Source organism: Algoriphagus sp. Y33, from assembly GCF_014838715.1.
GTDB lineage: Bacteria > Bacteroidota > Bacteroidia > Cytophagales > Cyclobacteriaceae > Algoriphagus.
This window is the reverse complement of the sequence record NZ_CP061947.1, coordinates 2,882,355-2,940,025: the sequence shown is the minus strand read 5'-3', so window position 1 is coordinate 2,940,025 and position 57,671 is coordinate 2,882,355. Positions and strand designations below refer to the sequence as shown.

Here is a 57,671-nt window from a genome sequence, read left to right as displayed (position 1 = left end):
CGGATTTCCCGGAAATGAAAATCCCCGGAAACTGGGCCTATGGCCCGAACGGCGGAACGTCGGTCAGCAACCAGCAGACCGCTTACAACTGGCAGGTGAGGACGGATTTCATAGAGGGGGGAAGGTATAAGAAAACCATAAACTACCTGGACGGAAGCTTACGGTCCAGGCAGCAGATCAGCACCCTAAGTGGTGGAGAGCACACGCTGGTATCGGAGACCTGGTATGATTTTGAGGGCCGTGAGGCAGTACAGTTTCTTCCGTCTCCCGATCCAAGTACAAGCCTGAAGTTTAGGTCAAAGTACAACAGGTTCAACAACAGCATCGCCCAAATAACCCCTGAGGTCGATTATGCCAACAAGACGAAAAACAAATACCATTACGATAACGGGGTTGTTGCCAACAATCCAATCCAAAGCAGTTATGGAGCGGGGAAATATTACTCTGCGTCCAATACGATGGACATGGCCAACAAAGCTTATCTTCCCAATGCCCAGGGCTACGGTGCCGTATTCACCGAATATACCTCCGATCCAACAGGCCGGGTGAAGAAACAGAGCCAACCGGGAAGCAGGTTCAGGATTGACGGGGCGAATACTACCCGCAAATTTTACGCACAAGCCTTTCCCGAGGAACTGATCCGCCTGTTTGGGGCCAACGTGGGGGATGCAGTGCATTACCGCAAGGAAGTCATCGTGGATCCCAACGACCAGGCGTCTATCCAGTACATCAACCAAGAGGGACAGGTGGTAGCCACGGCACTTGCGGGAAACAGCCCTTCAAACGTCACCCCTTTGGCGGAGTATGCTGCCAGGGAAACTGCGGGCTGGGGTTCGGTGGTGTATGACCTGATCTCCCACAATAAATCCAAAGGCGGCAGCAAGCTGGTCGATGCTTCCTTTGTCAACACCACTGCCAATACCCCCTATGCCTTTGCCTATTCACTTGCAGGAATAGGGAGTGATCTGGACCGGGTAGGATGCCAAGACTGTGAGTTCACGCTGAGCATGAGTCTGGTGGATCCTGACGGCTTAATGGTAAGTCTACCTGCGATATCGGGAGATGAGGAACCGCTGGCAGAAATATTCAAAAAGACATTTACGGCGTCGGATTGTCAGGTAGAGACGGAGTTGGGCACAGTCAATATTTCGCTGAATCTGTCCAAGCTCGGGGAATACAGGGTTATAAAAGAGCTGAAGGTAAAAGAGAAGAGCTACAGCGAGATCATCTCGGAGATCCGCTCAAGCAGCATCTTCCAGCAGGAGAAACTGGCGGTGGAGAATGCGGCGGGTCAGGATCTGGGTGACTGTGAGATCTGTGATGAAACTTCTCCGGAAGCCGTAGATGCAATCATTGAAGCAATAGACGGGGTGGTGGAAGCAGAGATAGCAGGGGCATATGCCCAAATAAGAAGCGAAGTACTGTTGCAGCTGGGATCGGAAGCCGCGGCGGACACGGCGGCGGTATCATCTATGATCAGGAACCATCAGGACTACTGCGGTTATGAACTGATGGTCCGGAACAGCGGAGCCAGAAAGGTGGAGCTTGAGCTGGTGCAGATTGCGACCATGTCCCAGGCGGTAGCCAATGGATATTATCCGATCCAGAATGTAGACCCTTTTTACAAGACCGGAGGTATAGGTGCCTCCTATACAGGTGCCCTGAATGCCAAACTGTCCAACATTACGCTTGGGAACGGCCTTGGAGGCTCGCTGCCGGCAGTGGTTGATCCCGGGAATGTATCCATGCGTGTGAATGCCTCCGGGACCAAAGATCCCAACGGCAAGCATGTACTTTACTATGACATATTGAGCCGGGGATTGACCGGTCAGCAATTACAGGGTGCTTTGGACAGTGCACGGTGGCAGATGTACTCCTCCTTTTACACACAGGCCAGCAATGAAGTAAAACTGACTATTCCTGAGATAGTTTCCTGTCCGTCATTTAAAGCCCGGTTTGCGACAGGCAATGAGCTTCCGAAAAGCATCAATGAACTGGAGCAATGGGCTGCCCAAAACGGTCTGGAAGATCCCGTTTCCGAAGAGGAGCTTGACCAGTCAGTGGCGATGGTGCAGAGCAAATGTTCGGGTGACTTTACCGCTGCCCAGCAGGCTACAATCAGGAATTCACTTAAGAATTATTTCAATCAGGACAGGGCGGGTAATTTTTTCAACCTGATATTGACCGAGGATTTAAATGATCCTTTATTGGCTCCGTTGGCAAATCTGCTGCAATCCAAAGGCTGTTCACTCGCCGCAGTCGCTACGGAAAATCCGTTTATTTGTACTGCTCAAACCCTAGTTACGGGTCCGGTAATCCCCGGGGAAAATGAATGTCAAATACTTGGCAGAGCCGCAAATCCGCCTGTTCAGAAGTCACTGATGTGGGAGGGATCTGACGGGGAGTTGGCTGAAATTGAGCAATTGGCGAGCCGCTTGGCTCTTGAATTGGAGGAGAGGCTGGGCATGGATGTTAAGATACGTCCTTCTTCAAAGCAGAGTGAAACTAAGAGCTCCGCATCTAAGGGCACTACCAACGTGTCTGCCTTTTCCGGTTCTCTGCCAAGTCAGGAAGAGTACAGTGCCTTAATGGATTTTTATCAGGCCACGGGAGGGGCAAACTGGACTAATAAGGCAGGGTGGAGTTCGGCAAATCCGAACGTGGTACAGTCAGTCCAGGGATGGAGTGGAGTGACGGTTGATATAAACGGGCATGTGACCGATATACATCTAAACGGCAATAACCTGAATGGGACTCTTCCTGAGAGTATCAGGGATCTTGATTACCTGAGGACACTACGGCTACCCCTAAACGGTCTTACCGGCCAGCTGCCGAATATATTCCACGAAATGGACAGCTTGAGGGAAATCCATATTGACCAAAACCAACTTACCGGTACCATCCCCCAGTCAATAGGATATTCATCAACACTGAAGACAATCCAGCTGTCCTTTAATTCTCTGACGGGAACTATTCCTGCCTATCTGAACAATCTTGGCTCTTTGGAATTTCTGATCCTTAACGACAACCAGCTTACGGGCACCATACCCTATTCAATTGGGACTCTTTCGAGCCTTAGAAATTTATACCTGTACAACAATGATCTGTCAGGTTCTATTCCGCTTTCCATAGGAAACCTGACAAGCCTTGAGTTGCTTCACTTGCAGCAAAACCGTATTTCGGGTGTGATTCCATCCTCTATCGGGAATTTACTCGAACTTAAATCCTTGTATCTGCATGACAATGAGATAGAAGGGCTTATTTCTCCGCAGATTGGCAATCTTGATAAATTGGAATTGCTTTTTTTGTATGATAATGAATTATCGGGCCCAATTCCTGCCTCTTTTGGAAATTTAAAGAAAGTAACCAACCTATTGTTGCTGTTAAATCAACTGGAAGGTCCCATTCCACAGGAAGTGGGGAGTATGACAAATCTTCAATATTTAAACCTGTCAGAAAATCAGCTAAGCGGCAACATACCTTCCCAGATTGGGAATCTTTCCAATCTGCATACCCTAAGGCTGGATTACAATGAATTGACAGGCCAGTTACCGGCAAGTCTCTGTTCACTTTCCAATTTGGTTTTGTTCTATGCCCAAATGAATCAATTGGAAGGTGATATCCCCTTATGTTTATTGACCAATGGTCCGGGACAGTTCAGATTATCGCATAACTACTATTATTTTACCGACCTGGGCAATAAGACCCAGTATTGGCCTCAGCCAAATTATTACTCTCCCCAACGTACAAATTCTGAACAGACTAAATATATTGTTTATAATAGTGGTGGTGTGAATTTATCAACCGATGTGGGCAAGGATCTCGGCAGTCCTTCAAATTATCAATGGTATAAGGAAGGAAATGCTGTAACAGGCGCCTCACCTGCCAACGATTCTATCTATGTAGATTGTCCTGCGCCGGATTTTGGCAATTGTTATGGCTGTGTGGGACAATATATAGCTGATGTCACCAATCCTGATTACCCAACAATTGTACTTTTAACTCCGGAAGCAAGAATTGAAGGCTATGTAACGCAAACCGAAACCGTCTGTACTTCCTACCAACTGGACCCTGCCTTCAATCCCTGGCTTGCTTCGGTGAGTTACGTGCCCGACTGGGAAGATGTGGTGGAACGCTGTCTTGCGGAGCGTGACACGCTGCGTGCGGCGATACGGGAATCCGCGGTGGAAAAACTGGAGGATAAATGGGTGGAGTCTTATCTCAGAACTGCCTCTACCACCTGTCTGGAAGATGCCACGGAAACATTGGACATGACGGTGACCAACAAGGAGTATCACTATACCCTGTACTATTATGACCAGGCCAATAACCTGGTGCAGACGGTTCCCCCGAAGGGGGTGAAGCCGCTGACCACGGCGCAGGTCAATCAGGTAAAATCCGGGGCTTCGGTAAATCCCGGCCATGAACTGCCTACCAAGTACCGTTACAACAGCAACAACCGGCTGGTCTGGCAATCCAGTCCTGATGGGGGGATTTCGCAGTTCTGGTACAACGCCATCGGTCAGCTGAGACTTTCCCAAAATGCCAAACAGGCAACAGAAGATTCCTACAGCTACAGCAAATACGACCGGTTGGGCAGGATCACCGAGACGGGTGAACTTGTCACCACGGAAAACCTGGATAGTCTAAAAAAGAAGCTTAAAGCCCTTGATTTTCCCCGACGCCCGGATTATACCTGCCGGGATATCACGGTCACGGGATATGATACGCCCAAGCCGGGGTTACACCTGAAATTCACACAGGAACACCTGCGCAACCGGGTGAGTTATACCGCCCATCTGGAGAAAGGCAAGACTGATACGTTGCTGACCGCCTACAGCTATGACCCGCACGGCAATGTAAAGAGCCTGCTCCAGCAGATTCCCGGACTTCCCCATAAGATCACGGCATACAAGTATGACCAGATCAGCGGCAATGTGAACTATGTGTTCTACCAGCCGGGAACGGCAGAGCAGCTGGTTCACCACTACACCTACGATGCGGATAACCGGATCGAAACGGTTCAGACCAGCACGGACGGGTACCTCTGGTCCACCGATGCCACCTACTATTACTATCCGCATGGGCCTTTGGCACGGGTGGAACTGGGAGAGCATAAGGTGCAGGGGCTGGATTACTACTATACGCTTCAGGGCTGGCTGAAAGGGGTGAACATGCCCGGGGGAGGAGATCCGGGAGGGGACGGTACGGGTTCGATGCGGACAGGCAAAGATGCCATGTCCTTTGCGCTGGGGTATTATAGCGGGGATTATGTGCCCATCACCACGGGAACAGTACTTACCGACAGCAGGGATGCGCTGTGGAGCAGAAACAATTCGGTGAGCGGAAACACGGGACTGTACAACGGCAATATCTCCTGGATGAACACCGAGCTGGCCGGCTCGCAGGACCAGTATGACATGCAGGCGATGTTGTACAAATATGACCAACTGCACAGGATCGTCCTGGCAAGAAGTTTACGGGAGTATACCACTAATTTTACAACCAGGACAGCAGCGACTGCGAAGGCTTATGATGCCAACTATACCTATGATGGGAACGGAAACCTGCTGACGCTGAAGCGCAACGATTCCGGGGCATCGCTGCTCCATGATTTTGACTACGAATACTATCCCGGGACCAACAAACTGCGCAAGGTGGTTGGCGAATACCAGCCTACCGTCCCGGAAAACAAGGTATATAACAGCAATCCCTTGGTGGCAGACGGACAGCAATACCGCTACATTACGGTAGGGGACGGGGCAGTGCTTCCGTCGGGTCAGAGTGCGGTACTCAAAGCAACCGACCGGATTGTGTTTCTGCCGGGCTCCCATATCCGGAGCGGTTCCGCTTTCAGTGCGTCCATAGAGGAAGTGGCGGGTGTTCCTATCCCTGCCGACGGGCAGTATAAGTACGATGCCATAGGTAACCTGATCAGTGATAACGGGGAAGGGATTACGGACATAGAATGGACCCCAAGCGGAAAAGTCAGGAAAGTGACCAAGTCTTCGGGCTCGCCTATAGAGTTCCGATACGATGCAAGCGGCAATAGGGTAGAGAAAAAGCAGGGAACCAACATAACGAGATACGTGAGGGACGCAAGCGGGAATGTGATGGCGGTTTACCAAAACAACCTGCTTTTGGAACGTCCCATCTACGGAAGCAGCCGCTTGGGGCAGTTGGATTCCGCATCAGCGGCAGGTTATCGTACGGTAGGATTAAAAAAGTACGAGCTTTCCAACCATCTTGGCAATGTTTTGGCAGTGGTCTCTGACCGCATCCATATAAAGACCGACAGTACCTGGACTGACGTGGTATCACGATCTGATTATTACCCATTTGGCTTGGCGATGGGCGGCAGAACAGAAAGCAGTGGCTACCGTTATGGCTTTAACGGCAAGGAAAAGGACAACCCGGGTATGGGCGGAGGTGGAAACACCTACGACTACGGGTTTAGGATCTATAACCCCGAGATAGCGAAGTTCTTGAGTGTGGATCCGCTGACTGGTTCTTATCCGATGCTCACACCGTATCAGTATGCCAGCAATACGCCGATACAGGCAATCGACTTAGATGGGCTTGAGGCATTTTATGTACATGGCACTTGGTCTAATCCGAATACTTTTCCTAAACTAACCAAAACTACAGTCAACGAGATCTTTGGTAATACAGAGGGGGATAGATTTCCTTGGAGTGGTAACAATTCTGACATCGCTAGACAAAAGGCTGCTAGAGACTTAGCAAAGCATGTAGTAAAAAACAGAGATCCTAACCAGCCTTTAACATTAGTAGGTCACAGTCATGGAGGGAATGTAGCGATAATCGCAGCTAATATTTTAGACGATGATTTTGGATTGAGTGTTGATAACATTTTAACAATTAACACTCCAGTGAGAGAGTATCAATTAAATTCCAATGTCGGTGCTAGACATTTCAATGTTTTTCACTTGGGTGATCCAGTTCAGGCAAATGGGGGTAATGATTTTTTGATACCAGATAGTTTCAGTTTTAATGGGAATGTTTTTGTGCCAAATTATTTTGGAGGTTTAAATTTTCCTTCAGGAGAGATCGGTGAATCAGGAAGAATTTTTGAAAATGCTATTAACATTAAGGCGAGAGGTTTTCAAGGAGCTTTTATTCCCAATATTTCAAATTTCCATGACACGCATACTAGGCCAGGTACATTTTCAGAGAGGTTAAAAAATGCAGTTAATCTCGGGTCAGGTTCATTTGATCCATTGAAATATAAGCCTGATCCAGCAAGTCAAGACAATACTCGTGTTGCGCCAAAAGAAAGAAATAATAAAATCCCATGAAGATCCATTTAATTTTAGCACTCTTGTTATTATTCACGGTATCGTGCAAAGAAAAGGTTTATGACCTTGACATATCTAAGGCAGAAAAAGTTGCTTTTCGAGACTTACCAGCACAGGTGAATCAATTTGTAAGCAACAATATAGACAGTATAGCAAACTCACAAAAAGATATCTATTACTCAACGGACAAAAGTATAGAATACACCTATGGAAGAGGTGGGGTAGCAAATAATTGGTTAGGTTCCGTAAATTCTAATTACCATCATTTTTTCATTGATGGAGCTCATTTTCGGTTAAAAGGTAATAGAGGACACCCATTTATATTGCATGAAGGATATTTGTACTTTTGTGATCTAAATCTTTACGTGGATGATTATACCAGTCGTCCTTATTACAAAATTGATATACCTATGATAAGATGAGCGTCCTTTGATTGAAAAACCGTACAGAGGTTTTAGAGTGTGGATCCGCTGACCGGTTCATATCCGATGCTTACTCCTTATCAGTATGCCAGCAATACTCCAATTCAAGCAATAGATTTGGATGGTTTGGAAGCGGTGAGGTATCCAGGTGTGGGGACCACAACAGAAATGCTCCAGAAACCGACCGAACAGGAGGTCAAGGAAGTATACCAGGCATACAGGGGGATTGCTTTAGGTGTCTATGACTTCTTCAGCGCTTTTCGCCCCCAGATGGCAACAGAGTCTGTTGGTCCAAATTATATTCCAATTTATTCTGAGGCAAAAGACGCTTATAGGGGAATCAATTATACAATCGAAAATGGTTCGATTGAGGACAAGTTTAGGTTGGGGACAGTAGCTGCATTGAGTATTTACGGAGGGGTTGAGGCACTTTCCAGAATTAAAATACCATCGATAACTTCTCCCAGTAAAATATTGCCTAGTGGTGAGTTTTATTCTGTAGCCTTTGAGAGTAATCTCCCAACCAACTTATACCCGGGTGGTAATTACCGAGCACACTTCCAGGCTGCAAATACTTCACTAAGCAACGCACTGGCTTCTGATGCTACTTTTGCAAATTCAGTGACTAAGTTAGGGATTTCCGTTCCACGTTCATCAACAGGAAGTATTTTAGGTAAGTCACCAAGAAATTGGGTTTGGCATCACGATGTGAATGCTGGGGTTATGCAATTAGTGCCTAAATTCCAGCACCCCAGTATTCCCGGTGGAAAATTTTGAAATACTATGCATCCTGATGGAAAAGGAGGAACGTCAATTTGGAATAAATAACTTGTAATGAATATTATTGAATTAATCCCGTACTTAAAAAGCCTTCATAAAGCAGAATCAGTTAGTCAGGTTTTTCTTCCTGATATAGAGTTTGACTTAGTTGAGCTTTATGTGAAAGATAAACTGGCCTTAGATTCAGAAGTGGTTTTTCTTAATGCCGACTCAATTCCAAATGAATTGAAAATTGAATTGGACGGTGTTCTATATGAAAACCTATTCCCGTTGTATATGGCACAGGAAATGGTTGAAGAATATGTGAAAACATATAACGATGAGCTATCAGATATGGAAATTGCGAAACGGCTTTTAGAATATAGAGTAAATGATGCTTAGACAAATGCCCCGGGTAGTATTTTTTATTGCAAAAACCTTGACCACCCGGCCATGCACTTAGTACACGGGCTTTCTTTTCTTCTTTCGGGGAAATGACTGTTGAAAGGAATGGGTTTTTTCTTCAAATGAAAACACGTTCAGTTGAAAGTAAGAAGTGGTTAAATCAATATCCTTGTGAGCTGAGATGCAACGGCATTTTGGGATAGTTCTTTGACTGGATAGACGCGTAGAGAAAAGTGAGTCCTGGGTAAAAAACCGTACAGAGGTTTTTGAGAGTGGATCAGTTGAACGGTTCATATCCCATGCTGACGCCATATCAGTTTGCAAGTATCAGTCCTATTGCCAATATTGACGTTGACGGGCTTGGGGATTAGTTTGCGATTATAAGAATGCGGATTATTTTGTGTTCTGTGTAATAAACCTTCGGGATCCGAAGGAAAGGGAGATTGGATACAAGTCGGAAAAGCGGCTTGTAACGGATATAATACTTTAAAATACGGGCACCTTCCTTTGTTGCCTTCTGAGTCTGAAGTAATAGCAGAGGGAGTCAACCTGGCCGGCATGAATGTCAAACTTTTGGAAAAAGTAGAGGAATTAACACTGTACACAATCTCACAGGACAAAAGCATTAAAGTACAACAGGAACTAATCAGTGATTTGATTAAGAGAATAGAAAAACTGGAAAATGGAAAATAAGAATCTCAGTAAGCAATTTTTATTCATTCTGACCCTTTTGGTCACGTTGAATACTTGGACTTTTGGACAGACGACTAATCATTTCCCCGATACCGGAAATGTGGGTGTGGGGACAGTTACTCCTGAAAATACCGGTAATTACTCTATAATTGACATTGTCGGGAAGAATGCTGTGAATGGAGGGTATATCTCACTCTCTACGTCTGATAAGTCCGGTCATGCACGAATGTTTTTAACACATGAACGACTGCTTTTTGATTTGCGCAAGGCCGGAATGTATTTCCAATGGAGAAACTCTGCCAGTAAGCAGATCTATCGATTGGACAGTGACGGCAGTGCAATATGGAATGGGTTTGGTTCAGGTTCAACCGTTATATCTTCGAATCCCAGCGGTCAGTATATAAGGCAGTACGGAAATGACGGTTCATCACAAAGCTGGCTGATCAGGGGGTATGCTTCAAACGGGGTACAGGCAGAGTTCAACAATGGTGGGATAAATGTCAATGGAGTCATAAAAACCAAAGAAGTCAATGTCACCATGTCGGGCTGGGCGGATTATGTTTTCAGTCCTGAATATAAGCTGATGCCCTTATCGGAGGTAGGGGCTTTTATTAAAAGGAACAACCATCTGCCCAATATCCCGACAGAAGCGGAGGTGAAGGAAAACGGAGTCAATCTGGCGGAAATGAATGTAAAATTGCTGGAGAAGATCGAAGAGTTGACGCTTTATGCAATTCAACAGGATGAGTTGCTGAAAAAAGTATTGGAGAGACTTTCTGAAGTGGAGTCAAAGCTGACCGGGGAAACTGTGATAAAATAACATCAGGCAAAAACAATGGGATATAGTGGGAGTCGAAAATTTTTAAAACTCAAAATATCATCGCTGTCCGGAAAAATGCCATGTCCGGAGAAAAAGCGGTAGTATATCAAGAATGTTTACAGTAAGGATATGAAATCGAGCATGACTCAAGAGTCACACACTGGGATGATTATCTGGCACGCGAGATTCCATGTGACCATTAAAAATCAATTATAAACACATGAAAAGATAATATTTCCTGAGTTGTGAATTGAATATATTAGGAGCACTGCCAGGGAATAGTATGCATAAATTCCACTCATTAAATAAGGCTGACAGTTTTTGATGTAGGGTTCGGTTGATATGCATTGAATTCTGAACTGCTACTCTTTGTGACAAACGAAATCACACTAAATAATAAACTAATACAGTAGGATATGAATAAAAAATTATTTCTACCAATACTTGGGGTTATTTTAATAATCCCTACTTTAATGAATGCCCAGGTTCACACTGGCGTATTTAGAACACCTCAAGCTAATGCTGAATATCATCATTTCACTCGTAATTCGTCGAGTGTGGCTGCTGTTTATATTAACCAAATTTCCACAGGTCCGATTTTGCGGTTGTCAAGCGGTATATTCAATGCAAATCAAGGCGTGAAATTTACTGTTGAAAATAATGGTTCGGTTGGCATCGGTACATTAGCCCTTGGCAGTTATATGCTTGCCGTAAATGGGAGAATTAGGGCTAAAGAGATAAAAGTCGAAACAGGATGGTCTGACTTTGTTTTTAACGGTAATTATGTTCTTCCTACACTGGCGGAAGTTGAAGCGCATATCAAAGAGAAGGGCCATTTGAAAGATATTCCCAGTGCTGAGGAAGTTGCTGAAAATGGCATATTTCTCGGTGAAATGGACTCAAAGCTATTACAGAAAATAGAAGAATTGACCCTGTATATTATAGAACAGAATAAAAGAATTGAAAATCTGGAGAAAATAATTAGGCAGAATGATATGGACTTATGATATATCAGTTTAATGCTAAATGGAGTTCGAGAATTTACCTGTGAAATCTGATTTTAGAAATTGAAGGCTTGTAATTCAGTAAAATCGTAATAAAATCGTAATAAAATAGTTCTTTAGTATAAATTCTACCTTAAAACAGTAAAAATGAAACAGTTGATTGCTTTTCTTTTAGTCGGTTTCTTGGTCAGCCCAGGCCATTCACAGACACTTTTTACCCCCGGCGGAACCGTGGGGACTTCTTCAAATGCAAATGTAGGGATTGGCAGGCCTTCCCCCGCGAGCAAGCTCCATATATACAACAATGACGAAAATGTGTCGACTAATGTAGGATTGACTGTTGAACAGGGAGGCGAAGGAGATGCTAAAATTCAATATTTGCTGACCGGAGTACAAAGATGGGTGACAGGAGTTGACAACTCTGATGGGGATAAATTCATTATTGGCAGGGGAATAGACTGGTACCAGGGCAAAATTCTTACTTTGACCAATGATGGGAATGTTGGAGTCCGTACCACTTCGCCAAACTCACTGCTTAGCATAGGTTATACTAACGGAACAAATCAACTTGGATTCAAACGTTCAGATGGAAATGAGACGTTCTACATGAATTTAAATTCAGCCAACCAATTTGAATTTAAAAATACTTCCGGTGGAGGCGGTTTTGATTTTCAGTCTAATATTGGTGGAAGCGGAATAGTCTCTGCTTTATTTATCAAAGGCCAAAATGGGAATATAGGCATAGGTACTTCAAATCCTGATGCCAGGCTCAGCGTGAATGGAACAGTCCATGCCAAAGAAGTGAAAGTTGATTTAACCGGATGGCCGGATTTTGTTTTTGGGGATGGGTACAAACTTCGAACCCTGGAGGAAGTGGAAAAGTACATAACTGAAAACAAGCATCTTCCCGATATCCCCGGTGAAGCCGAGGTAATTGAAAACGGGGTTGAACTGGGAAAGATGGAAGCCAAACTACTCCAAAAGATTGAAGAGCTAACACTTTACGTGATTAATTTAAACAGGGAAATGGTGGAACTTAAAGCCACAAATGCACAACTGCAAAAAGAGTTTTCTTTGTTAGTAAATCAATAATTTGAATATATTTTCTCTTAGCGCAGCAAAACAGTTTTTTAAGAGCGATTGATAGATTTTTATGATTAGGCACATTTGACCAAACCCCTGTCCATATCCTCGCTTTCGGCGACCTGGACGGGGGTGGTGTTCCACGATGTGGCACTTTCCTGCGGTGGGGACTACAAGTTTAGGATCTATTTCAAGACAGCGTCCGGAACTGTGCCGGGAGTCAGGGTAAGATTGAAGGAGAAACTTTACAAAAAAGTGGGGATACCTTTGCCTCGAATGTTGCGACGGTCAACCCGACGGCACCGAATCCCGTTTCCTTCCTTACGGGACAGGTTATGAGCATTGAAAAATAAAAAAGCCACTTACAATTTTTAATTGTAAGTGGCTAATTTTCAGCTCCTTCTCTTGGGCTCGAACCAAGGACCCTCTGATTAACAGTCAGATGCTCTAACCAGCTGAGCTAAGAAGGAATTTTGTGTTTTATTCGGAGCTTGTTCCGAATTGGTGATGCAAATGTAGTAGGCTATTCCATCTATTCCAAACACAGCTATTAAAAAAAACGTGATTTTGCGGGGTTGTAACTGCTTTTGCTTCACTTTCAGTTACTTATTTTTTTGCTTTTTCACGGTTACAATGTTTTAGAGCTTAGTTGACTTGAAATGCCAAATTGATTTAGTAATTTATTAATTCATTCGCATTACCCAAGCCCATTTCTCCATGAACAATACGATTGACCTAAGGGGGTAGACATTGGGCTATTCCGGCACCCGGACTTCGTTTTCCTGCTTTTATTCATTAAATGCAATAGCGATAAAGTAAGAATTGAAATGTTAAAGAAGAGCTTTAATAAAATAGTGAGGTAGCCCGACCGGCTACTTTTCAAGACTTTGAGGGAAATATGATATTTGATTAATAGATTGATAATTAATAGTTTATCTATAATAATAATTCAAAATGCCAAAATATAACCTAACAATTAATAGTGAGAACAAGGAAGTGGATACCGTTGCCGATATGCCGCTCTTGTGGGTAATCAGAGACCTTCTGGGTATGAAAGGAACTAAGTTTGGCTGCGGACAATCCCTTTGCGGAGCTTGTACCGTGCATCTGGACGGGGTGGCCGTAAGATCTTGCTCTTTGCAGATTTCCGCAGTGGGAGATGGTAAGATTACAACTATCGAAGGGCTTTCAGAAAACGGAGATCATCCGGTACAAAAAGCATGGGTAGAACATATCGTGCCCCAATGCGGATACTGTCAATCAGGACAGATAATGAATGCGGCGGCTTTGCTGAACTCGAATCCCAGCCCGGGTGTAGCGGAAATTGAGCTGGCTATGGCTGGGAATCTTTGTAGGTGTGGTACTTATAACCGCATCAAAGAAGCGATCATGACGGCTTCAAAGTCTCTTTAATTTCCCCAATCTAACACTATATCCATGCTTCCAACTATTCCATTTCTCAAAAAGGGCAAAAGAGAAGACCAGAGTAAGATCTTCGTGGCTTCGCGTAGGGATTTTTTGAAACTTGGCTCTTTGGCTACGGGGGGACTCATTCTAGGAGTGAATTTCCAATGTGCCGGGCCAAAAGGAGAATCAGTCACATTTGCCCCGAATGTATACATCAGCATCAGTTCGGAAAATGAAGTGACTTTGGTTGCTCATCGATCCGAGATGGGGACAGGTATCCGAACTACCCTTCCACAGATTGTCGCAGACGAACTGGGGGCGGATTGGGCGAAAATCAAAATTGTGCAGGCTGAAGGAGATGAGGAAAAATACGGCAATCAAAACACAGATGGATCCTTTTCGGTCAGGATGTTTTATGAGCCGATGAGAAAAGCCGGGGCGACAGCCAGACATATGCTTATTGCTGCTGCTGCCTCAGAATGGGGAGTGGAAGCTTCGGGGTGTGACGCCCAAAATGGGCAGGTAGTTCATGCGGACAGTGGCAAACAGGTAAGCTTTGGGGATCTGGTAGGAAGGTTAAAAGATGCCTCTTTGCCTGATCCAGAGCATGTGAAATTACGGGATTTCCCTAATTACAAGTTGATCGGTAAAGATGTGCCGATTTATGACCTCAAAGATATTGCCTGTGGCAAAGCGGTATTTGGGGCAGATGTGGATTTGCCAAACATGAAAATTGCTGTGGTAAAGAGAAGCCCCGTGATTGGGGCCAAAGTGATTGCATATAATGATAAAAAGGCTTTGGCAGTACCGGGCGTGGTTCAGGTAGTTAAAATAGCGGGCTCCGGTTTTCCTCCGGGCTTAGACAAGGCGTTGGAGGGTGTTGCAGTGATAGCGGATAATACCTGGTCGGCAATTAAAGGTAGGGAAGCGTTGGAGATAGAATGGGATTTGGGAGAAAATCAGAATTACAATTCTACCCAGCAACAAGCTGAAATGCTTCAAAGTACTAAGGGAAAGGGGAAAATCAGAAGAGAAAGAGGGGATTTTGACAGAGCCGGGAGATCGGCATCCAAAACGCTTGAAAGGACTTTTGAGGCTCCATTCTATGCACATGCTACCATTGAGCCGCCATCGGCAATTGCCCATGTGAAAGAAGATGGCTCCTGTGAAGTCTGGGCACCATGTCAGCATCCGCAGTGGGCAAGAGATGCAGTGGCTGCAGCTATAGGGATGGACGTAGCAAATGTTAGAATAAATGTGACGTTATTAGGCGGAGGATTTGGGAGGAAATCTAAGCCGGATTTCGTGGTGGAAGCAGCCTTGCTTTCCAAAGCGACAAATGCTCCTGTCCGTGTGCAATGGACAAGAGAGGATGATTTGCATTTTGACTATTTTCATTCACACAGTGCCCAGCGGATCAAGGCAACGTTGGATTCTGGGAATAACCTAACAGGATGGAACCATCATACGGTGTTTCCTGCCATTGGCTCCACCGGAAGTAAAGATGAGTTGCATCCTTCAGACGGTGAGATGGGACTTGGCTGCGTGGATTTTCCTTTTGAGGTACCAAACATCCGGATAGAATCGCATGAATCTACCGGAAATACCAGAGTAGGGTGGCTGCGTTCGGTAAGTAATATCCATCATGCTTTCGCCATGCATGCAATGATGGATGAAATTGCCGAGGCACGGGGAAAAGATCCAATAGAAAACGCCATAGAACTTTTGGGTGAAGATAGAGACATCACTTTCCAGTCCGAAATGGTTGGTGGAGATTACGGGAACTACGGGGAGAAAATAGAGGATTATCCTTGGAATACCGGAAGGATGAAAAACGTCATTCGGACTGTGGAAGAAAAGTCAGGTTGGTCGGCCAATAAGGCTGCCGGAAAAATCATGGGCTTTGCCGCCCACAAGAGTTTTCTGACCTACGTAGCTTGTGTGGTAATGTTGGAAAAAGGAACTGATGGCAAGACTGTTATTTCGGATGTCTACTATGCTCTGGACTGCGGAATAGCCGTCAATACAGATCGGATCCGCTCCCAGTTTGAGGGTGGAGCCCAATTTGCAACGAGTTTGGCGACTACATCCAAAATCACTTTTGAAAATGGGCAGGTACAGCAGCATAATTTTGACACCTATCAGATTATCAGGATGCCGGCTTCTCCGAAAAACATCCATGTGCATATCATAGAAAGCCAGACCAAACCAACGGGAGTGGGGGAGCCGCCGGTTCCACCATTTATTCCTGCTTTGGCCAACGCCATGTATCAAATGAACGGAACCCGGATTTATAAATTGCCTTTTCAAGTTTAATGCAAATCTGTAATCTCAGCTTCAGACTCACAAATGCCGGCATAAAATCGTCTTAAAGCTAGCTTCTTCCCAACATGAAATAGAGCATGACTCAAACGTCACACACCGGGATAATTATAAGCAATGCAAGATTGTCCCGATCCGCCTCGGCGGATCGGGACAGACTACTCCGTTTCCTTGGTCAAGGAACAGGTTATTACCTTTAAAAAAACAAATTATAAACACATGAAATCGAGCATTTCGAGGGCGACACACAGTGGAATGATTATAAACCGTGCGAGATTCCATAGCCTGCCCCGACTATTCGGGGTGACCTTTGAAAGACAAAAATATAAACACATGAAAACACCGGTTGGAATCATCACTCTATTTTTTTCATTTTCCTGTGTCAATGCCCAGGAGAATATAGCTACAGGTTTCGGAGAAGGAGTTGCTGTTGCTACGTTGACGGATACTAGATTGGATGAGATCTCCGGTTTGGCGTGCAGTAGGGTAAATCCCGGAATTATATATGTTCACAACGACAGCGGGGGGGAAGCTGTTGTTTATTTACTGGACTCCTTGGGAAACACTATTGGAGAAATGGAATTGGCGGATACTCCAAACAGAGATTGGGAAGATATTGCGATTGGTCCGGGAGCAAATGGCGAATCTTATATTTATGTGGGAGAAATAGGTGATAATAATGGGGTACACCAAGAAGTGGTTATTTATCGCGTTCCGGAGCCGGAAAATGGTAATACCACAAGTCAGGCAATTCCCGAGAAGATAATACTCACCTATCCGGGTGGAGCTAGGGATGCAGAATCCCTTATGGTTGATCCTATCACCGGAGATATCTTTATTCTTTCCAAACGGGATAGCCTCAACACCCTATACAGGTTGCCTGCGGATAGATTCGAAGATGGTGAGGCGGAACTTGAAGAATTGATCAAACTGCCGTTTACCAGCGCTACTGCAGCGGATATTTCTGCTGATGGAAGTCAGATTCTAGTAAAAAATTACCTTAGTATTTACTATTGGGAAAGAAATGTAGGGGAAACTATAGCGCAAGCCATGGGTAGAGTGCCTATAGAACTGCCCTATTCTCCAGAGCCCCAAGGGGAGGCAATTGGGTTTAGGACCGATGGAAAGGCGTACTATACACTAAGTGAAAAACGATTCGATCTGGTTCCCGTACTCTACAAGTATACAGCCAACTAGCACTTATGCAAACTGCCACTACTATTCTGATGGTCCGACCGGCGAATTTTGGCTTCAATCCCGAAACAGCTGACAATAACTTTTACCAACACCCGGATACAAGGTCGTCCACTGAAATCAACACACTGGCACAAAAGGAGTTTGATGACTTCGTGTCTATGCTTAGAGATCAGGGGATCAACGTGCTCGTAGAGGAAGATACTTTTGCACCTGCCAAACCTGATGCGATATTTCCCAATAACTGGTTTAGCACACACCCGGACGGAAAACTGATTTTGTATCCCATGTATTCTCCGAACAGAAGACTGGAGCGAAGAAAGGACTTAATCGAGAATTTGATAAAGCGCAGGTTTACCGTGGAGGAAATTATTGATCTGAGTTTTTTCGAAGATGATGACCAGTATTTGGAAGGAACAGGAAGTATGGTGATGGATCATCAGTCCAAAACAATTTTTGCCTGCTATTCGGAACGGACGCATCCTATCCCGCTGGATTACTTGGGGAAGCTTATTGGTTACAAAGTAGTTGGGTTCCATGCTACGCAGGAAATCCATGGTGTGTCCACTCCTATATATCATACCAATGTGATGATGCATATAGGGACTGATTTATCGGTGGTCTGCTTGGATAGTATTTCGAAAGCGTCAGAAAAACAGAACTTACAGAAGTGTCTGACTCAAGCAGGTAAAAAAGTGGTGCCGATCACTCCAAAACAGAAATTTCACTTTGCGGGAAATATGCTGGAAGTAGGAAATGACGGGGGTGAAAAATTCACGGTAATGTCAGAAACTGCCCTTGATTCTTTGAATATCGGGCAGATTCAGCTGATAGAAAAATATTCCACCATTATAAGTCCATCCATCCCGACCATCGAAAAGCTGGGGGGTGGAAGTGCCCGCTGTATGATGGCTGAGATCTTTTTGCAGGCGACAAAGTAAGGGGGTGATTTGAACACTTTGTGGGGTGCTATTTGCCGTGCGTGAAGACACGCACGGCGGCAATGGCTGTCCGCCAACGTGAGTGTCATCACTCACGTTTTAAAACTATATACAACTCACCCAAGTGAGTGTTCTTACTCACTACTTCAAATGATAGATAAAGATTGGTGTTTGTTGTTTGGGACCCGAACAACTGTGAGAGGTGCTATTTGCCGTGCGTGAAGACACGCACGGCGGCAATGGCTGTTCGCCAACGTGAGTGTCTTCACTCACGTTTTAAAACTATATACAACTCACCCAAGTGAGTGTCTTTACTCACTACTTCAGATGATAGATAAAGATTGGTGTTTGTTGTTTGGGACCCGAACAACGGTAAGAGTGTTATTTGCCGTGCGCGAGGACACGCACGGCGGCAATGGCTGTCCGCCAACGTGAGTGTCATCACTCACGTTTTCAGAATAGATGCAGTTCACCCAAGTGAGTGTCCTTACTCAGATATTCTGAATTACATACGAGACTCAATTGCTTATAAATATGTAATTTAACACTGTTTGTTAGGCTGATTTCAAATTTCATTTTAGCTTCTGGATATTATGGAACTAAATAGGCTTTACTTTCTTACGGCAACTATTCACCATTGGATTCCTTTGTTGGAAAGAAGAGATTTTAAAGAAATTATTCTGTCTAGCTTGATGTACTTAGTAGATCAAAAGTATCTGAAAGTTTACGGCTTTGTGATTATGCCGAATCATGTCCATTTGATACTGGAGAATATTAAGATGAATGGCAAAGAACTGGCACATGCCAGTTTTTTAAAATTTACCAGTCACCATTTCCTCAAAAAACTAAGAGAAGAATCACCTGGTTTATTGGATAAATTTAAAGTTGGGTTGACCAATAAATCACATGAATTCTGGCAAAGAGATTCCTTGGCTGTTGAACTGTATAGCCCATCTGTTGTCTACCAAAAATTGGATTATATTCATAATAATCCTTGTCAAAAGAAATGGATGTTGGCTCTAGATCCAATTAGCTATCCTTACTCTTCATTTAATTTTTATGAATCAAACTATGACAGCTTTGGGTTTTTAACTCACATAGGGGGAAGGCTCTAAAGGGATTTTACCGTTCGTGACACGAACGGTGGCGCAGAAGCAATTTTTCCGTGCGTGAAGACACGCACGGCGACAGAGTGATGGTTCGCTTCGCCTACGTGAATCCCCATTTACGTTTTCAAATGGAAACGGTGGTTCGCCAACGTGAGTGTCATCACTCACGTTTTAAGACTATATACAACTTGCCCAAGTGAGTGTTCTTACTCATTACTTCAGATGATAGATAAAGATTGGTGTTTGTTGTTTGGGACCCGAACAACGGTAAGTGTGTTGTTTGCCGTGCGTGAGGACACGCACGGCGGCAAAAAGTTTGCTGTTTGTGAGGAGACGAATGACGGTGAGAGGTGCTATTTGCCGTGCGCGAGGACACACGCGGCGGCAATTGCTGTCCGCCAACGTGAGTGTCATCACTCACGTTTTAAAACTATATACAACTCACCGAAGTGAGTGTCTTTACTCACTACTTCAAATGATAGATAAAGATTGGTGTTTGTTGTTTGGGACCCGAACAACGGTAAGTGTGTTGTTTGCCGTGCGCAAAGACACACGCGGCGGCAATGGCTGTCCGCCAACGTGAGTGTCTTCACTCACGTTTTCAGAATAGATGCAGTTCACCCAAGTGAGTGTTCTTACTCATTACTTCAAATGATAGATAAAGATTGGTGTTTGTTGTTTGGGACCCGAACAACGGTGAGAGGTGCTATTTGCCGTGCGTGAAGACACGCACGGCGGCAATGGCTGTTCGCCGATTTGAGTGTCTTCACACACGTTTTCAGAATGATGACACGCACGGCGCCAAACACGACGGCGGATCCCGGATCTGACAGCGCTTAGATCCCCGTATAGTTGAAAGGAGAAATCACACTCAACTCAGCTTTCAACTCTTCAGAAACAGGGAGATTTGAGATGAACTCAGCAATTGATTTTTCAGTGATTTTTGTATTGGTTCTAGTGAGATCTTTGAGTGCTTCATACGGTTTTGGGAAGCCCTCCCTTCTCAAGACAGTTTGGATTGCTTCTGCTACCACCGCCCAGTTTTCTTCCAAATCCGCATGAATAGCAGCCTCATTAAGTTCAAGTTTACCAAGACCCTTCAGCAAAGATTCGAAGGAAATCAACATATGTCCAAGCGGCACGCCTATGATTCTAAGCACAGTGCTGTCTGTCAAATCACGCTGTAACCGGGACACAGGAAGCTTTGCGGCCAGATGCTCCAACAATGCATTGGCAATGCCCAGATTGCCCTCGGCATTTTCAAAATCAATCGGATTCACTTTATGCGGCATGGCCGATGAGCCGATCTCGCCCGCTTTGATTTTCTGCTTGAAGTAATTCATTGCCACATACTGCCAAACATCCTTAGAAAAATCCAACAGGATTGTATTGATTCTTTTCAATCCATCAAAAACAGCTGCAAGATTATCATAATGCTCAATCTGGGTAGTAGGATAGCTTCTTTCCAAACCAAGGTATTCTCCCACAAATTTGAAAGCAAATTCATTCCACTCAAAGGAAGGGTAGGCGACATGATGCGCATTCATATTTCCGGTGGCTCCGCCAAATTTCGCAGAGTAGGGGATTTGATCCAATAACTCCAGTTGTTTTTTCAGTCTAACCACAAAGACTTCAATTTCCTTTCCCAATCGGGTAGGTGAGGCAGGTTGTCCATGGGTTTTTGCCAACATTGGGATGTCTTTCCAATTAGTTGCCAATACAGAGAGGCTGTCGATAACGGCGTTCAGTTGGGGTAAAATCACATCATTTAGGCCCTCCTTAAGCATCAAAGGAGTTGCGGTATTATTAATGTCCTGGGAAGTCAGCCCAAAGTGTATAAATTCCTTGTGTGCTTCCAGTTCCAGTGCATCGAATTTCTCTTTCAGGAAATATTCCACCGCCTTCACATCGTGGTTTGTGATTTTTTCGGTCGCCTTGATGGTATCTGCATCAGTGAGTGAAAAGTCCGATACAATCGCGCGAAGATTTTCAAAAAGGTTTTGGTCAAAGTCCTTTAATTGCGGCAACGGAAGTTCGCAAAGTGCAATGAAATATTCTACTTCTACATGAACGCGGTACTTAATCAGGGCAAATTCAGAAAAATAGTCTCTCAGCGGAGCGGTTTTGCCGGCATAGCGTCCATCTATAGAGGTCACAGCGGTCAATGCGTTTAATTCCATTTCTTAAATAAATTTTGTTTAAGGAAGCTGCAAAGTTAATTTTTTGAAGCCAAAAGTTCGGTTTTAAACTGCCTAATTCAGGAAATATCCTTTAAATAATCCGAACCCGAGAAGCATTTTTCTGGTTTAGATGTGCAAATAATAAGCTGCAAGACCGGATATTTGGGTTTGTGGCTTAATTTTGCAACCGTTTAAACAGATAAAAGCTCAGATCAGGAATGTTCAATTTATTTAAGAAAAAGAAGGAGGTAAAGGCTCTGCAGTTTTTACCGTTGAAAGTGAGGGAGGTAGTGAGGGAGACAGAAGATACAGTCACCTTGTATTTTGAGCAGCCAGAACCGTTTCTAGATTATAAGCCGGGTCAGTTTCTTACGCTGGTGATGGATTTCGAAGGGAAAGAGGAGCGCCGGTCTTATAGTCTTTGTACTTCTCCTTATGTAGATCCATTTCCTGGAATTTCTGTAAAGCGTGTTCCAAAAGGAAAGTTTTCCAATTTCCTCAATGAGCGTGTTTTTCCGGGGAAGACTATTAATGTGCTGAAGCCTTTGGGTAATTTTACCACTGATTTTCACTCCAAAAACAAAAAGCATTTCTTCTTGGTAGCCGCCGGTAGCGGAATCACGCCGATCATGGGTATTCTGAAGTCAGTGCTGGCGAACGAACCTAATTCCAAAATTTCCCTACTTTACTGTAGTCGGAATGAAGAGCAAATCATCTTCAAAAAGGAATTGGAATCGTTAGTGGAGAAGCATGCCGATAAGCTGGAAGTGATTCATAATTTGAGTCAGCCAAGTGGAGAATGGAATGGGCTTAAAGGAAGATTGACTAAGGAAAGTATTTTGGATTTTATTAAAAAAGCCGAAGCAGATCCTGATTTTGACAAGGAATATTTTGCCTGTGGTCCAGAGGGAATTATGGATAATGTGGTGGCAGTTTTGGAACAATTGGGCGTTTCCACCGAAAAAGTACATCGGGAAAGTTTTTACTCCGCTGCTGCTGATAAGGCACATGACGATGCTGCTCATGGGATTACAGGAGGGCTATTGACACGGGATGTGAAAGTGATTTTGGAAGGGGAGGAATATGATGTCACGGTATCTCCGGACAAAACTATCCTTGAAGCCGGGCTTTCTCAGGATCTGAATATGCCTTACAGTTGCCAAAGCGGTCTTTGCACCGCTTGTAGAGGCCGTTTATTGAGCGGGAAAGTCAAAATGGATGAAGATGCCGGCTTGAGTCCAAATGAAATTGAAGCAGGTTATGTGCTGTGCTGTGTGGGACACCCTCTCACGGATGATGTAAAGATCACAATTGAATAATTTAAATACCTATTTTGGAAATTCAAGAATACAGGAGGGTTTACAAAAACCTTGATCAGCTTATTTTGATTTTATTGGTTTTAGTCCTTCCTGTTTTTGGAATGATTTATTTGTACCAATCCTCCGGAGAAGACACTTGGGATCTCCCTGAATTGCCCTTGTTTGTGGGACATATTTTATCAGGGGGAGGAATAGGTCTTTTGGTGGGTCAGTACCTGCGTTTTCGAAAAAGTGTGAAGGATGTTTTTCAGACTGATAATTTATTGAAGAAATTGAAAATCTACGCCGGTGCAACCCGTGAACGGTATATAATACTTTTGGTGACAGCTTTGATTTGTTCGGCAGGATTGCTCTTTTTTGGGTGGGCTATCTACAATGCGATTTTTGCAGTGACATTATTCTTTTTTTCTATCAGTAAACCTACCCCTGACCGGATCAAAAGATTGCTAAAACTCAATACCGAAGATGCTGAGGTGATTCGATTGGCTTCTAGACCGGAGTGATAAGTAGCTAGTATCAAGTAGCTAGTATCAAGATAATAGAATTAAGAGCCAAGAATCTAGAGTCAAGAGCAGAGATCAGTTCGGAACGTCATTGCGAAGCACAGCCTTCCCCGATGAGTCGGGGAAGCAATCTTGTTTGAGCTTATTGCCCTTGCCGTAAAAGATGATACAGTACTTACCAAGGTGAGATTGCTTTCCCGAATCCAGTTCGGGACAGGCTGTCGTGCCTCCTCGCAATGACGCAGGAGAAGAAGCAAGAGGGTAGAACGGAAGCGTTGGCCGCCTCCCTCTTGGACTTCGAAATTCATCTTGAAAAAGGATTTTCATTAAAAGCGGGCAGGGGGGATTGATAGAACCAAGAAGCAATAATCAAGGACCCGGAGCCAAAAATTTCAGATACTTGGAGCAAGGCTACTTCGGTCTTCCCTCCGGTAAAGCATAGAAAACAGCCACTGGCATTCCTTACCGTTATTATTATTTTTTGAATCGTAATATATTCTTACCCAGCCTGACAAACCTTGGAGTTACCCCTATGGCAGGTAGTACAATTAATTCTAAGTCGTGTCCTATGCGAAATCCTCTGTGCCCTGAGTGGTTTTAAAGCACAAAAAAAGCCAACCCAAACGGATTGGCCTTTTAACCCGGACTATGCTTTAGGATTCGTAGCGAGGGTTCAAACTGCAAGAAAATCAGTTACTTTGGAGATCGAGTCGTAGCATCGCTACGGTGAGAGCGAAAAGTGAAGCATAGCGACTGATTTTGAGGCGGTTTGAAGCCGTAGTAGATTTTCTAATGCAGAATTCGGGTTTAAGATAATTATAGCTAATTAATTCTCTATAGTGATGTTGCCTGACGAGATGGATCCTTTCACCCAGGCGGATGCGTCATTATCAATTTCCAGATTTTTACCGGTGTTGATTCCACCTACTTTGAGATTGCCTGATGATGCTTTCAAGGAGAAATTATAATCCTTCAAATTGGAAGGTGTTTGGATTTTAAAGTTGCCCGACGTTCCGTTGAAGTTGGTGTTTCCGCTTAATCCCGCATTGGTAGCACGAATGTTTCCGGAAGTAAACTTCATTGATCCCAGAGACCCGATGTTGCTCAATTTTGCGTTTCCAGAGGTAAGCGCAACGCTTAGCTCGCCTTTTATCCGGTCTGCAGCTAAAGATCCACTGGTAGATTGGTAATCCACGCTGCCACCTACATTGCTTATATCAGCATTTCCCGATGTGACGCCCGCCACTACGTCTCCTGATACTTTATCAATAATAAGAGACCCTGAACTCGCTTTGATAGCAAGATTACCGGAAATATTTGTAGCAGTGATTTTACCGGAGGATACTCTCAAGTTGGTTTTGTCTCCCACTACTTTGTCCACGGTGAGGGTTCCTGAAGAGTTTTTCATATCCAGATCAATATTCATAGGCCCCGAGATTTTGATATAGCCTTTGTTCCTGTTATTCCCCCAAGATGAACTTCTGGAGCTTTGCTCGTAGGAAATCTTCAGTACATTCCCCAGCGTCACGAAAATGATGTCTTGGTTTTCATCGTTTGATTCCAAATAGGCTTCCACGTTTACATCAAAATCGGGACCGCCCTGATAGGTCACATCCAGCCAGCCTCCGCTTACTTCGATTGCTTTGATGTTGGAGTAACTTTTATTGGAATCTACCAATACTTTTTGCGCAAAGCTGACAATGGAGATCAGCATCATGGCCATCGCCAAACTGGATAATTTAAAGAATTTTTTCATGGTTTTTATGTTTATCGGATAGTGACTCCGAAGCTCAGTGCTTGAACTTCCGGGCCTAAGTTTTCTTGGAAAAGGTTATTTAAATCATAGTTAAAGAATAGCGTCACATCACTTACGCCTATTTCAGCGCGTGCACCATAGCGGAAGTTCTCCGCATACATATTGGACTTTTCGAACTGCTTTTGTTTTTTGCCATCCTCATCATCATACACAAATTTGCCCCGGCCACCGATTCTTACACCTGCATATCCTCCTAGTCCAAGCCTTAGTTTATGGTTATTGGTAAGTAGCGTAGGTACCAATGTGAAGTTGAGGTAGGAGGCTGAGATTTTAGATTTTGTCCCTGTACCGGGTCCGGCAAACTCCTCCCACACTATTCCATCGGGAGTTTTTTCTGCGATTAGATTTCTGTCTTCCAATTTGAAATTGTACCAGTTGACCCCGATGCTGGAGTACAGGTGAAAGTTTTTGGAAATTTTGGTGGTTCCCATCACATTGATGGCATAGTACCACGATCCCCAGGGTTTCACCGTTGGCATTCGACCGGTAGGAGTTATTTGATTGATCCCCAGTTCTGTGTCCAGTCCGGCAGAAAATCTTTTTTGGTTAACGTCCTTGATCTTGACTTCATCATTTTCTTCAATGTCGAGAATCCATTTACCGTCTTCCTTTTGATTATAAGACCATGTATTTCCGAAGACTTTGATGACTTTGGATTTGGTGTATATCACCGTGTCTGCTTTGTCCTGAGCTAAAGCCTGGCTTATGAAGAGGACAAAGAATAGTAATGAGAATAGTGTGTTTTTCATTTTTAAAAGTTTTGAAAAGGGCTTTGCAGCTTATTTGTTTAGAATACTACACCAAAAGTGATCGGGTTAAGCTCAGGGCCTTTGCCTTCCTGGAATAATTCATTCAAGTCGTAGGTCGTGAAGAATTTGACTCTTCCGATTCCAAGTTCTCCCCGGACACCATATCTGAAATTTTGAAGATAAAGTCCGGTATTTTGCTTGTCTTTGCGACGTCCTGACCCATCTAGTTCACGATAGACATATTTCGACTGACCACCAAGTCTATATCCTGCATATGGTCCTGCAGCTAGTCGAAGACCTCGTTGGCCATTGTCCTTCATTTTTCCAAAATCCAGTTCAAGCATAGTCATCGCAGTGATGTAGGAAGCGGAAATTTTACTTTTGAATCCATCTACATCTGTTCTTTGAACGAAGTCTATAGCTTCATCTCCTCTCACAGCTTGGAAATCTCTATTTTCAAATTTGAAGTTGTAGAACTGAAAGCCTAAACCGAAGTCCCAATAGAAGCCTTTGGAAATTCGCTGTGCAGCCATCCAATTGATCCCTACATTCCAGCTCCCCCAGCCTTTTGCCGAATAGGGTTTGTCGGAGGTTGGGAATTTTCCGTTTTCTAGGTAATTATTCACACCAAGGTCAAGATTGAAGTAAGTTCTGAATGGAGGATCACTTCGCCTTTTCAAGCCCGGCTCAAAGCGTACTTTGGTATTTTCGCCGGTTTCATCTACCAGAAGTCGCATCCCTCCTATGTAAACTTCCGTTTCTGCTCCATCCTCCGTTACCTTCACTACTTGCTTGGAGCTCCCGTCTTTTTTCTTGATTTCTACTATGGTGGTTGCCCCACTTTCTTCGTCTTCTTCCAGATCAAGCTCACGGATAATCTGATTGATATTCATCAGTTTTAGCTTTTCAAAGTCTTCTTTGTTATCCACGATGATTACGATTCTCCCGGATTTACCGAATTCTACCACTACACTATCACTGGATACTTTGTGGTCTATAGCCGGCACCGTTTTGGCAAATCCCATTTGCACAAGTGCCATCATACAAATTAATAGAAGGTATTTTTTCATTTTAGATTACGATTAATGCTTAGGTGGTGAGTTTTATTACTCTGACTTTGCCTTGCGGGTAGTGATCGAGGCGAAGAGATTGTTTTTTGCATCCTGCAGGTCTGCAAATCCCTGATCTACTTTGCCTAATAATCCTTCCACTTCGTTGACAGTTTTGCCGATTCCGGCTAGTAGGTTTTTATCTTTCGGTTCTTCTTTCAGTCCACTAGAATAAATTTTGACGGTGTAGGCAGGTTCAGCCTCGTCCGCCTTTACTTCTGCTACTGCCTTTTCCGGCTCCAAAGGAGGGAATTTAGGTTCCGTGATTTCCGGAGTTTCTACAGTGAGGGTAGGAATCTCCGGGTTCACTTGTTTTTCTTGTCCGGGCTCCTCTTTTTTTGCTTCGGTCATGGCTACCAAATTTTGTGGATTCGGTCGGCTTTTTTGGGTTGAAGAAGAATCAACGGGCTTGTCGTATGAAGGAGTAGTGCTAGTTGGTTTAGTTTCCAATTCTTCAGTAGCCTGTTGATTTTCAGTTTCAGATTGAGTTTCCCCGATTTCCTGGGGCGTGTTGATTTCTGTATGCGCTTCGTTTTCCGTAAGTTCTTCTGTTTTGTTTTCGGATAGAAGAGGCATTTCCTTCCCTGTGTTTTCTTCTCTTACAAGAAAGTAGCCCACCGTAAAAAGAATTGCCACTGAAGCGGCAGCAGCCCACCAGATTCCTTTGTAGGATTTGTTTTTCTTGGGAAGCTGAGATTCCAGTCTTTCCCATGCAAGTTTGCTTGGTGCTTCTGTGTGGTTTTCAAGTCTTTCTTTGAAAAACTGATCCAGCTTATTTTTTTCCTTAGCCATTGATTCTCCTTTCATTTGGTGTTTGACCGGCAATTTTTTCCTTCAAAGTGTTTCTGGCCCGATTGAGCTGAGACTTCGAAGTGCTTTCGCTGATTCCCAGGAGGTCTCCAATCTCCTGATGTGAGAAACCTTCGATTGCGTAGAGATTGAAAACTGTCCTATATCCTACAGGAAGGCTTTCTACCATTCTAATCAGATCTTCAGTTTCCATGTGATTGAGCTCATAGTTATGGTCTTTGTATTCCGAACCATCCTCCATGTTGATCTCCATCATAAGATGACGGTGGCTTCTCAGCGTCATCAAAGCTTGGGTGACGATAATCCTTTTCATCCAACCCTCGAAACTGCCTTTTGACTGAAATTGGGGCAGTTTTTCGAAAATTTTCATAAAGCCTTCAATCATCACATCTTCGGCATGTTCCCGGTCTTTGAGGTACCGGATGCAGATGGCCAAGAACTTTCCCGAATATTGATCATACAGGTGGCGCTGTGCCATCCGGTCGCCTTTGAGGCATCCTTGTATTAATCCTGACTCGGTAGAAAAATTGACTCTGCTGAACATTCGATTTAGCTTTCAATTAGGTAGATGCCTGTATTGAAAAAATGGTTGCTTGGGCTAGTGAAAAAAAGTTAATATTTTTTCCGAAGGTCTTAATTTTAACCACTGGGGCCGCAGAGTTTTTCGCAGAGACCACAGTTAAGAGTTGATTTTTCTGCAGCTTGACCACCTTAGGTAGAAGGTTCAACTTTTTGATAATTAGCTGTTTGACTCGTTATCAGGGCAGAATCCCTAACTTCAGGGTTGTTTTTTGTGAAAAGCCACGTTTTAAGGGGTTATTTATTGCAACGAAATTAAGAATTTAAAAGAAAAGGTCTCCGCATGATCAAATTTATTGTCATGTGGAGACCTACCGGTTTGTTCATTTTTTTCTAGCTTAGAAAGCCGCCTTATAATTAATCACAATATCCAGGAGTGTCCATTCTCCTTCTTTTACCGTGGCGGGTTGTATGTTTCCATCTCCGTCAAACACACTTGCAAAAAGTCCTCCTTCTTCCACAGTAAGGATGGAATATCTGCCGGGGCTTAGATTGATAGAATATTTTCCATAGTCATCTGTTTCTATTTCGGTAATCGGCTTAGCTGCGACAGATTTAAAAAGCCCATTTTCCACGGTCACGTCGGAAATTGTGATCAGCGGATATACCCGAACAATCCTTTTCACAGGATCCCCTATAGTTTTTCTCTTGTTTTTCTTGCCCTCTTCAACTATCGTGGGCATATGGTTGCCTTCGAGCCACGTGACTTGACCCACCACTCCTTGCCCTTCGGGCGAGTAAGGCGCACATTGGAAAAGAATAAGTGAAAATGCAGCGGCAAAAAGAAATTTTACTAGTTTGTTCATGAGTAGGTGGTTTATGACTGTTTTTGTTTAGGTTAATATGTGATTGTCCGCAAGGATACCGTTAGCTTCCTTTTCAGTGGCTTGTTGGAAGGGAGGCAGATGACGCCTGCCTGCTAGTGTAGGTTGACCAAATCTTATAATGTTGTAGGCCTTTTCTACCAATAAGGAAGCAAAAGCGACATAAGATTTGGTAATCCCGATAGCCATCGGGACATGGAGGCTACTTCGGTCATCCCCGCCTGACGGACTGGGGGATCCCAGCCAGTAAAGCAAAGAAAATAGGGTTACTGTCATGATTGTGGATAATCATATTAAATAATTACTATCAAATTCCCTCAAACAGCATAAATGATTCCAAATAATTTGGAATGACAGTATTCCAGCCTAATTCCTGCTTAAGTTTTTGTGAAAGTGCGCTGGCGCTGTCCTCTTCCCCATGAATAATAAATGCCAGTTTGGGATTTTCGCTGAAGCCTTCTGCCCATTCCATCAGTTCGTTTTGGTCCGCATGGGCTGATAAACCCTCTACACTGTAGATTTTTGCTTTGACCTGCACGTCCAGACCGTAAATCCGTACTGTAGGCTCTCCATCTACGAGACGTCTCCCCCGTGTGCCTTCAGCTTGATAACCGACGAAAATCACCCCGTTTTTTTCTCTCGGCAAGTGATGGAATAGATGATGCAGCACCCGTCCGCCTGTAGCCATTCCGCTAGCGGAGATTATGATAGCTTTACCTTTCAGCTCATTGAGCGTGCGGGATTGTTCTTGTTTTCTCAGATAATGGAGATGCGAATGCTGGAATGGATGCTGATCAGTATCGTCCAACACGGCGATTAATTTGTGATCCCGATGATATTCCCTGTACAGCTTGGATACATTGATGGCCATCGGCGAGTCCAGATAAATAGGTGCTCTGGGGATTTTCCCCTTTTTCATCAATTGATACAGGTAATACATCACCAGCTGGGTTCGTCCTACAGCAAATGCCGGTAAAATCGCCAGACCATCCCTGTCAAACACATCATTTATTGCTTTGGCAAGTTCATCTTCCGGCTTTATTGCAGTGGAGATTCGGTCTCCATAGGTGGATTCTATCCAGACTACATCGGCTTCAGGGATTAGGGTAGGAGGGAAAAGCAAGGGGTCGTGATACCTGCCCAAATCACCCGAAAACACCATTTTCTTGGTTTGAGAATCTCCTTTAATGACAATCTTGGTAATGGCTGCTCCCAGAATATGGCCTGCGTGGTAATAGGTGACATCCACAGAAGGGTGAATGGGAAAAGATTTTTTGAAATCCTTTGGTACAAAAAGCGGAAACACTGCTTCTGCATCTTCCATCGTATAAAGGGGTTCCGGATTTTCGTGCTTGGAGTACCCCTTTTTCCTTGCGTATTCGGCTTCCTCTTCCTGAAGTTTCCCGGAATCCAATAGTAAGATTTCTGCCAACTCAGCGGTGGCTGCTGTGCAATAGATCGGTCCTGAAAAACCGTCTTTGACCAGTCTGGGTAGATAGCCTATGTGATCCATGTGTGCATGTGTAAGCACAATTGCCCCCAGATCTTTAGGAAGTATGGGGAATTTGTCCCAGTTTCTACGACGCAGTTCTTTTCTTCCTTGAAAAAGCCCACAATCAACGAGGAATTCAAAATCCCCTATATTAAGTAAATACCGGGAACCGGTCACAGTTCCGGCTGCTCCTAAAAATTTCACAGTTACATCCATATCATTTTGGGTTTAGTCCAAAAGATACAAATAAAAGAGGCTGTCTCATATATTAAAATTGTCACCTAGAGGGAAATCGAAATGGGACAAATTAACACATATTAGGTTTCGGGTTCCCGCCTAAGGTAGGCGGGTGCCCGTTCTGACAAGAAAAGCTGATTATGAGACAGCCTCTTGGATTAGTCGATCACAGCAACACTATCGGGTTGATTGTATTTTGCCCTGCTGATACTGTCAAGTTCTTCTCTAGTGTAGTCTCCTGTATCCGGTGCCTCTACTTCAAAGTTTACTCCTTCAGAATTTTCATCTGTACGGGATTTCACCTCCTCTTTACAGGTCAGGCATACCAATCCTTGCTGATTGAACGTCCAAATTGTGTTTTGGGAAACATCACTGGAGTTATAGCCATTTCTGTAAATTGTATTTCTTAAGATTTCAAGAAGTGAGCGCTCCATTATAAAGGGTTTCTCATAAGGAATCTGAAGGAAAAGATTCACCTTTTGGTCCCGGAATTTGTCGATATTGGAGATGTCATACCCCTCGTCAAAGGTGATGATGGAATCCAAAACGGTGTAATTGTATCCGATCATTTGGGCATTGTTCATTGCTTCTGCTTTGGTTTTTCCTCTGGAGAAGAAATCTTCCCGTAGTGTAACCAAGCTATCAGGTGTGCCTTCCAACTTAAGATTTACATGGTTGAAGGTAGATTCTTCTCCGATTGGATTCAGTCTCAGAATCATTATTCCTTTGCTTACAGGGATAGAGTGTTCTATTTTATGCCAATTTTCTTCTTTGAATTGTGTTGCGATCAGTGGGATCTGGAATGCACAAATCCCAACGCATAGCAACCATAGTCCCAGTGCTACAAATCCAAATCGGGCTCCTATCAGGTTCTTCTGCATTAATACACTCAATCCCAATAAAATGATGATGATACCGGGGATAATCAACAAGAAAGAGGCTCCTATCACCAACCAGATCGGAACTAGGTTGGAGAAGAGTTCAACAGGAAAATTGTCCATCAAGATCCTATAGTCATCGTTGGTAAATATGCCCATATAGACTGCAAGGCTAAATATGGGAGTGATGGTCAATCCCAGTCCGATGAAGAATACAAACAAACCAAAGATCACCCGGATTACATTCAGGAAGAACCTGCCCAATGGGCCCAACGCACTTCCGATGGCCTCGATTACCTGCCCGATTACCCTAAATGGGGTTAGCAGGATTTGTCTGGTTTTTGATTCGGGAGCCTTGGGAAGAGGATTTATGTTTTCCTTTAGGGTAGAATCAATATTGTCTAGGGTGATTTCTCCGCCTTTCATGCGGATACGCTCTGTGATGGAACTAGCCACTGGGGTGATGATCCACAGTATTAAGTAGATAAGGAATCCCGAACCACCGGCTAGAATCAATAAGACCAAAGCCAATCGTGTATAAATCACTTCTACTCCGAAATAGGCAGCCAATCCACTGGCCACGCCGCCGATAACCTTGTCATCAGGATTTCTATAGAGTTTCTTGATGTTTTTGTCCTCCTCTATTTCATAAGAAACAGGCAGAATGATCCAAAGTACGATATAGGCTATAGCAGCAAAAATCCCAAAGCTAAGGTTGAGCCTGAAGTCATCAAATGGCCAAATATCCAAGAACCCAAAGTTGAAACGCAAGTTGCCGCTGAATAATAGTAGGATTGCGATCAATCGGGTCCAAAGCGGATCGATAGAGAAGTAGCGGGCCATTCCGGCACAGACACCTCCAAGAATTTTTCTGTTTTCAAGGCGCACGAGTTTTTTGTACCCTTTTCTCCCGGCATCCGGTGGAGTTACATATTTGTAGAAATCCTGATCAGACGCATTCGTGTCATCCTCCTGATCTACATCAACTTTCTCTTCTTCAACAGAAGCAAAATCGGCAATAGTCCCCATTTTCTCCATGAGCTTGTCGACATTGTCTGCGGTGATTACCTGCTTATTGTTTTTCAGATTGCTCAGAAAGATCTCTGCTATCCGGTTTTCAATATCAGATATGATCTCATGATTGTCTTTGTAAGAAGAAAAGTGGTGATTGATCGCATCCAGATATTTGCGGAGCACGTCGTAACCGTCTTCTTCGATGTGGAATAGAATGCCACTGATATTTATACTTATCGTCTTTTTCATGTGTTTAACATTTTTTTTCATAGACCACATGGAATCTCGCATAACGGATAATCATTCCTCCGTGTGTTGCCTGCAATATGCTCGATTTCATGATCAATTCTTTGAGGTGATGAGAAGGGTGGAATTGACTAGCGAGTCCCAAGTGCGGGAAAGCGTGTCCAGAAAGGCTTTTCCCTCTTCCGTGATGGAGTAGTATTTCCTCGGTGGGCCGGATTCGGATTCTACCCAGCGATATTCCACCAATGAGGCAGACTTCAGTCTATTGAGAAGTGGGTAGAGCGTGCCTTCCACTACGATCATTTGAGCTTGGGTAAGCTCTTCGATCAGGTCTGAAGTATAAACCTCGCCTCTGGAGATAATATGCAACACGCAAAACTCCAAGAGTCCTTTGCGCATTTGAATCTGTGTGTTGGCGACATTCATTTGTTAGGTGATTATGTGTCAATAGTTGAGAGAATTCCTATTCCCGTCTCTTCTTTGTAGAGAAAAATTATACCAATCTTTTCCAAGCTACCTTGTATAACCTAATTCCTTGCCATAAGCAGGTAGTAGGTATAATAATATGCAGGCAAAAGACCTACTGATTGGCTTGATTCGATGATTTGTATTTTTTGATCACAAAGGGAAAAAAATGTAAGGGAAACAAAGTGCGTTTCCATTTTTAATTAAATGTTAAATTTTTGAACATATTTATGTACGGGTTCGGACAGGGGGTTAATAGTTTAAGAGGAATTCTGGCTTGAATTAAAATAGGATAGAGAAAATAGGTTATTTTGGATTGTGAAATATAGCATACGGGTTCATTTTTTTTTCTGTGTAATAGTGCTGTCAATATGGACAGGTCATGCTAAGCTGCTTGCCCAGGATTTGGCTCCCAAATATTCCAATGAATTTCTAAGCATAGGGGTGGGGGCAAGGGCTTTGGGAATGGGTGGAGCTCAAGTGTCAGCGGTCCGGGATGTAACGGCTGCTTATTGGAATCCCGCTGCGCTTATTGGAATTCAGCATACCTATGAGTTCAGCCTGATGCATTCGGAGTATTTTGCAGGAGTGGCTCAGTACGATTACTTGGGGTTTTCCTCACCGGTCAAAGACCAAAGTCAGGTCGCTGTGTCCCTGATCCGGTTTGGCGTAGATGATATTCCCGATACACGATTTCTTTACGATGCCAATGGTGCATTGAATTACAACAACATCCAGTTTTTCAACGCTGCCGATTATGCCATGCTTCTCAGCTATGCCAGAGCACTGTCGGACAAATTCAAAGTGGGCATGAATGCGAAGGTCATCCACAGGAATGTAGGCAAATTTGCACAGGCTTGGGGCTTTGGATTGGATGTGGGGGGGATTTACATAAAGGACAGGCTGACCCTGGGACTGATGGTGCGTGATATTACCACTACGTTCAATGCCTGGTCACATGATGCGGAGTTGGTCAGGGAGATATATGCCCAGACGGATAATGAAATTCCTGTAAATTCTCTAGAACTGACCTTACCGCGCGCTATATCCAGTGTGACTTATAGATGGCCACTTGGAAAGCAGTTTAGTTTGCTGACTTCAATGGATCTGGATATGACCTTTGACGGGCAAAGAAATACGGTGATAAGTACTTCATTGCTCAGTGTTGATCCGCGTTTTGGAGTGGAAGCGGGATTTCAGAATATGGCATTTCTACGCGCCGGTATCGGAAACTTCCAGTACATTAAGGATTTTCAGGGAAGTGAAAGCCTGAATGTGCAGCCAAGTATGGGGATCGGGGTTTTCTTGAGTGATCGGTTTCAAATTGATTACGCACTTTCGGATATAGGAAATGTATCAGAAACTCCTTACTCGCATGTGTTTAGTGTGAAAGTTAGTTTGGAGAAATTGGATCCTGAGTTTAGGAAATTTAAAGGCTGGGCAGACAGATGATAAAAAGACTACTCTTCGTTTTACTGACATTTTTTAGCCTTACTGCAAGCATTCAAGCACAGCAGCCGGTGTGGTACACCTACGGCCAGACCTATTATAAAATCCCCACAGCATCGGATGGAATTCACCGGGTTTCAGCAGTTGCATTGAGCGGTTCCGGTATCAATCTGAATGGGTTGGATCCTAGAGATATTCGACTTTATCACCGGGGGAAAGAGGTCGCTATCCATATTGAAGGAGAAAATGACGGAAAATTTGATGGAGAAGATTACATCGAATTCTTTGGAAAGAGAAATGATGGGACATTGGATAAATTACTCTATTACGATTTTGACGCGATTCCAAATCCGTACTTTAATACTACTTCCGACACCACGGCTTTTTTCCTAACCGTGACTACGGGTCAGAGCGGAAGGCGAATGAATCTACTGGCTGCACCTGAGGCAGCTTTGCCACTGGCAACCGGATATTCTTCGGAGAGATTACTGGCACTGGGTGAGCAATATTCGCTTGGGGTAGGATATGCCTTTGATTTTAGGCTGTCCAAGTTTGATCAGGGGCAGGGCTGGATGTCGACCGTAATCACTAAGGGAAATACCCGACAGCTTACGATGGATCAATTAGGTGCAGTAGCGGCCGGCGGTACGGCAAAATTAGAGTTTGGCTTGGTAGGCAGATCCGCAAGCGCACATGCTACGAGGATATATGCCGGACCGACCTCAACCACCAAGCGGCTTTTAGGGACGATAAATTTTTCAGGATATGAATATCCCCAACAGTCCCTGAATCTGGCAATGTCTGATTTCAATCCTGACGGAAGCATTGTTCTTTCCTTCGAGTCAGCCGGATCAGAGTCAGTGGATAATGTGTCGGTGGCTTTTGCCAAAATCACCTTTCAAAACAATGTGCGCTCAGGTGATTTTGCTTCAGAGCTTTTTATTTCTCCTGCCGGAATTGGGCGGATTCAGCTTTCCCAGCTTTCAGGTACCTATTCCGCATTGGAAATTTCTGATTGGGATAACCCCACGAAAGTACAATTGACGGAAAGCGGTGAGGCACTTTCGTTTAGGGCCGCAGTGCCCAATGATTCCAGTAAGATATGGGTTCAAAATGAGGAAACCGTCACTTGGGTATCAGCCTTGGAACCGGTAAGATTCAGAAACTACCTTGCTCAGCCTGCCAGTTATATCTTGGTAGGCCATCATGTGCTGGAGCAGCCTACCAACCAATTTGACAATCCCCTGAAAGCCTATGCCCAGCATAGGGCTTCACCGGCAGGGGGTGGGTTCGATACCTTGACGGTGAAGGTGGAGGATTTATACAATCAGTTTGCTTATGGAGAATATTCTCCTTTAGCTATTTATGAGTTTTTGAGAGCGTATTATCCTGCTCATAAGCCCACACACATGCTTTTTGCGGGTAGATCACTGGCGATGTATTCTACCGCCCGTGCCGGTGGGGTGACTTATTTCTACAGAAATAATCCTTCAGCATTTGGCTTTAGGGATTTGATTCCAGCAGGTGGATTTCCCTTTTCTGACAATAGTTATACTATTGGTCTTGATCCTTTCAAACCATTGACTCCGGCACTAGCTGTAGGTAGAATTCCGGCAAGAAATGCCCAACATTTGGCAAATTATCTAAGTAAGGCTATTGAAAAGGATGCCGTCGGGATTTCTGATTCCTGGCAGAAAGAATTGATCCATCTTAGCGGTGGCGTGTCGGAATTTGAACTGGATAGATACTATAATTTTTTGAATGGTTTTAAGACCACTGCAGAAGGGCTTTATTTGGGAGGAAAAGTGACTACGTATAGAAAGCGATCAAATTCCACTGTGGAAGTCATAGATATCACGGGGGATTTGAATGAAGGGAGGTCTATGCTCACTTTCTTTGGGCATGGAGCGCCGACGGTCATTGATATAGAAATCGGTTTTGCCTCTGATCCTACGTTGAATTATCAGAATAAAGGGAAGTATCCCGTGATGTTATTTAATGGGTGCGACTATGGGAGTGCCTTTGGCAACAGCTATACCCAGGGCGAGGACTGGGTGATCACCCCTGATAAAGGTGCTGCTTCAGTAATGGCAAATTCGGCTATCGGTGTGGATGTCTATCTGCGACGCTATTCTGATATGTTTTACAAAAATGCTTTTGGGGACAGTACATTGATCTATCGCACGCTGGGTGAGGTGAAGCAGAAAGCAGAGGAAGATTACATAGAGAATTACGGAATTACTCCGCTGTCTTACTCCCATATGGAGCAGATGATCAACTACGGTGATCCCGGACTTCGGATTTTTCCGGCTGACAAAGCTGACTATGCCATCAAGTTGGATGAGGTGTCGGTAGACAGCTTTGATGAACTACCTTTGTCGGTACTTTCGGATAGCTTGAAATTGAGCTTTGTGCTGAGGAATATAGGAAGAGTGGATACCGATTCCATAGCATATAAAGTCACTAGAAAATTGCCTGATGGGTCGGCTGAAGCATTTCCTCCAATTAAAATTCCTTATATAGCCAGAATAGATTCTTTGTTTTTTACCATTCCGAATACCGGACGGAATGCTGCCGGCGAAAATACATTTACCATAGAAATCAATGCTAAAATGGAAGTCGGAGAAATGACTTTTGCTAATAATTCTGTCTCTTATACGAAGTTTATTCCTCTTAGCGGAACATTGAATCTCTATCCGTTGGAGTATGGTATAGTCAATGGAACGGAGACAAAGCTGATCACCCAGATTCCCGGGAAAACCACTGAAGACCGCACTGTCATTATCCAGCTCGACACTGCGTCAAGTTTCAATTCAGCCTATCGTAAGGAAGTTCGTGTCACCACCCGCGGTTTGGCAGAGATGCCTTTGCCGCTAACTGTTTTCCCGGATAGCACTACGTTCTATTGGAGATCAAAATTTCAGGAAGCCAAACCCGGTGAATCTGATGCTTGGACGAACTCCAGCTTTTCCTACATTCCTTCGGGTGCTGAAGGCTGGACACAGCGCAGTACCTATCAGCTAGATGAGAACCAATTGATGAATTTAGAGTTCAGGGAATCGGACAGAAGCTGGAAATATGTGGATCAGCAAGCAAATATCGACGTGTTCACGGTAGGTGCGGGAGTAGACAGTCTTTCTTTTCGCAACACACAGTTCTATTTGAATCAGATTCCCCAGATCATAGATAATGTAAACAATGCCAATAGTCGATTGTGTCCAAATGGTTCCTTGGGTTTGGTTGCTTTTGAGCAAAAGAGCCTGATGCCTTATTTGGCGATTCCCGTACCCGGTTTTGATATTTTGGATTCCCGGACTTGTGGTCGGGTTCCACAGATGATACAGAGTATTCAGAATTCCTGGATCACCTCACCCGGACAGACTATGTTGGTGGATTATGTAAACAATGTGAAATCGGGGGATTATGTGGTGATTTTTTCCGTGGGCAATGTCACCTTTGAAGCCTGGCCTGATGTCGCTATTGAGAAACTAAAAGAATTCGGAGCAAGTGAAGCCACGCTTAGAGCTTTGAAAACAGGTGACCCCTACATCTTGTATGGCCGAAAAGGCATGCGTCCCGGAGAGGCGATAGAAATCGTGGGGGACAAGAATATGGAAGTGCCTTCATCCCAACAGACCCTTTCATTTGATACCGGACTTGCAGGCTACCTGACTTCCGGAATGATTCTGACACCAAGAGTAGGGCCGGCATCTTCTTGGGAGCGATTTTTTCAGAACGTCAACTCCAGAAGCTGGATCAATGAGGAAGAGAGGACTTATTTTGATATCATCGGTGTGAAGGGAAATGGTGAAGAAGAGCTGCTGATCGGGAATACCTTTGATCAGCAAATGGATCTCTCATTTATCAGTACAGAGACCTATCCTTACCTGAAACTGCGCTACAGCATGGATGATCCTGAGTCCACGGCACCGGCTCAGCTGGACAAGTGGCAGGTGAATTATATTGGGGTACCTGAGGGAGTTTTACTCTTGAAATCTGCCAAAGATCAGGTCAATCTCAGAGAAGGGGAGCCGGGACTCTTGGATTTGCAGTTCAAGAATATTTCGAAATACAACTTTTCGGATTCAATACAGGTGGATTGGAAAATGACCAATCTGACGAGCAAGAAAGTGGAAGAGTTTTCCAAGAAATTCCCTGCATTGAAAGCAGGTGAGGCATTTGACTTTACGATAGAATTCAATTCCATCGGGAAAGCAGGGGAGAATAGGTTGGAGATTTTTGCCAATCCCAGAATTCAGCGTGAGCAGACGTTCCGAAATAACCAGGTGGATATGGGCTCATACTTCATTGTGGAGGGAGATAATTCTACCGCACTGCTCGATGTGAATTTTGATGGGATTTACATTATGGACGGGGATATTGTCTCCCCGAATGTGCAGATTACCGCTCTTTTGAAAAATGAGCAAACCTTAATTTACAAAAAAGATACAGTTGGGTTGGATCTATATCTCAAGCAAAACTGTGAGGCCTGCGACCTCAAGCGGGTGAGTTTCTCCAATCCAAACCTGACTTGGACACCGGCTTCGGAAGAAGAGGATTTCAAGGTTTCGCTGATTCCAGGACCATTGGAAGATGGGATTTACACCCTTCGCATAGCAAATGAAGATTCTTCCGAACCCTATGAGATTACGTTTGAAGTGATCAATGAATCCCAGATCACCAATTTCTATCCCTATCCCAATCCATTCAGTACTTCTGTTCGGTTTGTCTTTACGGTGACGGGAATGGAAGTGCCCGATGAGATCAAGATTCAGATTATGACCGTGACCGGAAAAGTGGTTCGTGAGATCTTGCAGAATGAGCTGGGGCCGATCCGCATTGGCAATAACCTGACCGAATATGCTTGGGACGGCAAGGATGAATTTGGAGATCAGCTGGCAAACGGTGTGTATATTTATCGGGTGATGGTGCGGAAAAATGGGCAGTTTATGGAGCATAGACCGACAGCGGGAGATAAGGCTTTCAAGAAGGGCTATGGGAAGATGTATTTGCTGAGGTAGGTTTCGTCATTGCGAATGACGCAGGAGAGAAGCAATCTGGAAGATGTATAATGAGATAATGAAAAAATATCGAAAGCAGATTGATTGACAGTTTAGTGCTTTATCGCCATTTTCGATAAGCGGATTAACGTAAGGTCAGCAAAAAAAAACCGATACAATGGAATATTAGCTTTGGCCGTTCGTGGCGACACGAACGGCGGCCCAGATCTAGAACAAGCATAATCCGCCAGTCTTTGAATCGTAGTCAAGACGTTGAGCTAGAGGTAATTTGTAAGTACATTTTTATTTATTAGAATTAGTAATTCGTGGTTAATCGAAAGCGTTTATTTTGAATTGATGGAACTTCTAAAAGCTCCACGCCAAGAGATGTAGGCGCAGTGCATACTTTGAATATTATGAATGAATTGATAAAAAATACAGATAGTTTCTATGACAGAATTGCAGACTTACTTAAAGCAGCTAGACAGGCTGTGGTTAAATCAGTTAATCACACAATGGTTGTTACCTATTTTGAAATTGGTAAGTTGATTGTCAATCAAGAGCAGGAAGGTGAAGAAAAAGCAAAGTATGGGCGCAATTTGATCATTGAGCTTTCTGATAAGCTATCACGAGAATTTGGGAAAGGGTTTTCTGCTACAAACCTAAAGCAAATGCGGACATTTTATCTGACATATTCAAAAGGTCAGATGGTTTCTGACGAATTCAACTTAAGCTGGTCTCATTACCTAAAGCTTATGCGTATAGATGATGAAAACAAGACTATTGGGTTAATTCTATGTCAGAATAAGAATGAATCTATTGTACAATATACTTTACCCGAAAATAATGAGCAGATTTTTGCTAGTAAATATCAAACAGTTTTACCAACAAAAGAGAAGTTGAAGGAATTAATTTCCTGATTTAGAGTCAGGTGATAAGTGTACAATGTGTGGACTCAAAAGTCTCTACAGAGTTGAGAGAAATTTATGAAGTATTCCTCCCCCACTGAGCGTAGTCTAAGCGTTGAGGCCGCTAGGTGTAATTTGTAATTACACCTTTCTATCCCATTCAATTTGAAATTGATCTTGAAATTTGGGCGAAGTTACAAACTCACCCAGGCTCGGGGCTTTGATTTTATTGATATTTCCCTTTCACCGTTTACCAACACACTGCCGATAAATAGTCTACAACTAAATATTGGAGAAGAAAAAGAAATCAATGTAATTTATATAGACATATTATAAGATTATGTAAAGCCAGTAAGGCAAAACTATCGAAAGAACGAAGAAACAAATTTTAGATACGAAAACATACCGAATGACTTTCAAGCAGACATTGAAATAGACGACCAAGGATTGGTAATATTTTATCTTTCATTATTTGAAAGGCAAACGAAAATTATAAAAACGTCAGCTAACAACTAGGGGTTTTCCGAAGGAAAATCCTCGCTCATACACACGCAACTTTCCATACACGAACACGTTGACGATAATTAAAACTGTCATCAAGCATTGATAAAGAAATTACATCTTGATGATTGAATTTGTATAAGACCTAAATCATATGAAAAAATTAGTTTATCTATTGACGATTCTGCTTTTAATGAATGGCTGTTACAAAGATGAAGATTTGTTAAAAACAGCTATACTTGATGATCCATCTGCTATGATTGTGTTTTGTCAAAGAGCCCCAGCCGATACATTAAGAAAAGTGTCATATGAGTATTCTAATAACAATCTAATTGCAGAAACTATATTCAATAATGGAGAAATTATAGATAAGACAACGTTTGATTATAATTCTGATAACCAGTTGATTTTTGAGACTTATGTCACAAATTTACAAGTGGTAGAAAAGAGTTACATTTATAATGAGCTAAACCAATTGATAAATATAAAATACAAATTTACGGACTATAATGCTGATGGACAAATATCTAATGAAAGTGAAAGTGACGCTCCGAGAGAGTATCAAAATAACCAATTAGTCAAAGAATGGGAAAGTTGGGGAGGCTTCAATACTTATGAATATAAGAATGGAAAAGTCGTAACTAAGATTAATTATACCAAAAGTGGGGAGAAACATCATTTTACATATTATACATATTCCGGCGATTTATTGATCGAAGAAAAAAAGGAAACTAATGTGGGAGGATTAATGTACTTGAAAACCTATACTTATGATTCACAAAACAGATTGATTCAAATCCGAGATAGGGAAAATATCATAGAAGAGAACGATTACAATGATAAAAAACTGATTGAGAAAAGAACTTACTATTTTGGAATTGACCCAGGATTTGATGTGTGTTATGGAAACTATATTTATAGATATGAATATTGACTACCGCCAACTTCACCTTGGATAAAGCCTGCCTTTGTCGGCAGACAGGCATGCAATACCGGGAAATACGAAAATTCAGTATCTTTAAGAAGTTAGGAGTAGGATGGAAGGACACATCTCCGAACCTCCCTGATGGAATTCAGGCTTGCCGTCTCCAAATTTGTCTGCCAGAGGCAGTCTGAATCCCGTTTTGTGCAACCGTAAACATTCAAGAAATGATAGAATAAAGTAGTGTATAATACGATTACTTTATTTTACTAATTAACAAAAAATTTATGAGCTACTTAGAAGCAACCCACGACTTATATAAAGACGCAGCCTTAACACCAACTATTGGGCTTTGCTGTACCACCAATCCAATTTGGGAATTACCAGGCTTAAAGATTCCGAAAATAATGCAACAAATGAATTATGGTTGCGGGAGTACTGTAAATGCCCGTGATTTAACTAACAACCCAAAAATTCTATATGTCGGTGTGGGTGGTGGAATGGAATTATTACAATTTTCTTATTTCTCCCGTCAGAAAGGAGGAGTGATTGGTGTAGATGTGGTAGACGAAATGCTGGAAGCATCCCGTAGAAATCTTGTGGAAGCCGAAGAAGTGAACCCCTGGTTTAATAGTGAATTCGTTGAACTCAAGAAGGGAGATGCATTAAACTTACCGGTAGCCGATAATTCTATTGATGTGGCTGCGCAAAACTGCCTGTTTAATATCTTCAAAGAAGCTGATCTCAAACGGGCATTAGATGAGATGTACCGTGTGTTAAAGCCACAAGGAAGGTTGGTGATGAGTGACCCAACTTGTGAGCAACCTATGAATGAAACTCTAAGAAATGATGAACGCCTACGTGCGCTTTGCTTAAGCGGAAGCCTTCCAATAAATGACTATATAAAAGCCTTAACCGATGCTGGCTTTGGTACCATTGAAATTAGAGCGCGCAAACCCTATAGAATACTTGACACTAAAAATTACCCCACAGATGAATTAATATATATTGAAAGTATTGAAGTGGCAGCTATTAAAGACCCGGTTCTGCCAGACGGTGCTTGTGTATTTACTGGAAAAGCGGCAATTTATTACGGAGATGAAGAATATTTTGATGACAAAAAAGGACATGTTTTAATGAAAAATCAACCCTTGGCTATTTGCGATAAAACCGCAAGGCAGTTTAAAGAGTTGGGTAGGGATGATATTTATATTTCTAAATCTACCTTTCATTACGATGGAGGAGGCTGTTGTTGATTTTTTTAATTTATAATTCAATTTTAATCCAACCAAACCACCAACTCAAGAATATGAACCAAGAAAAATTAGCAGCATTGACAGACCAAGAATTGCTGGAAGAAGCAAAAAAGAGTAAATCCTCAAAGATTTACGATGCCGTCATCATCGGTGTACTGATTGGGATTGCAATTTATAGCACCGTTAAAAATGGCTTTGGGTTGTTGACTTTTCTTCCTTTGGTCTATTTGCCGATTGCAGCAAAGAACAAGATCAAAAATTCAGAGCTGCAGAAACATTTAAAGGGGAGAAATTTAGAATAAACAATGCAAAGCCCTTTATCTTCGATTAAAAATATACTACGCGATTTGGCCAAATGAACAATCAGAATCCTTTAGAATATTGTAAAAAGTGTGAGCTGGAAATCACTGGCAATTATTGCGTAAGCTGTGGCAATGCCAAAGAATTGCAACGGATTGATGGGAGGTATATAGCCAAGGAGGTCACTAGTGTTCTAAACTTTGATAAAGGGATATTATATACGATTAAGGAGTTACTGATCAGACCCGGGGCAGCTGTGAGAAGGTTTATAGCTGAAGATAGAAGTAGACTGGTAAAACCGGTGATTTTTATCATAGTCAGTTCATTGATTTATTCGGTTTTAAGAGGATTCTTCCACTTTGAAGATGGATATATCAAATATGATGATTCCAATTATACCACAACAACTGTCATTTTTAAATGGTTACAAAATAACTATGGCTATGGGAATTTGATAATGGGGGTGTTTATAGCCTTTTGGACTAAGTTACTTTTTAAAAAATATGGCTATAACTTCTATGAAATACTGATTCTTCTATGCTTTGTCATGGGAATAGGGATGATTATTCTGGCTGCGTTTGGAACAATTCAAGGGTTGACTAGCCTTAAGGTTTTAGATTATGGAGGGGTGCTTTTTATAGTTTACAGTTGCTGGGCAATTGGGCAATTTTTCGATAAAAAGAGAGTATCCAACTACTTCAAAGCACTTTTTTCCTACATATTAGGCTTGATTACATTTACGATTGCAGTTTTATTGATAGGCAATTTGATTGATCTAATAGTTTGACCATTGGGAGTAAGTCTCCGGATCTACCTGAAGCTGGCAGGCTTGTGCCTTTTGTAATGCAGTCTCCAGACTGCTGGTACAAAGAGCTTTAGCCAGTCGTGAGGACACGCACGGCGGCACAAGTAAAGTGCCATTAACAAAAGACGATATAATAAAAACTATTTGGGGTTCACCTACCGCAAACTTTGGAGATGGGGGCCTTTGTAGGTAATTATCCATTTCTGTAGTTGGTAACTGCACATTTTAGCCAGTCGCCACCTGATCAAAACAGCACTGGAAAACAATATCAAAAGAAGAATTGGTTTTGACTAACCAAATTGATACGCAATGTCTGTAACCTTTCAAACTAAAATCAGGATGCATTTAAATTCGGAATCATACCAATAAATCAACAACTTAGTGGTAAAAGAATATAATAACGGATTCCACGAAAGAGCAGTTTAGTTAATAATATAATGTCAGAACTAAGCGAAATTCCCCTTAATCACCTTATTGATCGCATCAAGGCAATCGTTGAAGTGAGTCGTGCCCATATTTCGCAAACCATTAATGCAACCATTACGGCCACTTATTGGAATGTCGGAAAAGTAATTATGGAAGAAGTGCTTGAGAACAAAAGAGCAGTCTATGGTGAAGAAGTAATTAAAAAGCTCTCCCAACAGCTCACCCGGGAATATGGTAAGGGATGGAGTACAAAACAGTTGCAACATTGTCTCCACTTTGCAGAGACTTTTCCGAATGAAGCAATTGTCTCCGCACTGTGGAGACAATTGTCCTGGTCACATTTTAAAATCCTGATGTATCAGGATAGCGAGCTCAAAATAAATTTCTACGTCCAAATGTGCCGTATAGATAGAGAAATGGAGCACCCGACAGTTGCAAGAAAAAGTTGATTCCATGCTTTTTGAGAGAACTGCCATCAGTAAAAAACCTGCAGAACTTGCCAGAAAAGAAATTGATAGCATAAAAGCAGAAGACAAAGTAAGCCCTGACCTTGTGTTTCGAGACCATTATGTGTTGGATTTCCTGAATCTCAAAGACACCTTCTCAGAAACTGATTTGGAAACCGCCATTATACGGGGTCTGGAAAATTTCATCCTTGAATTAGGCATTGGATTCACTTTCGTGGCCAGACAAAAAAGAATGACTATTGACCATATTGATCACTACCTCGACCTGCTCTTTTATCACCGGAAATTAAAGCGCCTAATTGCTATTGAATTGAAAATTGGAAAATTCAAAGCCGGATACAAAGGACAAATGGAACTCTACTTACGCTGGTTGGAAAAACACGAAATGGAACGGGATGAAGAATTGCCTATTGGTTTAATCCTTTGTGCTGAAGGAAATCAAGAGCAAGTAGAATTATTGCAACTCAATAAAGCCAATATAAAAGTGGCAGAATACATAAGCCAGCAGTTGCCAAAGGAATTGCTAGAACGAAAGCTCCATCAATTTGCAGAAAATGCAAAAAGAATTATGGAAAATAGAATGAAAGATAAATAATGAAGGACATACATTTTAGAGAAGTACAACGCCTTGTTTAATAGCCTGAAAAGCATCACTGCCAACTATGTCAATACTAATATAAAATATGATACAGACAGGTGAGAAAGAATTACATAGATTAAAGTATAGGCTGAATCTAGTTCTGATTGCACTTCTGTGTTTCACGACTTTAGCACCTTGTGTTATATTTTATTCAATTATTCCTCGAACCTTTTACAGCAATACAACAGGATAAAATATAAGAGGGTAATCGAAAATTATTCCTGATGATTGATTTGGAAAGGATGGGAATATCCAACTGCGATTATTTCTGATCGGCTACGTAGTAATTCAGCGTTTTTTCCTCACATAATTATAAATCCCTCCAATTCCAATAATCAATAAAGCAGCTCCGACTCCCCATTGCAGCGGAGTATTCATGGACTGCTTGGCTTCCATATAAGAACTGGCTGCCACTCCCGCGGCAAAAGCGATGACTGTACGGGTAAGCATCCCGGGGATTCCATAGATCAATACCTTCCATAGCTTGATATTCAAATTGGCAAACAGGAAGTTGGATACGGCAAAGGGAACTACAGGAGAGATTCTCACGAAAAAAACCAATGAACCTTCCTTTTCTTTTCGGGATTCGATTGCTTTGTGAAATTTCGGGTTTTTCTTAAACAGTAATTCGGTGAAGCCCATATTCGTGACTTTCCCCAGTGCATACCCTAGCACAGAAGCCAGCGAATAGCCCAAAATCAAAAATGGCAGAGAAGTCCATCCGAAATAAAAACCTGAAGCCAAGGCAATCAGCGTGGTAGGAAGAAGTGCCAAACCCATCAGCAATGCACCGGTAACAGTATAGGCAAAGTAATCCAATGCAGTGTGGAGTCTGTATGCTTCGAGTAAATTGTAATTTGCCGCGAAAATTATGCTTCCTATAAAAGGCATAGCCGTAACCCATAGCCATGCAAAAATTCCGGCAGGATGAGTGCCGAAGTACCGACGGATAGTTTTGAATATCCTGCCCTTTTTTGTCATATTTGATCTATCATCGAGTGATCCACTGGGAAAGTCTGCAAGTTTAACATGCATAGTCTAAAATCACTCTGAAAATCTCAAAAGGTTTTCTTTTTCATAAAGCCAAAACAAGCTAAACCAATTACAAATGAAATTTGGAACAAAAGCCATACATGCCGGCATAGTACCCGATCCTGCCACCGGTGCGATTATGACCCCGATTTACCAGACGTCCACTTACGTACAGAAGTCTCCCGGCGATCACAAAGGCTATGAGTATTCCCGTACCCACAATCCTACCCGTACTGCTTTGCAGGATAATCTGGCGGCATTGGAAAACGGCAAACATGGCATTTGCTTTTCCTCAGGACTTGGGGCCATCGATGCTGTGATCAAATTGTTCAACCCCGGTGACGAAATCATCAGCACCAATGACCTGTATGGAGGTACCTATCGTCTGTTTACCAAAGTGTACGAACGATATGGGATCAAATTCAAGTTTGTACCCATGTCCGATGCTGCAGGCTTAGCAGAGCATATTACCGACAAAACCAAAATGATCTGGGTGGAAACACCTACCAATCCGATGATGAACATCATCGATATCGCCGCCGTGGCAAAGCTGAGTACCGGCAACAAGATAGTTCTTGCCGTGGACAATACCTTTGCATCTCCTTACTTACAGAATCCGCTTGATCTTGGTGCTGACATCGTAATGCACTCGGTGACCAAATACCTGGGCGGTCATTCCGATGTGGTGATGGGAGCCTTGGTGGTAAATGATGATGAATTGGCAGAAAAACTGGTGTTTATCCAGAACGCTTCCGGCGCAACTCCGGGTCCTCAGGATTGCTTCTTGGTTTTGAGAGGAATCAAAACGCTGCATCTGCGCATGGAGCGTCATTCTCAGAATGGAAGAATTATCGCCGCTTTCCTAAAGGATCATCCGAAAGTAGCCAAAGTCTATTGGCCGGGCTTCGAAGATCATCCTAATCATGACATTGCCAAAAAGCAGATGCGTGATTTCGGAGGAATGATTTCATTTACTTTAATCGGTAATAAAGAATCTGATGCGAGAAAAGTGATGGAGAATTTTCACCTGTTTGCGCTTGCCGAGTCTCTGGGAGGAGTAGAGTCACTTTGTGGTCATCCGGCTTCCATGACTCATGCCAGCATCCCGAAGGAAGAGCGGGAGAAAGTAGGTTTGGTAGATTCTCTGATCAGACTGAGTGTAGGAGTGGAGGACGTAGAAGATCTGAAGGAAGATCTGGCCAATGCGTTGGAGAAGATTTAGGGATTTTGATTGAAGTTATTTCGGCCGTTCGCGCCTGCCTTTTCCTGGGACAGAATTTGTGAACGGCTTTTTTTGAGGAATATTTTTAACCACGGTGGACACGGCGGTATTCGCTGAGGTCGCAATCCGAGGTTACCGATCGTGCCGTTGGCACTCCGGTTTTTCAAATTGGTGATGGTACCCCGAATTTCGCTTTGCTGTATTCGGGGTTGTTGTGGGCTGTGCCGCTGGCACAATTTGATACTGTGCACTGATGGAGCTCCTTGCCAAAGGCAAGACACCGTAAAAGCCCTTTCTATTTAACCATGGTGGTCACGGAGAATGTCGCAGAGGTCACTGATTGGAGTCGACTATCTACTGGGAAGTCCATTTTGGTGAGTTTTTTCTGACAAGGTTATCTTGCTTCTCCAGAAGCTGGATGCCATGCATCGTCTGTTTTTCGCAATGCGCCCCGACTTTGTCATTTTTATACCCCATGGGTAAGCTTAAGTTTTATGAAATTTGAATATCATTTACTACTTAAAAAAATGGATGCTACAAAAAGAGACAAAATCATTTTCTGGACCGCCACCACCATTATTTTCCTTTTCGAAGGAGTGATGCCGGCCCTTACTTCTCAAACGGAACTAGCCAAAGAAGGTATTCGCCATCTGGGATATCCTGAGTACTTTGGAAATGCCCTGGTCGTTTTCAAGGTGTGCGGCACACTTATTCTAATGATTCCAAAATTCCCCAAGCGTCTTAAAGAATGGGCATATGCAGGATTTACATTCGATTTTATTTTTGCCTGCATCAGTCACTATGCTATTGATGGTTTTGGTTTTCAGACCATCTTTCCTTTGATTATTTTGGGGATTTTGATGGTTTCATATGTCTATTTCCATAAGCTTAATCCAAGTTTAAAAAGTGTATAAGCGATTGGCTAGTTGCATTTTAATGGAGTTCAGGCTTTCTTTTCGACAATTTATGAAATCGAGATTAAGGGTGTCGTCCATACAATCTAGCCAAGAGAGATTGCTTTCTCATTTTTTGGGTGCTCATCCTAATTTATTTTCAGATATGCTTCCTAGATTGTAGCATGAGAATCCTATAAATGAAAATTTCAGGAAACTTGTCCCCGTTTTGAAAATCAGCTTCGTCATAGAGTCATATACTAACCAAAAAAAACAGTATCATGAAAAATGCGATCAACTGGTTTGAGATTCCGGCGAAAAATCTCGAAAGAGCTAAATTGTTTTATGAAACAGTGCTCAATGCCAAGATGGAAACCATGTCTATGGAAGAGATGGGCATGACTATGGCGTTCTTTCCCGCCGATTGGGAAAATGGAGTAGGAGGCGCAATTGCTTTCGGACCGGGTTTCGAGCCATCAGCAACCGGATCTTTGGTTTATTTGAATGGAGGAGATGACCTCAGTATTCCGCTATCACGGGTAGAAACGGCAGGCGGGAAGATTATTATCCCAAAAACTTCCCTTGGCGAACATGGATTTATGGGGCAGTTTATCGATTCGGAAGGAAATAAAGTTGCTTTTCATTCATCGAAATAATAGAATTGCTTTCGCTTCTTTTTGTTCAATGGAAAGAGGATTTTGAAAAATTTTTTATTAAAACATGACACACTTAAAAATAGAAACTATGAAAGATTTTATGATGATTTTTATCGGGGCTGATTATGAGGAGTTGGGATTATCTCCAGAGCAGCTTCAAGAGCGAATGGGAAAATGGTTTGCCTGGGGTGAAAAAATGAAAAACCAAGGCATCTTGCGAGGTGGTGAAGCATTACACGCTACCGGGAAAAGTATCTCGGGGCCAGATCGTATTGTGACAGATGGGCCTTTTACCGAAAGCAAGGAGATTATTGGAGGTTACTATACCGTAGCGGCAGAAAGCTATGAGAAGGTAATCATTATAGCGCAGGATTTTCCGGATTATGATTTGGGAGGTACAGTAGAAATCCGAGAAGTGATGAAATTTGAGTAACAGCAGCGAAAATAAATTGGTTGACCATCTTTTCAGACATCAGTATGGAAAGATGGTTGCTATTTTATCTAAAATCTTCGGCCTGGATAATCTTGAACTGATAGAGGATGCCGTTCAGGATACTTTTTTGAGGGCTGCATTACGATGGAGAAATGAGTTGCCTGACACTCCTGAAGCATGGCTTACTCAGGCAGCGAAGCACCGGACTATAGATCTTTTACGGCAGCTGAATGCCGCAAAGGGAAGGCATGAAAGTGTTAATGAGGTGTCTATTGACGAAGAGATCAACGATTATTTTTTGGATCATGAAGTGGAAGATAGCCAGTTGCGAATGATTTTCGTGGCTTGTCATCCAAGTTTTTCGCAGGAAGAGCAGATTGCTTTTGCACTAAAAGCCATCTCGGGCTTTTCTATGAAAGAGATTGCCGCAGCACTTCTTCTAAAAGAAGAGACTATTAAAAAGCGCTTGGTGCGTGCCCGGAAGAAAATTCAGACGTTAGAAATTACGTTTTCATATCCTGCCCCCAATCAAATTCCGGTTCGGATCTCCCGGGTTCTCCATATTATTTACCTGATTTTTAATGAAGGATTTCACTCTACTAAAACTGATGAATTGATTTCCAAGGATCTTTGCGGAGAAGCGATTCGGCTCTGTAAGCTTTTACTTCAGAAAGAAAAGTTTAGAAATGGGGAGGCATATGCGCTTTTTGCGCTCATGTGCTTTCATGCATCTCGCTTGGAGTCTAGAATGGTCAACTCTGAAATAATAGACCTAAAACATCAGGATCGTTCAAAATGGTATTTGCCACTTATCGTACTGGGAAATGATTCGTTGCTAAAGTCGGTGGAATTTGATGATCGTTCTATCTATCATTTGGAGGCAGCTATTGCTTCTGAGCATGTGCGGGCAGTTCAATTTGAGAATACTAACTGGCAACGCATACTAAAGTATTATGATGACATGTATCAGATGATGCCATCAGATCATGTTTTGCTATCAAAGGCAACCATTTTTTTGCAACTGGGAAAACTAAAGGAAGCGAAAGCAGAACTAGACAAAATTGCACCTGATTCGCTAAGTCAACGTAAGTATTTATTTTATGGCTGTTATTCAGAATATTATGAAAAAGCAGGAGATCTCGACAATGCTCTTGAGAAAATAAAACTAGCCATTGACTTTTGTTCAAATAAATTAGAGAAAGATTACCTCCGGAAAAAGATGCAGTCCTTAAAAGAGAAAATGTAATTTCTCAGCCGATAACGTTGCATTTCCCAAATTCAGCAAGATTTGGGTTTTTGTAGCGTATGAATGGCTCTACTTTTGGGTAACCTAGCATTCAGAAACATGAACGAAAGTCAAGTAATCAATTATAATCGAATTGCCGAAGCGATTGCCTACATTCAGGCCAACTTCAAAAGCCAGCCTTCTCTGGAGGAAATTGCTGAGCAGGTGCACCTGAGTCCATTTCACTTCCAGCGCATGTTTAGCGAATGGGCGGGAGTGAGTCCGAAGAAATTCATGCAGTATCTGAGTGTGGAATATGCCAAACAACTTTTGCAGGGAAGAGAAGCCACACTCTTTGATGCCGCGCAGGAAACGGGACTATCCGGTACTGGAAGGCTTCATGATTTATTTGTGAAAATAGAAGGAATGACCCCGGGGGAATTCAAGAATGGCGGAGAAAATCTCCACATAAATTACAGTTTTGCCGAAAGTCCTTTTGGAGAAATCATTGTGGCCTCCACCAATAAAGGAATTTGTCATTTAGCTTTTTTCTCAGATCAGGGGGAAGGGGAAGAGACTTTGAAATCCCGCTTTCCAAATGCTGTTTACAATCAATTGGTAGATGGAATTCAGCAGGAAGCCTTGTTCGTTTTTCAGCACGATTGGAGCAAACTCAACCGGGTTAAACTGCATTTGCACGGCACCCCCTTCCAATTGAAAGTCTGGGATGCACTGCTAAAGATACCGCAGGGAAATCTCACAACCTATGGTGCCATTGCAGAGGAAATAGATAAACCGAAAGCTTCCCGTGCTATTGGAACTGCCATCGGTAGTAATCCTGTTGCTTTCTTGATTCCCTGTCATCGTGTGATTCAGTCTAGTGGAAAAATCGGTGGCTACATGTGGGGGAACACCCGAAAGTCAGCAATTATAGGTTGGGAAGCAGCCCAGCTGAATGCAGAGAGATAATAGTAAGATGATGGATTTGTTCAATCAGGATTCTTTCGAGAATATAAACTTATTGCCCAAAGACGGCATAGTGAACTACTATGGCAAGATTATGCCTACTACACAGGCATTGAGCTACCTTGATTATTTGTTGAATAAGATTCAATGGAGGAATGATGTGGCTATTATTTTTGGAAAACGCATAGAAACCAAGCGAAAAGTAGCTTGGTATGCAGAGAAGCCTTTTGAATACACCTATTCCAATCACACCAAAACAGCATTGCCTTGGACCAAAGAATTGTTAGAGCTAAAAGAATTGGTAGAAAAGAAAACAGGAGAAACATTCAATTCCTGCCTCCTGAATCTTTATCATAATGGGAGTGAGGGGATGGCTTGGCATAGCGATGGTGAAGTAGATCTGAAAAAAAACGGAGCGATAGCCTCTGTGAGTTTTGGAGCCGGGCGTAAGTTTGCATTCAAGCATAAAGTATCCAAAGAAACAGTTTCGCAGGTATTGGAAAATGGGAGTTTGCTGGTGATGAAAGACGCTACTCAGACCCATTGGATGCATCGATTGCCACCAACCAAACTGGTTTCAAAGCCAAGAGTCAATTTGACTTTTCGGACAATTGTACGGTGATAAGTTATCCTCCTTCTCCGGAAGCTGGACAACATCCTTGTTTAACCACAGTAGGCACGAAGAGTTGCGCAGAGGGCACAGATTAGAAGCAATTGTCTGGCCATCTCTACTTCGGTTCCATGTAGTTGTAGCTCTCTTCAATTTCTTCTTGGTAACTGTTTCCGTTAGTTAGTATATCTAATCTTTTCAAGTTTTTGCTCAATTTGACTTTTCGGACCATAGTGAAGTGATTTCTGGTTCAAGACTTCAGTCTTGGACCTATTACAATGCAGTCTCCAGACTGCCGACAAAGCAGAACCCTGTTATCCTGCTTTTCCAGAAGCTGGATTAATTCGAAATTTCCTTCCAGTTTAACCGCGGTGGATGCGGAGCGCTACGCAGAGAGCACAGTTTAGAGATAAATGTCAGACAATCTCTAGTTCAGCCCATAGTGATATGATCTTTCGTTCAAGACTTCAGTCTTGGACCTATTTCAGCAGTCTCCTGACTGCCAACAAGGCAGAACCCTGTTATCCTGCTTCTCCAGAAGCTGGATTAATTCGAATTTCCTCCCTAGTTTAACTACAATGGACGCGGACTCCCGATAGCCACCTTAGGGATAAACAGAAGCCGCAGTTGAGCGGTAATTTTGGGTAACTGGCTGACTTAAGACAATAAGTCTAATCTTCCAGAAATTTTAATCTTTTCGGACTATAGGGTCAAAAAAAGGGGATTCTTTATTTTCCAACAGGTATTTTTCAATTCACACCCCGAAAATTTACCGAGTCTGTATTTTTACTTTGGATAATCCGCGGATAGCGGTACTTTGAAAAAACTATTAAAACCTATAGTGTAAACCATAAACTTTAACCAGACGATCAATTGAAATCGAGCATGACGAAAAACTACACACAGTGGGATGATTATAATCCTGTGAGATTCCATGTGACAATTAAAAATCAATTATAAACACATGAAAAGAAGAGATTTTATCCACCTTTCCGGAATGGGGCTTGGAGCCCTTGCCACTTCCGGGCTAGTCATGATGGGAAATCCTGTCTCGGCAGAGCAGTTGCTGGAACCGGGAATGGATGCTGCCGCAAAAAAAGTCCTTGCTGACACTGCGCTGAACGCTGCACGTGCAAAAGGGGCAACCTATACTGATGTGCGCATCGGAAGGTATTTGTCTCAGAATTTATTTACACGTGAAAAAAACATACAGAATATCTCCAACACAGAAACTTTCGGCGTTGGGATCAGGGTAATCGCAAATGGGACCTGGGGTTTTTCTGCCACTTCCGATGTGACTCCCGACGGTATTAAGCTTTGCGCTGAGACCGCAGTAGCTATCGCTAAGGCAAACTCGAAACTCCAGACGGAGCCTGTTCAACTTGCGCCCGAACCCGGTCATGGTGAGGTGACGTGGAACACGCCTATCCAAAAGAATGCACTTGAAATCCCTGTAAAGGAAAAAATTGATCTGCTTCTTCAGGCAAACAACGCCGCGATGGAAAATGGTGCTGCTTTTGTCAATTCGGCCATGTTTATGATCAATGAGCAGAAATACTTTGCTTCTACAGACGGATCATACATCGATCAGGATATTCACAGAATGTGGCCGACGTTTACAGTCACTGCCGTGAATAAAGAGTCAGGGGGATTTAGATCCCGGCAGGCATTGAGTACTCCCATGGGGATGGGATACGAATACATGGATGGTCTGCCCAAAGACAAAATCATGAATGCTGCCGGATTCAACAGTTACAACAATTCTTATGATATCGTGGAGGATGCCATCGTGGCTGCTAAGCAGGCTAAGGAAAAAATCCAGGCTAAATCCGTCGTTCCGGGTAAATATGATTTGGTCTTAGATCCTGATCACCTGGGATTGACTATTCACGAATCAGTGGGACACCCGCTGGAATTGGATCGTGTATTAGGCTACGAGGCTAATTATGCGGGAACTAGTTTTGCAACACTGGACAAATGGAAAGCAGGCGACTTCAAATACGGTTCTGACAAAGTCAATATCGTAGCGGATAAAACGCAGCCTTTTTCACTGGGTAATACGGGATATGACGATGAAGGGGTGAAATGCAAGGAGTGGGATTTGATCAAGGATGGGGTTTTGGTGAATTATCAAGCCATCAGGGATCAAGTCGGTATTTTAGGTGGCAAAGAGTCCAATGGATGTGCATTTGCAGACAGCTGGAGTTCTGTACAGTTCCAGCGGATGGCAAATGTGTCATTGAGACCGGGAACGGAAAAAATGGGTCCTGCGGACATGATCAAAGATGTAGAAAAAGGGATTTACATCTTGGGAAGAGGATCTTTCTCCATTGATCAGCAGCGGTACAATTTTCAGTTTGGAGGAACGGTATTCTACGAAATCAAAAATGGCGAGATTGCCGGCATGCTTGAAGACGTGGCTTACCAATCCAATACACAGGAATTTTGGAATTCCTGTTCCCAAATTTGCGACAAAGACGACTACCGTTTTATGGGTACCTTCTTTGACGGCAAAGGACAACCATCACAGTCTTCCGCTGTTTCTCACGGCAGCTCGACTACCCGTTTCGACGGAGTGAATGTGATCAACACGGGACGAAATATTTAACCTCAACGCGAGAATTATGGCCATTTTAACACAAGAAGAAGCTAAGAAAATAATAGATAAAGTATTGTCATATGCCAAAGCGGATGAGACTGAAGTCTCTATCTTCGGAGGGAGGACGGGAAATATCCGATATGCCAGAAATACGGTAAATACCAGTGGAGAAACCAATGAAATCACACTAAACGTTACTTCCGTTTTTGGGAAAAAATCCGGCTCATCCACAATCAACGAATTGGATGACGAATCGCTTAAAAAAGCAGTTGTTCGGGCTGAGGAAATCGCACAACTGGCACCGGAAAATCCGGAATACATGCCTATGCTTGGAGCACAGACCTATCCGGATGCGGCTACGTTCAGTTCTGCCACGGATAAGATCGATCCTGATTTCCGTGCACAATTGGCAGGAGACAGTATTGGGCCGTGTAATGCCCAAAATTTGGTTGCTGCCGGATACCTGGAAGATTTCTCAGGTTTCGTAGCTACCGGCAACAGCAAAGGGCTTTTCGGTTTCAACACCAGTACTTCTGTAGACTTCTCTATCACGGTGAGAACCGAAGACGGAACCGGTTCCGGCTATGCTATTCGCGATTTCAATGATGTGAGTTTGTTGAATTCTAAAGATGTCACCACCATAGCGATGCAAAAAGCCCAGGCATCCAAAAATGCCCAGGCCATCGAGCCCGGTAAATACACCGTTATCCTTGAGCCTACAGCTGCCGGGGATTTGATGCGTCTGCTTACAGGCGGCTTCGACGCCAGAAGTGCAGATGAGGGCAGAAGCTTCATGAGCAAGAAGGGTGGAGGAACTCGCTTGGGAGAAAAATTATTTGACGAGCGGGTGACGATCACCTCCGATCCTTTCAATACTGAAATTCCGATGTCTCCTTGGGATGGGGACGGATTGCCAAGACAGAAAACCACTTGGGTAGAAAATGGAGTGGTGAAAAATTTGGCTTATTCCCGCTATTGGGCAGAAAAGCAGGGTGTGGCACCGCTATCCCGTCCGGGAGGAAGAGGCTTTGGTGGAGGGGGATATATATTCTCAGGCGGAGATGAATCCATTGCCGAGATGATCAAAAGCACAGAAAGAGGTATTCTGGTGACCAGATTCTGGTATATCAGACCGGTAGATCCCCAGACTTTGCTCTACACAGGCTTGACCAGAGACGGTACGTTCTACATTGAGAATGGCCAGATCAAGTTCCCTGTGAAAAACTTCCGATTCAATGAAAGTCCGATTATTATGCTCAATAACATAGAATCACTGGGCCAAACCCAGCGGGTAGGAGGAAGCTTGATTCCTGCTATGAAGATCAGGGACTTTACCTTTACCAGTTTATCAGACGCTGTTTAATTCAGTTGACAGTGGTCAGTATTCAGTTTGCAGTCTTTAAGGTTGACTGCAAACTGTTTATTGTTCCCTCGCTGCAAACTGATCACTGAGACTGAACACTAATCCCTACAATGCAAGCTTTCTTCTTCACCAGAATAAAATACAACTCAGGCAATTGGGACACAGATCAGCGCATGCCTGTCAACTTGCTCAATTCTCTGGTGGAATACACTACCATTCCTGTGGACGAGAAGGAAAGAGTAATTGAGCTGAGTAGCAAGGAGATTTTCAAAAGTCCCTTTTGCTATATCAGTGGACATAAG

45 protein-coding genes, 1 tRNA gene and 2 pseudogenes (2 of these 48 cut by a window edge) are annotated in these 57,671 nt (G+C 43.2%); 35 read left to right on the top strand and 13 right to left on the bottom strand.

Annotated elements, in window-relative coordinates; all coding sequences use genetic code 11:
- The 8 genes from ID165_RS11905 to ID165_RS11875 all read left to right on the top strand — a co-directional run.
- Positions 1-7,316 carry the 3' portion of an RHS repeat-associated core domain-containing protein gene (locus tag ID165_RS11905; protein WP_192350836.1) on the top strand. 1,084 nt of this gene lie to the left of the window's left edge, so 7,316 of the gene's 8,400 nt are visible here — the last part of the coding sequence; its start codon lies off the left edge, out of view; it ends in the stop codon at positions 7,314-7,316.
- A complete protein-coding gene (locus ID165_RS11900) occupies positions 7,313-7,738 on the top strand; it encodes a hypothetical protein (RefSeq protein ID WP_192350834.1) in 426 nt (141 codons plus the stop codon). Before ID165_RS11905 ends, ID165_RS11900 begins: the two co-directional genes overlap by 4 nt.
- Positions 7,739-7,804: 66 nt before the next feature.
- On the top strand, positions 7,805-8,515 hold the full coding sequence (locus ID165_RS11895) for an HNH endonuclease (protein WP_192350832.1): 711 nt from the start codon (positions 7,805-7,807) through the stop codon (positions 8,513-8,515).
- Positions 8,516-8,572: 57 nt separating this feature from the next.
- Positions 8,573-8,899 carry a hypothetical protein gene (locus ID165_RS11890; protein WP_192350830.1) on the top strand — a complete coding sequence of 109 codons (327 nt, stop codon included), beginning with the start codon at positions 8,573-8,575 and terminating at the stop codon, positions 8,897-8,899.
- Between the two features lie 561 nt (positions 8,900-9,460).
- On the top strand, positions 9,461-9,595 hold the full coding sequence (locus tag ID165_RS26930) for a hypothetical protein (protein ID WP_255505213.1): 135 nt from the start codon (positions 9,461-9,463) through the stop codon (positions 9,593-9,595).
- Positions 9,585-10,415 carry a hypothetical protein gene (locus ID165_RS11885; RefSeq protein ID WP_192350828.1) on the top strand — a complete coding sequence of 277 codons (831 nt, stop codon included), beginning with the start codon at positions 9,585-9,587 and terminating at the stop codon, positions 10,413-10,415. Before ID165_RS26930 ends, ID165_RS11885 begins: the two co-directional genes overlap by 11 nt.
- A gap of 416 nt (positions 10,416-10,831) precedes the next feature.
- Complete coding sequence (locus ID165_RS11880) at positions 10,832-11,422, top strand: hypothetical protein (protein ID WP_192350826.1); 591 nt, start codon at positions 10,832-10,834, stop codon at positions 11,420-11,422.
- Between the two features lie 144 nt (positions 11,423-11,566).
- Positions 11,567-12,511: a hypothetical protein gene (locus ID165_RS11875; RefSeq protein ID WP_192350824.1), complete on the top strand. Its 945-nt coding sequence runs from the start codon at positions 11,567-11,569 to the stop codon at positions 12,509-12,511.
- Between the two features lie 387 nt (positions 12,512-12,898).
- Here ID165_RS11875 and ID165_RS11870 read toward each other — a convergent pair.
- A tRNA-Asn gene (locus ID165_RS11870) sits at positions 12,899-12,972 on the bottom strand.
- A 484-nt stretch (positions 12,973-13,456) separates the two neighbouring features.
- Between ID165_RS11870 and ID165_RS11865 the strand changes: the two genes are divergently transcribed.
- The 5 genes from ID165_RS11865 (at position 13,457) to ID165_RS11845 (ending at position 19,481) form a co-directional block, all read left to right on the top strand.
- Positions 13,457-13,915 (top strand): (2Fe-2S)-binding protein, encoded by a 459-nt coding sequence (locus tag ID165_RS11865; RefSeq protein ID WP_192350822.1) that lies wholly within the window; start codon positions 13,457-13,459, stop codon positions 13,913-13,915.
- Positions 13,916-13,939: 24 nt separating this feature from the next.
- Positions 13,940-16,225, top strand: coding sequence for a xanthine dehydrogenase family protein molybdopterin-binding subunit (locus ID165_RS11860; RefSeq protein WP_192350820.1), 2,286 nt, complete (start codon positions 13,940-13,942; stop codon positions 16,223-16,225).
- Between the two features lie 339 nt (positions 16,226-16,564).
- Positions 16,565-17,428, top strand: a complete 864-nt coding sequence (locus ID165_RS11855) for a hypothetical protein (RefSeq protein WP_192350818.1) — start codon at positions 16,565-16,567, stop codon at positions 17,426-17,428.
- 5 nt (positions 17,429-17,433) lie between these two features.
- Positions 17,434-18,366, top strand: a complete 933-nt coding sequence (gene ctlX / locus ID165_RS11850) for a citrulline utilization hydrolase CtlX (protein WP_225587104.1) — start codon at positions 17,434-17,436, stop codon at positions 18,364-18,366.
- Positions 18,367-19,016: 650 nt separating this feature from the next.
- On the top strand, positions 19,017-19,481 hold the full coding sequence (locus tag ID165_RS11845) for a transposase (protein ID WP_225587103.1): 465 nt from the start codon (positions 19,017-19,019) through the stop codon (positions 19,479-19,481).
- Between the two features lie 830 nt (positions 19,482-20,311).
- Here the strand turns inward: ID165_RS11845 and purB are convergent.
- Positions 20,312-21,655, bottom strand: a complete 1,344-nt coding sequence (purB, locus tag ID165_RS11840; RefSeq protein WP_192350805.1) for an adenylosuccinate lyase — start codon at positions 21,653-21,655, stop codon at positions 20,312-20,314.
- 218 nt (positions 21,656-21,873) lie between these two features.
- On the opposite strand from purB, the gene ID165_RS11835 reads away from it, so the two are divergent.
- Together ID165_RS11835 and ID165_RS11830 are read left to right on the top strand one after the other, a co-directional pair.
- Complete coding sequence (locus ID165_RS11835) at positions 21,874-22,974, top strand: ferredoxin--NADP reductase (protein ID WP_192350803.1); 1,101 nt, start codon at positions 21,874-21,876, stop codon at positions 22,972-22,974.
- 14 nt (positions 22,975-22,988) lie between these two features.
- Positions 22,989-23,477, top strand: a complete 489-nt coding sequence (locus tag ID165_RS11830) for a hypothetical protein (protein ID WP_192350801.1) — start codon at positions 22,989-22,991, stop codon at positions 23,475-23,477.
- An 826-nt stretch (positions 23,478-24,303) separates the two neighbouring features.
- On the opposite strand, the gene ID165_RS11825 is transcribed toward ID165_RS11830, so the two are convergent.
- The 10 genes from ID165_RS11825 to ID165_RS11780 form a co-directional block, all read right to left on the bottom strand.
- Positions 24,304-25,233, bottom strand: a complete 930-nt coding sequence (locus ID165_RS11825; RefSeq protein ID WP_225587102.1) for a DUF4097 family beta strand repeat-containing protein — start codon at positions 25,231-25,233, stop codon at positions 24,304-24,306.
- A gap of 11 nt (positions 25,234-25,244) precedes the next feature.
- Complete coding sequence (locus ID165_RS11820) at positions 25,245-26,042, bottom strand: hypothetical protein (protein WP_192350799.1); 798 nt, start codon at positions 26,040-26,042, stop codon at positions 25,245-25,247.
- A 38-nt stretch (positions 26,043-26,080) separates the two neighbouring features.
- Entirely contained in the window at positions 26,081-27,112 is a 1,032-nt protein-coding gene (locus tag ID165_RS11815) for an outer membrane beta-barrel protein (protein WP_192350797.1), read from the bottom strand.
- 36 nt (positions 27,113-27,148) lie between these two features.
- Entirely contained in the window at positions 27,149-27,943 is a 795-nt protein-coding gene (locus ID165_RS11810; protein ID WP_192350795.1) for a hypothetical protein, read from the bottom strand.
- A complete protein-coding gene (locus ID165_RS11805; RefSeq protein WP_192350793.1) occupies positions 27,936-28,505 on the bottom strand; it encodes an RNA polymerase sigma factor in 570 nt (189 codons plus the stop codon). Before ID165_RS11805 ends, ID165_RS11810 begins: the two co-directional genes overlap by 8 nt.
- 373 nt (positions 28,506-28,878) lie before the next feature.
- A complete protein-coding gene (locus ID165_RS11800; RefSeq protein ID WP_192350791.1) occupies positions 28,879-29,346 on the bottom strand; it encodes a carboxypeptidase regulatory-like domain-containing protein in 468 nt (155 codons plus the stop codon).
- A gap of 27 nt (positions 29,347-29,373) precedes the next feature.
- Positions 29,374-29,640 (bottom strand): hypothetical protein, encoded by a 267-nt coding sequence (locus tag ID165_RS11795; protein ID WP_192350790.1) that lies wholly within the window; start codon positions 29,638-29,640, stop codon positions 29,374-29,376.
- Positions 29,641-29,671: 31 nt separating this feature from the next.
- On the bottom strand, positions 29,672-31,072 hold the full coding sequence (locus ID165_RS11790; protein ID WP_192350788.1) for an MBL fold metallo-hydrolase RNA specificity domain-containing protein: 1,401 nt from the start codon (positions 31,070-31,072) through the stop codon (positions 29,672-29,674).
- 179 nt (positions 31,073-31,251) lie between these two features.
- Positions 31,252-33,234, bottom strand: a complete 1,983-nt coding sequence (locus ID165_RS11785) for a PspC domain-containing protein (RefSeq protein WP_192350786.1) — start codon at positions 33,232-33,234, stop codon at positions 31,252-31,254.
- A gap of 93 nt (positions 33,235-33,327) precedes the next feature.
- Positions 33,328-33,657, bottom strand: coding sequence for a PadR family transcriptional regulator (locus ID165_RS11780; RefSeq protein ID WP_192350784.1), 330 nt, complete (start codon positions 33,655-33,657; stop codon positions 33,328-33,330).
- A gap of 357 nt (positions 33,658-34,014) precedes the next feature.
- Here ID165_RS11780 and ID165_RS11775 point away from each other — a divergent pair, with 357 nt between their 5' ends.
- The 10 genes and pseudogenes from ID165_RS11775 (at position 34,015) to ID165_RS26735 (ending at position 46,325) form a co-directional block, all read left to right on the top strand.
- Entirely contained in the window at positions 34,015-35,148 is a 1,134-nt protein-coding gene (locus tag ID165_RS11775) for a PorV/PorQ family protein (RefSeq protein ID WP_370539750.1), read from the top strand.
- A complete protein-coding gene (locus tag ID165_RS11770; protein ID WP_192350782.1) occupies positions 35,145-40,166 on the top strand; it encodes a C25 family cysteine peptidase in 5,022 nt (1,673 codons plus the stop codon). The genes ID165_RS11775 and ID165_RS11770 overlap by 4 nt, the downstream gene beginning before the upstream one ends.
- Before the next feature lie 395 nt (positions 40,167-40,561).
- On the top strand, positions 40,562-41,065 hold the full coding sequence (locus tag ID165_RS11765; RefSeq protein ID WP_192350780.1) for a PDDEXK nuclease domain-containing protein: 504 nt from the start codon (positions 40,562-40,564) through the stop codon (positions 41,063-41,065).
- Positions 41,066-41,218: 153 nt separating this feature from the next.
- Positions 41,219-41,569, top strand: a pseudogene (locus tag ID165_RS27110) (putative glycolipid-binding domain-containing protein).
- A 139-nt stretch (positions 41,570-41,708) separates the two neighbouring features.
- A complete protein-coding gene (locus ID165_RS11750) occupies positions 41,709-42,488 on the top strand; it encodes a hypothetical protein (protein WP_192350777.1) in 780 nt (259 codons plus the stop codon).
- Between the two features lie 275 nt (positions 42,489-42,763).
- Entirely contained in the window at positions 42,764-43,732 is a 969-nt protein-coding gene (gene arsM, locus ID165_RS11745) for an arsenosugar biosynthesis arsenite methyltransferase ArsM (RefSeq protein WP_192350775.1), read from the top strand.
- A 53-nt stretch (positions 43,733-43,785) separates the two neighbouring features.
- Positions 43,786-44,034, top strand: coding sequence for an FUSC family protein (locus tag ID165_RS11740; protein WP_192350774.1), 249 nt, complete (start codon positions 43,786-43,788; stop codon positions 44,032-44,034).
- A gap of 53 nt (positions 44,035-44,087) precedes the next feature.
- Positions 44,088-44,819 carry a DUF3667 domain-containing protein gene (locus tag ID165_RS11735; protein ID WP_192350773.1) on the top strand — a complete coding sequence of 244 codons (732 nt, stop codon included), beginning with the start codon at positions 44,088-44,090 and terminating at the stop codon, positions 44,817-44,819.
- 455 nt (positions 44,820-45,274) lie between these two features.
- Positions 45,275-45,712 carry a DUF1016 N-terminal domain-containing protein gene (locus ID165_RS26740; protein ID WP_225587101.1) on the top strand — a complete coding sequence of 146 codons (438 nt, stop codon included), beginning with the start codon at positions 45,275-45,277 and terminating at the stop codon, positions 45,710-45,712.
- 4 nt (positions 45,713-45,716) lie between these two features.
- On the top strand, positions 45,717-46,325 hold the full coding sequence (locus ID165_RS26735) for a PDDEXK nuclease domain-containing protein (RefSeq protein WP_225587100.1): 609 nt from the start codon (positions 45,717-45,719) through the stop codon (positions 46,323-46,325).
- 333 nt (positions 46,326-46,658) lie between these two features.
- Here ID165_RS26735 and ID165_RS11725 read toward each other — a convergent pair whose 3' ends face one another.
- Positions 46,659-47,405: a TVP38/TMEM64 family protein gene (locus tag ID165_RS11725; protein ID WP_192350771.1), complete on the bottom strand. Its 747-nt coding sequence runs from the start codon at positions 47,403-47,405 to the stop codon at positions 46,659-46,661.
- Between the two features lie 70 nt (positions 47,406-47,475).
- Between ID165_RS11725 and ID165_RS11720 the strand changes: the two are divergent.
- The 10 genes and pseudogenes from ID165_RS11720 to ID165_RS11675 all read left to right on the top strand — a co-directional run.
- A pseudogene (locus ID165_RS11720) lies at positions 47,476-48,624 on the top strand (cystathionine gamma-synthase); the annotation flags it as partial.
- 494 nt (positions 48,625-49,118) lie between these two features.
- Positions 49,119-49,538, top strand: coding sequence for a DoxX family protein (locus ID165_RS11715; protein ID WP_225587099.1), 420 nt, complete (start codon positions 49,119-49,121; stop codon positions 49,536-49,538).
- A 260-nt stretch (positions 49,539-49,798) separates the two neighbouring features.
- Positions 49,799-50,173 (top strand): VOC family protein, encoded by a 375-nt coding sequence (locus tag ID165_RS11710; protein ID WP_192350767.1) that lies wholly within the window; start codon positions 49,799-49,801, stop codon positions 50,171-50,173.
- A gap of 64 nt (positions 50,174-50,237) precedes the next feature.
- Positions 50,238-50,606 (top strand): YciI family protein, encoded by a 369-nt coding sequence (locus tag ID165_RS11705; protein WP_225587098.1) that lies wholly within the window; start codon positions 50,238-50,240, stop codon positions 50,604-50,606.
- Positions 50,599-51,852 (top strand): RNA polymerase sigma factor, encoded by a 1,254-nt coding sequence (locus ID165_RS11700; protein WP_370539749.1) that lies wholly within the window; start codon positions 50,599-50,601, stop codon positions 51,850-51,852. The genes ID165_RS11705 and ID165_RS11700 overlap by 8 nt, the downstream gene beginning before the upstream one ends.
- Before the next feature lie 99 nt (positions 51,853-51,951).
- On the top strand, positions 51,952-52,800 hold the full coding sequence (locus ID165_RS11695) for a methylated-DNA--[protein]-cysteine S-methyltransferase (RefSeq protein WP_192350764.1): 849 nt from the start codon (positions 51,952-51,954) through the stop codon (positions 52,798-52,800).
- Complete coding sequence (locus tag ID165_RS11690; protein WP_370539748.1) at positions 52,787-53,419, top strand: alpha-ketoglutarate-dependent dioxygenase AlkB; 633 nt, start codon at positions 52,787-52,789, stop codon at positions 53,417-53,419. The genes ID165_RS11695 and ID165_RS11690 overlap by 14 nt, the downstream gene beginning before the upstream one ends.
- A 952-nt stretch (positions 53,420-54,371) precedes the next feature.
- Positions 54,372-56,015, top strand: a complete 1,644-nt coding sequence (locus ID165_RS11685) for a TldD/PmbA family protein (protein WP_192350762.1) — start codon at positions 54,372-54,374, stop codon at positions 56,013-56,015.
- Positions 56,016-56,031: 16 nt separating this feature from the next.
- On the top strand, positions 56,032-57,369 hold the full coding sequence (locus ID165_RS11680; protein ID WP_192350760.1) for a TldD/PmbA family protein: 1,338 nt from the start codon (positions 56,032-56,034) through the stop codon (positions 57,367-57,369).
- A 110-nt stretch (positions 57,370-57,479) separates the two neighbouring features.
- Positions 57,480-57,671: the beginning of a DUF4159 domain-containing protein gene (locus tag ID165_RS11675; protein WP_192350758.1), read on the top strand. Its footprint extends 426 nt past the window's final position; 192 of the gene's 618 nt are visible here — the first part of the coding sequence; its start codon is at positions 57,480-57,482; its stop codon lies off the right edge, out of view.

What these genes read in the sequence shown, in the direction of transcription:
- ID165_RS11900 (WP_192350834.1), top strand. Translation starts at nt 7,313, where the DNA reads ATGAAGATCCATTTAATTTTAGCACTCTTGTTATTATTCACGGTATCG.
- ID165_RS11895 (WP_192350832.1), top strand. Translation starts at nt 7,805, where the DNA reads ATGCTTACTCCTTATCAGTATGCCAGCAATACTCCAATTCAAGCAATA.
- ID165_RS11890 (WP_192350830.1), top strand. Translation starts at nt 8,573, where the DNA reads ATGAATATTATTGAATTAATCCCGTACTTAAAAAGCCTTCATAAAGCA.
- ID165_RS26930 (WP_255505213.1), top strand. Translation starts at nt 9,461, where the DNA reads ATGAATGTCAAACTTTTGGAAAAAGTAGAGGAATTAACACTGTACACA.
- ID165_RS11885 (WP_192350828.1), top strand. Translation starts at nt 9,585, where the DNA reads ATGGAAAATAAGAATCTCAGTAAGCAATTTTTATTCATTCTGACCCTT.
- ID165_RS11880 (WP_192350826.1), top strand. Translation starts at nt 10,832, where the DNA reads ATGAATAAAAAATTATTTCTACCAATACTTGGGGTTATTTTAATAATC.
- ID165_RS11875 (WP_192350824.1), top strand. Translation starts at nt 11,567, where the DNA reads ATGAAACAGTTGATTGCTTTTCTTTTAGTCGGTTTCTTGGTCAGCCCA.
- ID165_RS11865 (WP_192350822.1), top strand. Translation starts at nt 13,457, where the DNA reads ATGCCAAAATATAACCTAACAATTAATAGTGAGAACAAGGAAGTGGAT.
- ID165_RS11860 (WP_192350820.1), top strand. Translation starts at nt 13,940, where the DNA reads ATGCTTCCAACTATTCCATTTCTCAAAAAGGGCAAAAGAGAAGACCAG.
- ID165_RS11855 (WP_192350818.1), top strand. Translation starts at nt 16,565, where the DNA reads ATGAAAACACCGGTTGGAATCATCACTCTATTTTTTTCATTTTCCTGT.
- ctlX (WP_225587104.1), top strand. Translation starts at nt 17,434, where the DNA reads ATGCAAACTGCCACTACTATTCTGATGGTCCGACCGGCGAATTTTGGC.
- purB (WP_192350805.1), bottom strand. Translation starts at nt 21,655, where the DNA reads ATGGAATTAAACGCATTGACCGCTGTGACCTCTATAGATGGACGCTAT.
- ID165_RS11835 (WP_192350803.1), top strand. Translation starts at nt 21,874, where the DNA reads ATGTTCAATTTATTTAAGAAAAAGAAGGAGGTAAAGGCTCTGCAGTTT.
- ID165_RS11825 (WP_225587102.1), bottom strand. Translation starts at nt 25,233, where the DNA reads ATGAAAAAATTCTTTAAATTATCCAGTTTGGCGATGGCCATGATGCTG.
- ID165_RS11820 (WP_192350799.1), bottom strand. Translation starts at nt 26,042, where the DNA reads ATGAAAAACACACTATTCTCATTACTATTCTTTGTCCTCTTCATAAGC.
- ID165_RS11815 (WP_192350797.1), bottom strand. Translation starts at nt 27,112, where the DNA reads ATGAAAAAATACCTTCTATTAATTTGTATGATGGCACTTGTGCAAATG.
- ID165_RS11810 (WP_192350795.1), bottom strand. Translation starts at nt 27,943, where the DNA reads ATGGCTAAGGAAAAAAATAAGCTGGATCAGTTTTTCAAAGAAAGACTT.
- ID165_RS11805 (WP_192350793.1), bottom strand. Translation starts at nt 28,505, where the DNA reads ATGTTCAGCAGAGTCAATTTTTCTACCGAGTCAGGATTAATACAAGGA.
- ID165_RS11800 (WP_192350791.1), bottom strand. Translation starts at nt 29,346, where the DNA reads ATGAACAAACTAGTAAAATTTCTTTTTGCCGCTGCATTTTCACTTATT.
- ID165_RS11795 (WP_192350790.1), bottom strand. Translation starts at nt 29,640, where the DNA reads ATGACAGTAACCCTATTTTCTTTGCTTTACTGGCTGGGATCCCCCAGT.
- ID165_RS11790 (WP_192350788.1), bottom strand. Translation starts at nt 31,072, where the DNA reads ATGGATGTAACTGTGAAATTTTTAGGAGCAGCCGGAACTGTGACCGGT.
- ID165_RS11785 (WP_192350786.1), bottom strand. Translation starts at nt 33,234, where the DNA reads ATGAAAAAGACGATAAGTATAAATATCAGTGGCATTCTATTCCACATC.
- ID165_RS11780 (WP_192350784.1), bottom strand. Translation starts at nt 33,657, where the DNA reads ATGAATGTCGCCAACACACAGATTCAAATGCGCAAAGGACTCTTGGAG.
- ID165_RS11770 (WP_192350782.1), top strand. Translation starts at nt 35,145, where the DNA reads ATGATAAAAAGACTACTCTTCGTTTTACTGACATTTTTTAGCCTTACT.
- ID165_RS11765 (WP_192350780.1), top strand. Translation starts at nt 40,562, where the DNA reads ATGAATGAATTGATAAAAAATACAGATAGTTTCTATGACAGAATTGCA.
- ID165_RS11750 (WP_192350777.1), top strand. Translation starts at nt 41,709, where the DNA reads ATGAAAAAATTAGTTTATCTATTGACGATTCTGCTTTTAATGAATGGC.
- arsM (WP_192350775.1), top strand. Translation starts at nt 42,764, where the DNA reads ATGAGCTACTTAGAAGCAACCCACGACTTATATAAAGACGCAGCCTTA.
- ID165_RS11740 (WP_192350774.1), top strand. Translation starts at nt 43,786, where the DNA reads ATGAACCAAGAAAAATTAGCAGCATTGACAGACCAAGAATTGCTGGAA.
- ID165_RS11735 (WP_192350773.1), top strand. Translation starts at nt 44,088, where the DNA reads ATGAACAATCAGAATCCTTTAGAATATTGTAAAAAGTGTGAGCTGGAA.
- ID165_RS26740 (WP_225587101.1), top strand. Translation starts at nt 45,275, where the DNA reads ATGTCAGAACTAAGCGAAATTCCCCTTAATCACCTTATTGATCGCATC.
- ID165_RS26735 (WP_225587100.1), top strand. Translation starts at nt 45,717, where the DNA reads ATGCTTTTTGAGAGAACTGCCATCAGTAAAAAACCTGCAGAACTTGCC.
- ID165_RS11725 (WP_192350771.1), bottom strand. Translation starts at nt 47,405, where the DNA reads ATGCATGTTAAACTTGCAGACTTTCCCAGTGGATCACTCGATGATAGA.
- ID165_RS11715 (WP_225587099.1), top strand. Translation starts at nt 49,119, where the DNA reads ATGAAATTTGAATATCATTTACTACTTAAAAAAATGGATGCTACAAAA.
- ID165_RS11710 (WP_192350767.1), top strand. Translation starts at nt 49,799, where the DNA reads ATGAAAAATGCGATCAACTGGTTTGAGATTCCGGCGAAAAATCTCGAA.
- ID165_RS11705 (WP_225587098.1), top strand. Translation starts at nt 50,238, where the DNA reads ATGACACACTTAAAAATAGAAACTATGAAAGATTTTATGATGATTTTT.
- ID165_RS11695 (WP_192350764.1), top strand. Translation starts at nt 51,952, where the DNA reads ATGAACGAAAGTCAAGTAATCAATTATAATCGAATTGCCGAAGCGATT.
- ID165_RS11690 (WP_370539748.1), top strand. Translation starts at nt 52,787, where the DNA reads ATGCAGAGAGATAATAGTAAGATGATGGATTTGTTCAATCAGGATTCT.
- ID165_RS11685 (WP_192350762.1), top strand. Translation starts at nt 54,372, where the DNA reads ATGAAAAGAAGAGATTTTATCCACCTTTCCGGAATGGGGCTTGGAGCC.
- ID165_RS11680 (WP_192350760.1), top strand. Translation starts at nt 56,032, where the DNA reads ATGGCCATTTTAACACAAGAAGAAGCTAAGAAAATAATAGATAAAGTA.